The organism is Geothermobacter ehrlichii (genome assembly GCF_008124615.1).
Classification (GTDB): Bacteria; Desulfobacterota; Desulfuromonadia; order Desulfuromonadales; family Geothermobacteraceae; genus Geothermobacter; species Geothermobacter ehrlichii.
This window is the reverse complement of record NZ_VNIB01000006.1, coordinates 1-57,671: the sequence shown is the minus strand read 5'-3', so window position 1 is coordinate 57,671 and position 57,671 is coordinate 1. Positions and strand designations below refer to the sequence as shown.

The window sequence follows — 57,671 nt, the reverse complement described above, 5'->3', positions numbered from 1 at the left end:
GCGGGGTCAACCGGGTGATCCTGCTCGATGCCATCGGCGCTCCGCTGGAGCGGATGTTTCACATCGAGCAGAACTACGGCTGCCTGAACATCATCGACTACTGGGCGGACGGCAATGCGACGGTGCAGTTGCTGAACGGCTGAAAAGAACGGTCCCTGCGCGAGATAAGATTTTGATCTTATGTTCTCACCCCTGATCATCGCCGCCCCGTCGAGCGGCAGCGGCAAGACGACCGTCACCCTCGGGCTGTTGGCGGCGCTGAAAAAGCGGGGGGTTACGGTCGCGCCCTTCAAGGTCGGGCCGGACTACATCGATCCCGGCCATCATGCCGCCGCCTGCGGCCGGGTCAGCCGCAATCTCGACGGCTGGATGTGCGGCGAGGCGGCGGTGCGGGAAAGTTTCGCCCGCGGCTGCGCCGGTGCCGGGCTGGCGGTCGTCGAAGGGGTGATGGGTCTGTTCGACGGCGCCGCCGGAGATACGGATGCCGGTTCCACCGCCGAAATCGCCCGCTGGCTGGACGGCCGGATCCTGCTGCTGGTCGATGCCCGCTCCCAGGCGCGCAGCGCCGCCGCCCTGGTCAAGGGGTTCGTCGATTTCGATCCGCGACTGCGTTTCGCCGGGGTGGTCTTCAACCGGGTCGGCTCGAGCCGTCACCGCCAGCTGCTCGAACAGGCCCTGGCCTCGACGCCGGGACTGCCGCCGCTGCTCGGCTGCCTGCCACGCCATGAGGAGATACGGTTGCCGGAACGGCATCTCGGCCTGGTCATCGCCGGCGAGACCGGGCATGACTATGCTCCGCTGGCCGAGCTGGTGGAGAAACATCTCGATCTCGACCGGCTGCTGGCCGGGCTGTCGGGGAAGGCCGCCCCATACTTCCGTCCCCTTTCTTCGGAAAGGGGAGATGAGAAGAAGCGGGCACGGATTGCCGTGGCGAAAGACGCCGCCTTCTGCTTCTGCTATCCCGAGAACCTGGAGCTGCTGCAGGCGGCCGGGGCCGAACTGGTCTTCTTTTCGCCGCTGGCCGAGGCGTTGCCGGACGGGATCGACGGACTCTACCTGCCGGGCGGCTATCCGGAGCTGCATGCCGAGCGCCTGGCCGGCAACCGGTCACTGCTTGCGGCCCTGCGCCAGCGGGTCGAGGCCGGTCTGCCGGTCTACGCCGAGTGCGGCGGCCTGATGCTGCTCGCATCCGCCATCGACGGCCGGCCGATGGCGGGCGTACTGCCGGGCGTGGTGCGGATGCTGCCGAAGCGCCGGGCCCTCGGCTATCGCCAGGTGCGCTTTGTCGCCGACACGCCCCTCGGACCGGCCGGAACCCTGGCCCGCGGCCACGAGTTCCACTACTCCGAGCTGGAGCTGTCGGCACCGGTGGAACGGGCCTATCACCTCGGCCGCCAGAACGGCGAGCCGCTCGGCGCCGAGGGCTTTCGGGTGCACAACGTGCTGGCCAGCTACGTGCATCTGCATTTCGCCGGCAACCCGGCGCTGGCGGAGAATTTCGTGCGGTTTTGTGAAGAACGGAAAGCATCAGGCCGCCAAGACGCCAAAGACACCAAGAAGATTTTTTAACGCGGAGGCGCCGAGCGGGAGAGAACGCGGAGGAAAACAAAAGATAAACGAAACAAAGGTTTTTTCTCTCCGTCTCTGCCTCTTCGCAACTCAGCGTCATACAGGGTTTTGATCGTCTTCGTGTTCTTTGTGCCTTCGTGGTGGATTTTTCAAGGAGGAATCAACAGGTGCCAACCCAGATCGAATTCGCCCGTCAGGGCACGGTCACGCCGCAGATGGCGGCGGTGGCGAAGAATGAAGGTGTCAGTGAAGAGTTCGTCCGCCAGATGGTGGCCGAGGGGAAGGTCGTCATTCCCAACAACAGCAACCGCAAGCCGAAGGCGGTCGGCATCGGCAAGGGGCTGCGGACCAAGGTCAACGCCTCGATCGGCACCAGCTCGGACATCGTCGACTACGACGCCGAGGTGCGCAAGGCGCTGGCCGCCCAGGCGGCCGGCGCCGATACCCTGATGGAGCTTTCCGTCGGCGGCGATCTCGACCGGGTGCGGCGCGAGGTGATTGCCGCCGTCGACCTGCCGGTCGGCAACGTGCCGCTCTACCAGGCCTTTTGCGAGGCGGCGCGCAAATACGGCGATCCGAACAGGCTCGACGAGGAGCTGCTGTTCGAGCTGATCGAGAAGCAGTGCGCCGACGGCATCGCCTTCATGGCCATCCACTGCGGCATCAACCTCTACACCCTGGAGCGGCTGCGCAAGCAGGGCTACCGCTACGGCGGCCTGGTCAGCAAGGGCGGGGTGTCGATGGTCGCCTGGATGATGCATAACGGCCGGGAGAACCCGCTCTACGAAAAATTCGACCGGGTCTGTGAGATCCTCAAGAAATACGACGTGGTCCTCTCGCTGGGCAACGGCCTGCGCGCCGGGGCTATCCACGATTCGAACGACCGGGCGATGGTGCAGGAGCTGCTTATCAACTGCGAGCTGGCCGAAATCGGTCGCGAAATGGGCTGCCAGATGCTTGTCGAGGGTCCGGGGCATGTCCCCCTCGACGAGGTCGAGGCGAATATCCGGCTGCAGAAGCGGATGAGCGGCGAGGCCCCCTACTACATGCTCGGGCCGATCTCCACCGACGTCGCCCCCGGCTACGATCACATCACCGCCGCCATCGGCGCCGCCCAGTCGAGCCGGTTCGGCGCCGACCTGATCTGCTACATCACTCCGGCCGAACACCTGGCTCTGCCCAACGAGCAGGACGTGGTCGAAGGGGTCAAGGCGGCCCGCGTCGCCGCCTACATCGGCGACATGAACAAGTACCCGGAGAAGGGCCGCGAGCGCGACAAGCTGATGAGCAAGGCGCGCCGCGACCTGAACTGGGAGAAGCAGTTCGAGCTGGCGCTCTTTCCCGAAGATGCCCGCGCCATCCGCGCCAGCCGCACCCCGGAGGACGAGGCGACCTGCACCATGTGCGGCGAATTCTGCGCCTCGCGCGGCGCCGGTGAGCTGTTCAGGGGAGACTTGAAGGGGGACAAGGTTTAACTTGAAAGGGCCGGCATGAAAACCGCCATTCTGCTGATCGGGCATGGTTCGCGGCATCCGGAATCCGGCCAGACGGTGCAGCGCATCGCCGGACAGCTCGCGGCACGGACCGGGGGCGTGCCGGTCGAGGTCTGTTTTCTCGGCCTGCAGTCGCCCGGCGTTCAGGAGGGAATCGACGCCTGCGTCCGGGCCGGGGCGCAGCGGGTTCTGCTCTGCCCCTGTCTTCTTGCCGCCGGCCGTCATCTGCGCGACGATCTGCCGCAGGAGCTGGCCCGGGCCCGGCAGCGCCACCCCGGATTGGAGATGGTGCTGGCCGAACCGCTTGGCGACCATCCGCTGCTGGCCGAGGTGGTCGCGCAGCGCTTTCAGGCCGCCGCGGTCGCGGCCGGCTGGCAGGATGGGGTGGGGCGACCTGATGAGGCCGGGATCATCCGTGACCCGCTCGCCATCGAGCGGCAGAGCTTTGCCATGATCGACGCCGAGGTTGGTGAGCATCGCTTCGACGCGCATCAGTGGCCGATCGTCCGGCGCATCATTCACACCACGGCCGATTTCGATTTTGCCACCACCACCTGTTTCTCTCCCGGCGTGGTCGGCCGGGCGCTGGCCGCCCTGCGCGCCGGGGCATGTATCTACTGCGACACCAACATGGTGCTGGCCGGCGTCAACAAGAACCGCCTGGCGGCGCTGGGCGGCCGCATTGCCTGCCATGTCGCCGATCCGCAGGTCGCCGCCGCGGCCCGCGAGGCCGGAGTGACCCGTTCCATTGTCGCCCTGCGCCAGGGGGTTGCCGAAGGGGCGGAGATCTTTCTCATCGGCAATGCGCCGACGGCGCTGTTCGAGCTGCTCGCCCTGGCGGGGCGGGGCGAGGTCAGGCCGGCGCTGGTGGTCGGGGTGCCGGTCGGCTTTGTCGGCGCGGCGGAGTCGAAGGAAGCCCTCTACGCGTCGAACCTGCCCTACATCCTCTGCCGGGGGCGCAAGGGGGGATCGGCGATCGCCGCCGCCATCCTCAACCAGCTGCTGATTCTGGCGGCGGAGGGTTGAGCCGGATGGGCCGCTCCCTGCGCCACGGCTACACTACCGGCGCCTGCGCCGCCGCCGCGGCCCTGGGCGCGGCACGCTGGCTGGCCGGAGAGGAGCCCGGGCGGGTCGAGCTGCTGTTGCCGGGCGGCGAACGGGCCGGGTTTGCCCTGCACGGCTGCCGGCGCGGGGAAGATCAGGCCTGTTGTTTTGTGGTCAAGGATGCCGGTGATGACCCGGACATCACCCACGGGGTGGAGGTGCACGCCCGGCTGGAAAGAATCTCCCCCTCTTCCCGGCATGCCTGCCCCGAAGGCGAGGTCCGGATTGTCGGCGGGGAGGGGATCGGTACCGTGACCAAGCCGGGCCTGGCGGTGCCGGTCGGCGAGCCGGCCATCAATCCGGTGCCGCGGCGAATGATCGAGGCGGCGGTCCGTTCGGTCTTTTCCTCCGGCGACTTCCGGGTGACCATCTCCATTCCCGACGGCGAACAGCGGGCCCGCAAAACCCTCAACGCCCGCCTGGGCATCCTTGGCGGTCTGTCGATTCTCGGCACCACCGGCGTCGTCCGGCCGCTGTCCCACCAGGCCTGGACCGATACCATCGATGTCGCCATCGACGTCGCCCAGGCGGCCGGTTGCGACCGGATCGTTGCCAGCACCGGCCGTTCCAGCGAAACGGCGGCGCGTTCGGCCCTGGCCGAGTTGCCGGAAGAGGCCTTCGTGATGATGGGGGATTTCGTCGGCCACCTGGTGAGCGCCCTGCGTCGCAAGGGTGGGCGGCATCTGGTGCTGGCGGCGCAGTTCGCCAAGCTGCTCAAGATCGCCTGCGGCCACGAACAGACCCATGTGCGCAACGCCGATCTCGACCTGAAACGGCTCGCGGCCTGGGCCCGGCAGGTTGATGCCACGGGTGCGACGGCGGCGCAGGTAGCCGGGGCGAACACCGCCCGCGAGGTCTTTCTCGCACTCGGCGCCGCGCATCCGCTGGTGGCACTGGTGGCCGAACGGGCGAGGAAAGAGTTGCATAACCGGGCGCCGGGCGTAAAAATAGAAATTCTCCTGGTCGGCTACGATGGCGAGGTGGCGGGGAGATTCTGACAGATTTACGGAGAATACGGAGGACTTCAAAACCATTCAACGCCGGGGCGGCGAGGCGCTTGACAGGGTTGTCTACGTAATTCGCGGGCGGTTTTTCGAATTGATTCTTTCAACGAGGGCAGCATGAACAAAATCTATGTGGTGGGAGCGGGCGTTGCCGGGCAGGAAGGCTTCAGCCGGCGGGCCCTGGAGCTGATCGAGGGAGCCGATCTGCTGATCGGCGGCGAGCGGCAGCTGGCGCTCTTTCCCGATTTCGGCGGCGAGACCATGGTCATCGACAGCAATCTGCCCGCGGTGGTGGAGCGTCTGCGAAGCCGCCAGGGCCGTCCGGTGGTGCTGGCGTCCGGTGATCCGCTCTTTTTCGGCATCGGCCGCTATCTGCTGCGCAACCTGCCGGACGAGGAGTTCGAATTCGTTCCCAACGTCTCCTCGGTGCAGTACGCCTTTGCCAAGATCCGCCAGCCCTGGGATGACGCCGTATTCGTCTCCACCCATGGCCGCGACCTGAAGCTGGCGGTCGACCGTATCGTCGCCAACGACAAGGCGGCGGTGCTGACCGACGAGGTGAACACGCCGGCGGCCATCGCCCGCGAGCTGATCGAGCGCGGCCGTGAAGGTTATGCCGCCTGGCTGTGCGAAAACCTCGGCGGCGCTGACGAGCGGATCGTCGAAACCGACGTGCGCGGCCTGCTTGAGATCGACGCCGCGCCGCTTAATGTTCTCATCCTGGTCAAGCAGTTCGAGGGCGAGAGCAGGGACCGCGGCTCCTGGCTCGGCATTCCCGATGACGAGTTCGCCACGGTGAAGAAGCTGATTACCAAGGAAGAGGTGCGGGTGGTGACCCTGGCCAAGCTGCGCCTGCGTCACGACATGGTGCTGTGGGACATCGGCGCCGGTTCCGGTTCGATCAGCATCGAGGCCGATCACCTGCTGCCCAACGGCAAGATTTTCGCAGTCGAGCGCAATGCCGAATGCCGTGCCTTCATCAAGCAGAACCTGCAGGCCTTCAACACCCGCAACGTGCACCTGGTGGAGGGGGACGCTCCCGAATGCCTGGAGGATCTGCCCGATCCGGACCGGGTTTTCATCGGCGGCAGCGGCGGCCATCTCTGGGAGATCCTCGAGGTCGCCGACCGGCGGCTGCCGGCCGACGGGCGCATCGTGCTCAACGCCATCACCCTCGATACCCTGACCGCCGCCAACGAGTTTTTCGCCAATGCCGGCTACCGGGTCGAGGTGGTCACCATCAATGTCGCCCGTACCCGGCCGCTGACCGATTACAAGATGTTCGAGGCCTACAACCCGGTCTACATCATCTCCGCCGACAAGCAGTGACGGTCCCTTTCGGGCGATGAATGGCACCCGAGGAATGCGCCGCTTCTCGCCGTTGCCGGTCAGATATCGTGGTTTTGCGTCTTCCAGGTCGCCGGCAAAACGTCGAGGGCACCAGGAAAACCTGTTTAATGCAGAAACGCAGAGAGGGAGAGGCGCAGAAGGCCAAAACCCAGTTTTGGGTTTTGAGGGTTTTGTTTTCTCTTCATCTCGGCGCTAAACGATTTCGACCTTCTTGGTGACTTCGCGGTGAACTCTGAAAGACATTGTGCGATGCCCCAACGTCATCCCGTTCTCTTTGTCGGCGCCGGCCCCGGCGATCCGGAACTGATCACCGTCAAGGGGCTGAAGGCCCTGCAGCGGGCCGAGCTGGTGGTCTATGCCGGTTCCCTGGTCAATCCGGCCCTGCTCGGGGAGTGTCCCGCCGGCTGCGAGATTCATGACAGCGCGCCACTGAATCTGCGGCAGACCCATCGGTTGCTGGCCGACGGCGCCCGCGCCGGCAGGCGGGTAGTGCGCCTGCATACCGGCGATCCGGCCCTCTACGGGGCGATCCAGGAGCAGATGGACCTGCTCGACGCCGAGGGACTCGACTACGAAGTGATTCCGGGGGTGACAGCGGCTTTTGCGGCGGCAGCGGCCCTGAAGCAGGAACTGACCTTGCCGGAGGTCTCCCAGACCCTGGTCATGACCCGCGCCGAAGGGCGGACGCCGGTGCCGGCACCGGAAAGGTTGTCGCGCCTGGCTGCCAACGGCGGCACGATCTGTCTCTATCTCTCGGTCGGGATGGTGGAGAAAGTCGTCGCCGAACTGCTGGCCGGCGGCGTCTTCACCGGGCGGACCCCGGCTGCCGTTGTCTATCGCGCCAGCTGGCCGGACGAGAAAATCGTTACCGGCACCCTGTCCGATATCGCGGGCAAAATCGCGAAGGCCGGTATTCGCCGCCAGGCGCTGATCCTGGTCGGCGAAGCACTTGGGGCAAGGGGCCGTGGTTTGCAGGCACGATCGAAGCTGTACGATGCGGACTTTACGCACGGCTTCAGAAAATGATCCTCGCGCCCGTTCGCTGGCGCTCACTCGAGACGCGGAGACACAGAGCACGCCAACATGTTGTTCTGTAACTCTGCGGCTCTGCGCGAGATAAAAATGCAACTTGCCATCATCGCCATAACCCCCGGCGGTGCCGTCCTGGCCCGCCGGCTGGCCGCCGAGGCCGAGGGGGCCGAACTCTGGCTGCCGGAAAAGCTGCGCGGCGCAGTGCCGGCCCGCTATTTCAGCGGACGTCTCGGCGATCTTCTGGCCGAGCTGTTCGCTCGGGTCGACGGACTGGTCTGCATCATGGCTACCGGCATCGTGGTGCGGCTGCTGGCGCCGCATCTGCGGGACAAGGGGCGTGATCCGGCGGTGGTGGTGGTCGACGAAGCCGGGCAGTTCGCCGTCAGCCTACTCTCCGGGCATCTCGGCGGCGCCAACGAGCTGGCGGCCGAGGTGGCGGAGATTCTCGGCGGCCAGGCGGTGATCACCACTGCTACCGATGTCAACGGACTGCCGGCCTGGGACGAGGTCGCCCGCCGGCTGGACATGGCGGTGGAGCCGCTTGCCCGCGTCAAGCTGCTCAACGGACTGCTGCTGCGCGGCGGCCGCATCGCCCTGGTCGATCCGCAGGGAGCGGTCAGCGCCGCGTTTGCAGGTGTCCCCGGAGTGGAGACGGCCGAAAGTTTCGCCGCCGCTTTGGACTGCGGAGCCGAAGGGTTGGTTTTCGTCACGTCCCGCCACCTGCCGCAGCTTGAGCGGCAGCCGAACCTGTTGGCGCTGCGGCCGCGCTGTTACGCGGTCGGCGTCGGCTGCAACCGGGGAACGGAGGCCGACGAGATCGAGGCGGTGATTCGCTCCGAGATGGAAAAGGCCTATCTCGCCCCGGCGAGTATCTTTTGCCTGGCCAGTATCGACGCCAAGCGGGACGAAGGCGGCCTGCTTTCCGCCGCCGCCCGGTTCGGAGTGTCACTGACCTTTTTCAGCAAGGAGCAGCTGAATGCCGTCGAGGCGCCGAGCGAAACATCCGAACACGCCCTCAAGGCCGTTGGTGCCGGGGGGGTCTGCGAACCGGCGGCGATACTTGCCGCTGGCGGCGGCAGGTTGTTGGTGAAAAAGAAGAAAAGCGGCAATGTGACGGTGGCGGTGGCGGAGATTGCGCGATGAAGAAAGAATGAAGGGCATGTTCGCGCGGAGACGCAGAGCTGCAGAGAAAGCAACCTCAAAGAAGGCTGGGTTTGCAAGCCATGATGTCCTCTGGGTCTTCCGCGTCTTGAGTGAGCGCCAGCGAACGGGCGCGAGGCGGATTTCTACGGTTATTCAATGATGAAATGTCTGAAATGATGAGTGGTCAGCTCTACATCGTTGGTCTTGGTCCCGGTGACCCGGCGCATCTCACCCCGGCGGCGCGGGCTGCCATCGAACGGGCCGAGGTGGTGACCGGTTACAAAACCTACCTCGAGCTGATTCCGGAGCTCGTTGCCGGCAAACAGACCTTTTCCACCGGCATGCGCCAGGAGACGGAACGCTGCCGCGAGGCGCTGCGGCGCGCGGCGGACGGGGCGACGGTGGCCCTGGTCTGCTCGGGTGATGCCGGCATCTACGGCATGGCCGGCCTGGTGCTGGAACTGCAACAGGCCGAGGGGCCCGAAGATGTCGAGGTCGAAATCGTCCCCGGGGTGTCTGCCGTGCAGGGGGCGGCGGCAAGGCTGGGCGCTCCCCTGATGCACGATTTCGCCGTCATCTCCCTCTCCGATCTGCTGACCGACTGGCAGCTGATCCGGCGTCGGCTGGAGGCGGCCGCCGTGGCCGATTTCGTTGTCGCCCTCTACAATCCGAAGAGCAAGGGGCGGGTGGACCAGATTGAAGAAGCTCGCGACATCCTCCTTGCCCACCGCGATCCGTCCACTCCGGTCGGCATTGTCCGCAACGCCTGCCGCCGGGGGGAGATGGTGACGGTCAGTGATCTCGCGTCCTTTACCGCCGAGACCATCGACATGTCTTCGCTGGTCATCATCGGTAATTCTTCGACTTTTGTTGATGCCCGGGGGCGGTTGGTGACGCCGCGCGGCTATCGTCTCAGGCGGGGAGAGTCCCCCGCCGGCGGGAGGCCGGAGGCGCGAGGCGCGAGGCTAAATGATCCCATGCCCCTGGCCTCTGGCCCCGAGCCTGGCCGGACCCCGGCGATTTTCATCGCCGGGACCGGCTCCGATGTCGGCAAGAGCGTGATCGCCGCCGGGCTCTGCCGGCTGCTGGCGCGGCGGGGGCTGAGGGTGGCTCCCTTCAAGGCGCAGAACATGGCCAACAATGCCGCCGTCTGCGCCGACGGCGGCGAGATCGGCCGGGCGCAGGCCCTGCAGGCGGCGGCCTGCGGCATCGCGCCGAACGTCGACATGAATCCGGTGCTGCTCAAGCCGAATTCGGAAACCGGTTGCCAGGTGATCCTTCAGGGACGGCCGGTGGCCAACATGGGGGTGCACGAGTATCATGCCTTTCGCGACACGGCCTGGCAGGCAGTCTGCACCTCCTACGCCCGGCTTGCGACGGCGCACCAGGTGGTGGTGATGGAAGGCGCCGGCAGCATCGCCGAGATCAACCTGCGTCGCCAGGATATTGTCAACATGGTGGCGGCGCGCATGGCCGGCGCCAGGGTCATCCTGGTCGCCGACATCGAGCGTGGCGGGGTTTTCGCCAGTATCTTCGGCACCCTGTCCCTGCTGGAGGCGGCCGAGCGGGAGCTGGTTTGCGGGGTGATCATCAACCGCTTTCGCGGCGATGTCTCCCTGCTCGACTCCGGGATCGCCGAACTGGAGCGCCGCACCGGGGTGCCGGTGCTCGGTGTGCTCCCCTGGCTCGAGCTGCAGCTGCCGGACGAGGATTCCCTGTCACTCGACAACCGGCGGCAGCAAAACGACGGCCTGGTGCGCGTCGGGGTGGTCCGTCTGCCCCGCATCGCCAACAGCACCGATTTCGAGCCCTTCGAGCGGGAGCCGGAGGTGAGCCTGGTCTATCTGCGGCGGCCGGAGCAGGTGGCCGAGGTCGACCTGATCATCCTGCCCGGCACCAAGAGCACCCTGGCCGACCTGGAATGGCTGAAGCAGAGCGGCCTGGCGCGGGCCATTGTCGATTTTCACACCAAAGGCGGTCAGGTCATCGGCATCTGCGGCGGATTCCAGATGCTGGGCGGCGTCATCCGCGATCCGCAGGGCGTCGAGTCGGAACGGGCCGAAGGGGAGGGGCTGGGACTGCTCGACGTCGAAACCGAGTTGCGTTCCGGCAAGCAGACCCACCAGGCCGAGGGACATTTTCTGCCGGCGGCGGCCGCCGCCGGGTTTGTCGGCTTCGACCGGGTGGCGGGCTACGAGATTCACGCCGGGGTGTCGCGCTGCGGCATCACCTCGCGGCCGCTGATCCGTCTGACCCGGCGTTCGGGCGGGGAGGCGGCCGTCGATGACGGCGCCGTTTCCGCCGACGGCCGGGTCTGGGGCACCTACCTGCACGGCATTTTCGAGGATGAGAGGCTGCGCCACGCGGTGCTGACGCCGCTGTTTCTGCGCAAGGGGAGTCGTCCGGAGCCGGCCGGCGACGCCCGCAACCTGCAGGCCGAGCTGAACCGGCTGGCCGATCACCTGCAGACCCATCTCGATCTCGATCGCCTCTGGCGGGCGGTCGGACTCGACGGAGTGATGGCATGAACGGGCTGATTGCGGCCGCTTTTCTGCTCGATCTGCTGCTCGGCGATCCCTATGGCTGGCCGCACCCGGTGATCGGCATCGGCAAGTTCATCAAGCGGCTCGAGCTGGTTCTCGCATCCCTGCTCGACAACCGCCGGCTGGCCGGCGTGCTGCTGGCGGCGGCCACCCTGGCGGCGACCGGCCTGGTGACCTGGGCGATCATCTTCCTTGCCGCCCGCCTGCATCCGGTGGCCGGTCTGGCTGTGACTGTCTGGCTCGGCTACACCACCCTGGCCATGCGGTCGCTGCACGTGGAGAGCCGGCGGGTGGTGACGCTGCTTGAACAGGGCCGCATCGAAGAGGCGCGGCGGTCGCTGTCGCTGATTGTCGGCCGGGAGACCAGCCAGCTCGACGAGGAGCAGATATTGCGCGCCTGCATCGAAACCGTGGCCGAAAACACCTCCGACGGCATCGTCGGGCCGCTCTTCTACCTCTTTGTCGGCGGTCCGGTGCTGGCGATGATGTACAAGGCGGCCAGCACCCTCGATTCGATGGTCGGCTACACCGACGACCGTTACCGGGAGATGGGCTGGGCCTCGGCGCGACTGGACGATCTGCTCAACCTGATTCCGGCGCGACTGACCGGGCTGCTGATGGTGCTGGCTTCGGTGCCGCTGGGGCTCAATGTCTGGAACGCCCTGCGGGTGATGCTGCGCGACGCCCGCAAGCCAAGCAGTCCCAACGCCGGCTATCCGGAATCGGCCGCCGCCGGTGCCCTTGGTGTGCAGCTTGGCGGACCGGCCACCTATTTCGGCGAGCGGGTCGACAAGCCGACGCTGGGCGACGCCGACCGCCGCATCGACATCGGCTGTTACCGCCGCATGATCCGCCTGATGTATCTGACCTCGTTTTTCGCTCTGCTTTTGGGGCTGGTGATCACATGGCCGCTGTACTGAACCCGGTGCCCCACGGCGGGGATGTCTTCGCCGCGGCCCGCGAGCTGGGCGTGGAGCCTGCGGCCATTCTCGATTTTTCCGCCTCGATCAATCCCCTCGGGCCGCCGGAGGAGGCGATGCGTGCCGCCGCCGAGTCCCTGACCGCCTGCCGGCACTATCCCGAGCGCGACGGCGAGTCGTTGCGCCAGGCGCTGGCCGAACAACACCGGCTGCCGGTCGACTGTCTGCTGCCGGCGGCCGGATCGACGGAGCTGATCTACCTGCTGCCGCAGGTATTGCGACCGCGGCGGGCGCTGCTGCTGGCGCCGGCCTTCGGTGAATACGCCCGGGCCCTGCAGCTGGCCGGCTGCCGGGTCGAGGAGTTGATCTGGCAGCCCGGCAGCCCCTTCGATCTCGACCGGCTGCTGGCGGCGCTCGATGCCGAAACCGACCTGCTGCTGCTCGCCAACCCCGGCAACCCGAGCGGCGAAGCCTTGCCGCGGCAGCTTCTGCTCGCTCTGATCGATCGTCTGCCGCCGCGCATCTCCCTGGTGATCGACGAAGCATTCGCCGATTTCTGCCCCTCAATCTCCCTGCTCGATCAGGTTTCCCGCCGGTCGCGGCTGTGGGTACTGCGTTCGCTGACCAAGTTCTACGCCATCCCCGGTCTGCGGGCCGGCTTTGTTGCCGGGCCGGCTGCCGGCATCGAGCGGCTGCGGTGGCGCCTGCCGCCCTGGACTCTGTCCGTGCCGGCCGCGGCTGCCGCCCGCGCCTGTCTCGCCGCGGCCGACTATCGCCGAAGGACCCTGGACCAGCTGCCGGCCTGGCGGCGGCAGCTGTGTGACGGCCTGGAAAAGCTCGGCCTGTCGGTCATCCCCGGTGCCGCCAACTATCTGCTCGTTCGCCTGCCGGAAGATCTGCGACCGGCGGCGGATTTGGTCGCCGCCCTGCGCCGGCGGCGGATTCTGGTGCGCGACTGCGCGAGCTTTTCCGGACTCGACGACGGCTGGCTGCGCCTGGCGGTGCGGTGTCCGGAGGAGAACCGGACCCTGCTGGCGGCGCTGGCCGACCGGGTGGGAAAGGAGGTCCGATGAACGACGGACGTCTGCTGCTTCTGCTTGGGGCGCTGGGTGGCTTTCTCGGTGTTGTACTCGGCGCTTTCGGTGCCCACGGCCTGGAGGGCGCATTGTCGGAAAAGATGCTGGCCACCTGGAACAAGGCGGTTCACTACCAGCAGCTGCACGCCCTGGCGTTGCTGGCGACCGGCCTGCTGGCGCGACAGCAGTCGGCCGTCGGCGAGAAGGGCTGGCAGCGCGCCGGTTGTGCCTTTCTGCTCGGAATTCTGCTCTTTTCCGGAAGTCTCTACCTGCTGGTATTGACCGAGGCGCGCTGGCTGGGTATGGTGACGCCTTTCGGCGGTCTGGCGTTTCTGGCCGGCTGGGGGCTGCTTGCCTGGCAGTCCCTGCGTTGCTGACATTCCTTGGCTTTGTGAATCAACCATGCGTCTGGTCGATCATCTCAACTATCGTTTCCTGCGCGCCCTGGCGGCTTTCTTTTCCCTGCTGCCGCGCACCCTGGCCACGGCTTTCGGTTCGCTTCTGGGGCAGTTGGCGATGCTCGCCCTGCCGAAACGGGCGCGGCTCTGTCGCGCCAACCTGCGCCGGGCCGGTTTCGATGAGCGGCTCTGTCCGCGCGTCTTTCGTCATCTCGGCCGCATGGCCATTGCCCTGCTGCGTTCGTATCACACAGACATCGACCGGCTGGTGAGGCAGGTGGAGGTGCACGGCTTCGAGCACTACCGGCAGGCGCGGCGGCAGAGCGAGCGGGTGCTGCTGGTGACCGCCCACCTGGGCAACTGGGAGGTACTGCCGCCGGTGCATGTCCATCTTGCCGGCCGCGGCATGCGGATCGTGGTGCGGGCGGTCGAGCAGCCCGGCGTCAACCGTTTCGTCGAGGAGATTCGCAGCCGCAACGGAATCGGCATTGTCGACAAGAGCCGGGGGCTGCGGGCGATGATCAAGGTTCTGCGCGCCGGCGAGGATCTCGGGGTGCTGATCGACCAGAAGGTGCGCCCCGGTCTCGGCGTGTCCGTTCCCTTCTTCGGCGAGATGCTGCCGTCCGTGCCGGTGGCCTCGGTACTCGCCCGGGCGACCGGCGCCCTGATCCAGCCCGTGTTCACCGGCGTGCTGCCTGACGGACGCAGCCGCATCGACTACCTGCCCGCCTTTCCCCCCAGCGGTGACGACGCCGCCGACACCGCCCGTCTCAACAGTCTGCTCGAAGAGTACATCCGCCGTTATCCGGAACAGTGGTTCTGGGTGCACGACCGCTGGAAATACGCCGAGCCGATGGTCGATGTTCAGAGCAGGCCGGCGAGCCAGTAGAGCCCCATCCCCACCATCACCGTGCCGCCCAGGGAGCGGGTTTTGAGGGCGAACAGGAAGGTCGGCACGGCGACCCACAGCTGCGGTCGCAGCAGATCGATGTGGCCGCTCTGGCCGTCGAACAGCAGGGTCGGGGCCAGCAGGGCGGCGAGAATCGCCACCGGAATCAGCTCCAGCCAGTCGACCAGCCAGTCTGGCATCTGGCGTTGCGAAAGGAGCAGCAGGGGCAGCAGACGGGGCAGATAGGTCACCGCCCCCATGCCGAGCAGTATCAGCAGGTAGTGCTTGAAGCTCATCCTGTCGTCTCCCTCAGCCGCTTTTGACGGCGCAGCAGGTAGCCGCCGCTTGCGGCCAGCACCGCGGCGCCGACGATGTAGCTGTCGCCCGGAATCAGCAGTTTCCAGATCACGGCCAGCCCGGCCGCCAGAATTCCCGTAAAGATGTAGGCCCGCCCGTGCAACTGCAGCACCAGCAGGGCGATGAACATGCCCGGCAGGGCGAAGTCGATGCCGAAGGCGCCAGGCGGAATCAGGCTGCCGACCAGGCTGCCGAGGATGGTTGCCAGCACCCAGGTGGTATTGGCCGTTTGGTGCACCACCAGGGCCCGCCAGCGATCCCAGTTTCCGGCGCGAAAGCGGGTCATATTGACGGCGAAACTCTCGTCGGTGATGCCGTAAGCGAACAGGAGCAGAAATCTTCGGCCGATGCCGCGCAGGGGGACGGCCAGGGCGCTGCTCATCAGAAAATGCCGGAAGTTGACCACCAGGGTGGTGAGAATGATGGCGGTGGCCGAGGCCCCGCCATCAAGCATGGCGACGGCGATGAACTGGGCGCTGCCGGCGAATACCAGTACCGACATCAGCCCGATCCAGGCCGGGCCGAGCCCCGCCTGTTGGCCGAGCACGCCGAGGGCCATGCCGATGGGAAAGTAGCCCATGCAGATCGGCCAGGCGGCAGCCAGGCCGTCGCGGAGGATCTCTGTAGAGGTTTTTCGGTACATCCTACCCTGATCCCTTCTGTGTCTCTTTTCGGATTTTGCAGCATATCGCCTGTGAGCGGCGAAGGCAATGGGGAGGCCATGGGGCTTTTCCTTGCACAATTAGAGAAAGGGGCCCACATCCTCAGGGGTGTGTGCCCCTTTACCAACAACCCTCAATTCCTCCCTCCGCATTTCAATATCACCACCAGACTGAAACTCCCGCAGCATCCTGATCTGGAGAAAGAGCCCCTTACTCTGGGCGAACACCTGCGCCGGAAGCGGATTGAACTGGGGCTGAAGCAAAAAGACCTTGCCGCCAGACTGGGGGGTACGGCCTCGACCGTCTGGAGCTGGGAGCATGGCTGGAAGATTGGCAAACGATATTACCCAAAAGTCATTGATTTTCTCGGTTACAGGCCTGCTCCCGAGCCGGACGAGACACTACTGTCAAAGGCAACTGAAAACTGACCCACTTTTTGGCTCTTTGGAAATTGAAAATTGACCCACTCGCGGCTCAGTCGTTCACTGGAACCGCTGCGAGTTGTTGGCCAATAATTCCGGCTCGTCGCTTGTCCTTGAGACGATAACTGTCGCCTCGAATCTGGATCACGTGCGCATGGTGCAACAGCCGGTCAAGCATGGCGGAAGTCAATGCTGTGTTGCCGCCAAAGACCTTGTCCCATTCGCCAAAGCTCAGATTCGAGGTCAGAATCACGGAGCCCGTTTCATAGCGTTTGGCAATGACCTGAAAAAACAGGTTGGCCTGCGTGTCCGAGAAGGGCAAGTAGCCGATCTCGTCAATGATTAGCAGTCTGGGACCTAAGACGCTGCGTTTCAGGACATCCTTGTAGCGCCCCTGGCGCTGGGCCCATTGTCGCCGGGCCGGTCTCGTTGCATCGCTGAGCAACAGGCGCATCTGGCCGAACCTGACCAGCGCCTGCCGTCTCTGCGGCACTTCCAGGCGCACAGCCGTTCTCTAGGCCGGGTTGTGACAGAGGATGCACACATACCGCTTCATGCTGGAGTAGCTGAACCGGCAGCCCTGCTCCTGGAACAGTCGCAGATACTTGCGCAGGATTTGCCTGGATTTGCCTGGAAAAGCCAGGTGAACGGGCGATCTCGGATTGACTCTGGCCTTGTTGCCAGCGAAAGACGATCTCTTCAAATTCGATCATGGGGATTCTCCTTTTTCAGCAGAGGCAAAACGCAGGTTTATTTCTTGTGATTATTTTTTAGAAGTTAAAAAACGATAATAGTGGCGAAAATCTCCAACCGGTTGATATTACGAGAAATAATGTGTTTCATTAGATTTTTGCTGCAACGAAAAAATACTTGACAATAGTGTGACAGTGTTTTATTTTTTTGGAAAAATGCTTTCTGGCACTTCTCATGCGGGACCTTCTTGTTGACCAGCGAGAGTTCATCCTGTGTGGGTTCAGGCCAGCTTAAGCATATGCTGCGGTGGTCCCGACATTTAACCTGTAATTTGTTGGAGATCGCCGTATGCTTTCCCTCCGCAAATATTGTAGGCTTTCGAAACCTTTAACGAAGCCCACATTCTTCCAGCTGTTTTGTGCCTCAGGTTTCCTTCTCTTCGAGTTTCTCCGAACTTGTTTCGTCTTTCCAAGCAGAGAACCTCTATATCATTTTAGACCTCCGGGTGTTTTAGCCCAAAAATTACAGACAAAAAGCTTAAGCAACCCATTTAAATTAGATAACTCCCCGATTGGCGCTAATTTGTCAGCCCTGGTCGGCATTGGTCGGATTCGCCAGCTAAGCAATAAAATCCGCAATGAAGCTGCCGGGTTTGTTGGGGATTATTTGCCTCTCGCCTCGTCCCTTGAATATAGGGCAGTGAAGTGCTGCGAATCAGTATCGCAGCCACATGCAACGACCTAAAGGGCGCTGCTGAAGAAGCATAAGGTGTGTAGAAGACGCATTGATAGTGCTGTTGTGATGCTAAAAATTGGGGGAATAGCAAGTTTCCTGAGGTTTTCTTTCGCTATTTAATTGCCAACGATCGAAGGAGAAAAGAAATGAAGAAAAGTATGAAGTGGATTCTTTTTGGTTTTGCGCTGGTTGGTTTTTTGACCCTTGGAGTGGTTCCAGCTTGGAGTGCCCCAGGATTGCTGCAGTTAGCGTCGAGGGCTGGATTTTGGGCGAATGATTTTCCTGACACGGCGATGTTAATTCAGCATTTTTATCATTACAGTTCTGACGAGATTTGGGTTGGGGATGGCGAAAAACAGGAATCGCAGGATCTCACTATAGAAGCATCATTTACCCGACTCGTCCGCGCCTGGCATTTTGGTGAGGATAAGCAGTATCAGTATGTTTTGGAGGGTATTGTCCCTCTTTATAATCTGAGTGGAGAAGAAACTTCTAGAGATGCAGGAGATAATTTTTCACTTTCCGGGCTCGGACATCCCCTTATCTATACCTCGCTGGGATGGAATAACCCAACCAAAACAACACATATCCAATCTTTCCTGATTTGGCAGGTGCCTGTTGGGGACAGTGACATAATGAATGCCATCGGTGGTAACAATCATGCGCTGATGCCTGGACTTGGAGTCCAGGAAAGATTTGGCAACATCTGGTTGGATGGGAGTGTTGGCTACCTGTACAATTTTGAGGATTTGGACTCAGACGCAAAAGCAAGAGATGTCTTCGAAGTCAATTCGAGTGTGAGCTATCGTTTTTCGGCACCTTATCCATGGTGGATCTACATGCAGGGCGATTATACTCGTTATATGGAAGGGGATGACGAGAATGGCAATAATTTAGGGAATGATGGTCATAATTATGCGATTGCGCCTGGAATCGGGGCTTGTATTAGACCAAATATGACCCTGGATGTAAAATATACCATGGATGTAGACGGTGAGAATACGTCTAAAGGTAATGCCATTAACGTAAGATTTTTCTGGGCATTTTAGCAAGAATCACTGCTGTTTCGCAATTTTTAAATAAGCTGTAACTGTTGAATTTCTTGTGACTTTTTATTGTTCGGCGGTCGAAACAGGCTCATCAAATCGCACCGCTCGAAGTTTGGTCGTTCCCTTGGTCTTTTAGTACTGAGCCCAAGGGAACAGGGATAACGTCAAGTCGACCAGCGAGGCATCGAGCAGGTAAATCTTGCCATCGAGCCTGAAGGCCCGGTTACGAGGCGCCAGACACTGGCAACGGCCAAGCAGACGCTGAAACAACGCTTCGTAGAGCTCATGCGACTGTTTCTCATTGCAACGCGCCAGAGTCGCCCGACTGAAGGGCTTGATTCCGAGATGATAAAGCTTGTTCCGCTGAACGTTGAGATTATCGACGATGTCCCGCAGACTGCTGCGGTTGGCGAACTGAGCCGTCAGTATGGCGACAAACTATGCCCAACGTGAGAACGAGCGGAATCTCTGCCCCACGTGATGCTTGTTGGCAAGGGTCTGAAATTCATGTCTCGGAAAAATTCGTACACTTTGAGAAAGAACAGTGCTGCAATGTGCCACGGCTTGGAACTCCTTGTTTTCAATGTGCTTTTGGCGAAATTATTGTAACACAAGTGAGCTTCCAAGCCTTCTATTTTATTGATCAAACTGTGAGACAGCAGTGAGCAAGAATGTTTTTTGGCCTCAACAAAATATGAATTTGTATTTTTGAAAGGAGGTGGATTGTATGTCACAGCATATCTTGAATGTTGATCATAGCAAGTGTAACAAGTGCCAAACTTGTGTAAATGAGTGCCCGGTAGGCGCAATTGGAGAGTCGGGTGACAGAATTGTTTTGTCAAGGCCAGAAGATTGTATGGCTTGTGCGCTTTGTGAAACCATTTGTCCTCTAGGCTGTATTCAAATGGTGCCCGGTTCATGATGGTGGCTGCTTGATCCAACAACAAACCACAAAAAAGGAGAATATTTATGGGACAGACATCAAAAGGCAAATTTGCGGGAGAAATTAAGTACCCCAACCTCTTTTCTCCCATCAAGACAAAAGCAGGATTAAATCTCAAGAACCGAATCCTTCAGCCCCCAAATATTAAAGGACATGCCAATGCGGACGGTTCTGTAAATCAGAGGACTATCGACAATTACTACACTGAAGCCAAGGGTGGTGCGGCGGCCATCTGTGTTATGGCCTCCTATGTAAGGCTTGATGGGCGGGGGTTTATCGGTCAGCTTGCCATTGATCGCGATGAGGTCAAAAGTGGGTTGGCAGACTTGGCTTATGCCATTAAACAGGGTGGAGCTCTCGCCGGAATTCAGCTTTTCCATGCAGGCGCCATCGCCAATCCTCGGTACAATGGAGAAAATCAGCCGATTTCTGCTACATCCTTCCCGTGTTTTACCAATCCTGAGATTAAAACGCGTGAGCTTACGACTGCCGATATTGATGAGCTGATCGACGATTACGCCGCCGCTGCAGGTAGGGCAAAAGAAGCCGGTTTCGACTATGTCATGATTCACGCCAATCACGGCTCGCTTCCCCATCAGTTTTTGTCTCCGACATTTAATCAGCGCACTGATGAGTATGGAAAAGATAAGCTACTTTTCTCTGAACGCATATATAAAAGAGTCAGAGAAGTTGTAGGAGATGATTTTTCCATTTGGTGGCGAATGAGTGCCGAGGAGTTTGCTGGAACGGATGAAGAAGGGAACCAGACTGGTTACACATTCGACCTGTTTCTGGATGAATATGTGCCAAGGTACCTTGATTGGGGGATTGATGTCCTTGATGTATCTGCTGGGGCTATTATCAATCCAGAAGCTCTGTCATATACGATTCCTCCAATGTATATGCCTCGGGCCACAAACGTCAAGTATGCCGAGGCTGTAAGAAAACTCGCCGCGGAAAAAGGCGTGCTTGTTACTGGGGTCGCCAAGATCATGTATCCAGAAATTGCCGAAGTTGCAGTGCGTAAGGAGCAATGTGATCTTATTAATATTGCGAGGCCCATGTTTGCCGACCCTGAATACCCGAACAAGGCACGTGAGGGGCGCACGGACGAGATTCGGGGTTGTATTGCCTGCAACTGGTGCTGTACGACCCATCTTTTCAATCATCACTCAGCGATGTGTGCTGTGAACCCAGCTTTCGGGCGGGAGAGGGATTACGCCATCAAGGAAGCCCGTTATAAAAAACGTGTTTACATTGCCGGGGGCGGCGTTGCTGGAATGGAGGCGGCACGAGTGCTCACGCTTAGGGGCCACTCAGTAACATTGTTTGAAGCCAGTTCGCAGTTGGGCGGTATTCTCCATGTGGCTTCAGCTCACCCTAAACTCAATACGAGAGATCTGCGTAACGCGATTCGCTATCTTTCCACTCAGATGAGCAAATTGCAGGTGGATGTGCGTCTAAACACCCGGCTCGATGCCGAGGTTGTCGAGAAAGAGTCCCCGGATGTTGTCATTGTTGCGACGGGCGCTGTTCCAAATAGGCCGCAAATTCCCGGCATCGATAACAGTAACGTGATCTACCACGATGATTACTTGCGGGATCCTTCTGGAGTGACCCTTGGGCAGAATGTTGTGATTATTGGTGGCGGCGAAGGTGCTGAGCTCGCGGTGTCGATCAGGAGGGAAGGTAAAGACGTTACGATCCTTGAAGAAGGTGATGCCGTTGCCGTTGTCCCCTATATGCACGACCTGATGAGGGGTATGCTTTTGTCTCTCTATATGAAGCAAGAGGGGGTTAATTCAATCACAAAAGCCAAGGTCAATTGTATTACTCCCGACGGAGTGGAATACACAGATGGCGAAGGCGCTAAGCAGAAAATCAAAGCGGACACGATAATCATAGCAGCCGGACGGAGCGGGGACGATACGCTCTATAACGAACTGAAAGATAAGGTGGAGGAAGTTCATATCATTGGTGACGCCAAGGAGGCACGGTCCGTAGCCCAGGCTTTCGACGAGGCCGCGTATGTTGCACGTATCGTAGGCAGCGATGATGGTTCGTACTTTCCGACCGGTGGCTCGTCAACACTCTATGTTACTCATGCGAATTTGATTGGTGGTGAGCTTTTGACCAATAGAATGAAAAGGAATGGCAAGCTGTAAATATGCAGAAGTTTCCCGGCGGGGTCATTCCCCGTCGGGAAACACTGTATTGCATTGAAGTGATATGTCTTCTGTAAGTATATTTTTCAGAGTGGGTATGAGGAATTAAGATCATGATTAAAACCATTCTTGTTGGTGAATTGAATCACAGGGGCGAGTTGTCAGATCCAACAGTAGAAGTGGTGAATTTTATATCTGAATTATGTAAAGAGGATGAATTTCATGTGGACGCAATTTTTGTCAGCAAATGTAAAGAAATATTGGAAGATATAGAGCTCCCTGAATTTATAAACCGCACATATGCAATTCAAGATAACGATGACAGCAGAAAGAGTTTCAACCTTTGCGTTAATGCATTGAAAAATATTGCTGAAGAAAATAAAGCAACGTGGCTGTTTTTCCCACAATCAATTGATTTATCACAAATAGCCTTGAAATATAGTATTAAAAATGGTGCAAACATCCTTAACGGAATAGATGAGTGGGAGAAAGATAGCTCTGGCTCAGATTTTATATTTAAAAAAAGCATACTCAATAAACTTTTTTACAGTACACATAAAGTCAGCCCCAGAGACATATTGGTTGGAGTTATTGGAAAGAATATTTTCAAAGACCTCTTGATTAAGAAGAAAAAGAAATACCATTTGGAACATATTTCAAGCCATGCTGTAAACAAGGAATATATAGTTAAAGAGGTTATTTCTCCCCGTTACGACGAAATAGACATATCAGAGTCTGAGATTGTTGTCGGTGGGGGAAGAGGGCTGGAAAAGCAGGAATATTTCGATCAGATACTTGAGTTGGCACAAACTCTTGGTGCTGGTTATGGCGGTACCAGAGTCGCCGTTGATTATAAATGGATTGATCACGAGAGGCAAATAGGGCGAACTGGCAAAAAAATCAGTCCATTTTTGTATGTAGCAGTTGGGGTTTCAGGATCGACTCATCATACATTTGGAGTGAAGGCAAAATATATAGTGTCCATAAATAAAGATAAAAGTGCACCAATTTTTTCCATATCAGATATGAAGGTGTGCGCTGACGCTAAAAGATTTCTCCCAATTCTGACAAGCAAAATTCAAGAAGCCATAAAAAGTCAATGACATTAGGATGTGGAAAGTTATTCGATGAAAAATCTATATGATGTGATTATTGTCGGGGCTGGACCTGCTGGTCTGTCTTCCGCCATATGTTTGGCTGATCATGGGTTAAAGCCTTTGGTTCTTGAGCGTGGTTCTTATCCCGGATCGAAAAATATGTTTGGCGGCGTTATTTATGGAAGAATTCTGGAGAAACTAATTCCGAATTTTTGGGAGACTGCCCCAATTGAACGTTTTGTGAGTCGGCGGAGAATTACCTTTCTGTCAAACAACGGTGCCACAACTTTTGCGCACTATAACAGTGATTTTTTAATTCCACCGCACAATGGATTTACGGTTCTTCGACCTAAATTTGATAAGTGGTTGGCAGATATTGCCGAACAACGTGGAGCCGAAGTGGTGTGTGCTATAACGGTCTCGGACGTTGTGAAAAATGACGAGTGTATAAAACTTATATTGGATAATGGGCGTGAAGAAGTTTGCGCAAGAGTTGTTGTAGCTGCGGATGGTGTGAACTCTGTTGTCGGAAGAAAATGTGGTTTACGGAGTGATTTTGATAGCTTTAATGTCGCAGTTGGGGTGAAAGAGACGCTCTACCTCCCCAAAAAAGAGATTGAAAAGAGATTTAATCTTCAGGACAAAGAAGGCCACGCAAATGAGTTTGTTGGTCACTCATTAGATGGATTGGTTGGCGGTGGTTTTTTGTATACAAATGAAGACTCGATATCGATCGGGATTATAGCTCAAATCGCTTCACTTAAAGAAAAGGGTTTATCCCCTGGCCATGTTTTGGAGTCTTTCAAGGGGCACAGTTACATCGCCTCCTTTATTCGAGGTGCGCAGACATCAGAATACTCAGCACATCTAATCCCGGAGCTTGATTATGATTCTCTTCCAAGTTTGTATGGTGATCGGTTGTTGCTTACGGGTGATGCTGCAGGCTTTGTTCTCAACACTGGATATAACCTAGAGGGGGTTAATTACGCCATAGGTTCTGGAATTGCCGCTGCAAAGTCTGTAATTCATGCATTGGGCAAAGGGGATTTTTCTAAGAAAACACTGTCAGTCTATAAGAAACATTTGGGCGAACATAATATTTTGTCGGACTTGAAGTCGTTCAGATATGCTGGACATTTTATCAGTAACAAGAGGCTTCATAAAGACTACCCTGAATTGCTTAACAATGTCACAACTAGTCTGTTCGCAGTTACAGGTGATTCAAAGAAAAAAATAAAGCACCACATTCATGAAGAAATTAAGAAAATTGGATACGCAAATATAGTCAAAGATTTTATAAGTGCTATTAGAGGGGTTCTGTAATGAATATCGCAGAAGAAAAAATAGTATTTACAGCATTTAATCCAGATATAAAGGCACACATTGTTTTGAACGATGAGATTTGTATCAGCAAGTGCAAAGAAAGGTACTGCACCTTCGTGTGCCCTGCTAGTTGTTTTGTATATGAGGAAGAGAGTAGCAAGGTCGTATTTTCGTTCGAAGGTTGCTTGGAATGTGGCACTTGTAGAATATCGTGCGAAGAAGGTGCTCTTGACTGGAATCATCCGGAAGGCGGTTATGGTGTTGTTTTTAGGCTTGGTTAATTCAAGGTATTGGGATGGCGTCAGTTTATTTCATCCCAAGCATTTGTTCATTGCTCTATCGCCATTTAATATCTGCTTCGAGCGTAGTTAAAACTTAAATAAGTAAGCTTATATTTTTTACGTAGAATGAAAATTAGAGGTAGCCATATGTGCTTTAAAAACAAAAAGAGAATCGAAAACAAAATTGACAAAAGAGGTATGTTTCCGACAAAAACGGGTGGAGTTACTCTATGAAAGCCTTTGTTCTTGTCAGTGAAGTTATCGATATGTCGTTTAATCAAACCGTTGATGAACAGGCATGTTCCTTGTGGGGGAAATCGATACTTAAAGTTCCTAATTATGCTGATTTAGTCTCTCTTGAGATAATGGCTCAACTGAAGAAAGGGCCTGACGTGGTTGAGTCAGTTACGGTTGGACAAGAAAGTACCATCTTTTCGCTGAAGACATTCGTAGCACCTAAAGTAAACAAGGCAAATATCATCCTTGATAATGATATAAAAAAGCACAATAGCCACTATATTTCTGAAGTAGTCAGGTCTTATTTACATGATAAAAACGTCGAACTCATCCTGTGTGGAGGGGAAACATCTGATTTTGGCAGTGGTCTTACCGGCCCTTTGCTTGCCAGATGTTTGGGGATAGATTTCCTTGGAAGCATCGTCAATATTCTTAATATTGATGAAAATACAAAAACAATTTGTGTAAAACGTAAACTGGATTGGGGAAAACGCGAGGTCCTTATTGTTCCGTACCCAATTGTTCTAGGCGTGGTTCCCGGCGAAGTTTTACCTTCTATGTCGACTTTAGAACAAAAGCTGAGAGGTACTATTGAAACAATTGATGTCGGAAGTTTGACTCTGAACAATCCGGACAAAATAAAGCAGGGCGCAAGGGAAGTTTTCAAGGCCAACCCGAGAGGAGTGTTTACTCCAGACGATTCCTTATCTCCTGCTGAAAAAATCAAGGCACTAATGTCTGGTGGGGTTAGTAAAAAATCTCGCGGGGATGTTTTGGAAGGACGAGAAGAAGGTCTAGCTGAACAGATCGTGGAATACTTGAGAGAGATACAGATATTGTAGACCGTGCCGTTGTAGTGTCACGGTCCTTCGTAAACAGCTCACTTAGAAAAAGGAGGAAGCTATGGCTAATCTAGATCATTTGTTTAAACCGATTAATATTCAAGGCGTGGAAATTCGAAACCGTGTTCTCATTACGGCACATGTAGTTCAGTATGCGCAGCCAGATGGTACGCCTACCGAAAGGAATATAAACTATCTAGTTGAGCGAGCTAAAAATGGTGTTGGGCTTATTTGCACTGAGGCAACGTACATTTTAAAAGATCGTGGCCGTGATTTTTATAATCAGCTTGGCCTTTATGATGACAAACAGATTCCTATGTGGAAAAAGCTTGTTGATGCAGTCCACAAGGAAGGGGCAAAAATCGCTGTCCAGATTTTTCATCCTGGACGTCAGGGCGATACTGCAAATACTGGTGTAGCTTGTGAGGCTCCGTCAGCAATCCCTTGTCCGATTATGCAGGAACCCACTGAGGAAATGACCGTTGCGAGAATAAAAGATGTTGTTCAGGGGTTTGCCAAATGTGCTAAACGGGTCAAACTGGCTGGCGCTGATTTTGTTGAATTACACGGGGCGCATGGATACCTCATAGAGCAGTTTATGTCACCCTACAGCAATAAACGAACCGATGAATACGGTGGAAGTTTTGAAAACCGGATGCGGTTTGTGAAGGAAATCTATCTGGCTTGTAGAGAAGAGGTCGGAGAAGATTATCCTATTGGTATTCGCATTAGTGCTGATGAGTTCGCAGAAGGAGGGCTTGGCCTCACGGACACTCAGGAAATCGCCAAATTCCTTGAGGAGATGGGTTTTGCATACATAAGCGTGTCTGCCGGTACGTACTCTCTCACGGGCTTAACAATGATGCTTACGACCATGGAAGTTCCCTTCGCTCCCCTAGAATATCTTGCGGCCGGTATTAAAAAAGCGGTTAAGTATACGCCTGTCTTTACGGTTAACTCCATTGTTGACCCTGTCCTTGCCGACCAGATCCTTGAAAAAGGAAGTGCCGATATGGTGGGCATGACCCGTGCTCATCTGTGCGATCCTGAGATCCTCAAAAAGGCTAAGGAAGGTAATCTTGATGACATCAGAGCCTGTGTTAGATGTAATCATGGATGTATCGATCACCTATTTGTCGATATCCCCATTTCTTGTACACAGAATCCTCAGGCGGGGAGAGAGAAAGAACTCGCCATTATACCGGCACCCCAGAAAAAGAAGGTTGTCGTTGTCGGGGGTGGCCCCGGGGGAATGACGGCTGCACGGATTGCGAAGTTGAGGGGGCATGAGGTTGTAATTTTTGAGAAGGAGAAAGAGCTGGGTGGCTGGAATCGTTATGCACAAATGGTTCCAACCCGCGAAGAATTTGGTGGTGTCACCCGTTGGATGATCATGCAGATCGAAAAACTCGGCATTAAAGTCATGCTGGGACAAGAGGCCACGGTGGATGCCATCCTTCAGGAGAAACCAGATGCGGTTATTGTGGCCAGCGGTTCACGCCTGAATGTTCCGCCGATTCGCAATATCTACGATTCTGCTGGAAATCTCCAGAAGAATGTTGTGTTCGGTACGGACGTGCTTAAGGGGGATGTCGAGGTTGGGAATAAGGTCGTTATCATTGGGGCCAATGATATCGGGTTGGAGATCGGCGAGTTCCTTGGGGAGAAAGGAAAAAAAGTAACTGTCGTCGATTTTGAAAAAGCTCCCTCGCAGGAGATACTCGGGGGTGTAACATGGTTTAACTTCCTTGCAAGGATTGAGGAAGCCGGCGTAGAAATGGTTCTTGGCAAAGCCGTTACCGAAATTAAAGAAAACGGAGTAGTTATTGACCGTGTAGGTAAGGCGGCTCCCGGATTGAAAGAAGGAGCTGATGGTTCCGATCCCTCCTTCATTGAGGCGGATACAATTGTGATTGGTACCGGTCGGAAACCTAATGATAGTTTGTTCTACGACCTGCATGGGAAGGTTAAGGAACTCAGTATTATTGGTGATGCCCAAAAGCCTAAAATTACCATTAACGCAGTAAGAACAGGTTTTGAAGCGGCCCTGCATATTTAGCACGATAGCCCCCCCCCTCCTTGCTTTGTAGGGGTGGCTTAGCGGGATGTCAGAAGCTCTTCCCGATAATTCAGGTAAGGGCCGATCATACTTAATGTACAGGAGATAAAAATGGGAATCTTATCAAAAGAATTTGCAAAATTCATCAAGAATCTATCCATTGAGACGACACCGCCTGAGACGGTTTTGTTCGCAAAGCAGTTGGCGATGAAGACACTGGCGGGCATGGTTGCCGGTTCTGCAACGCCGAGTGCTCGCCCTGTTATTTCCTATGCAAAGAAGGTTGGTCATTGGAGTGAAGATGCCGGGGTTTATGGCTCTAAATTCAAATGTTTTATTGAGTACGCTATTCTAGCCAACGGTCATTTTGCTCATGCTGCAGAGCTGGAGGATGATTGTTTCCCTTCAGCGACAAGTGATGTGACAGTTGTCCCAGTAGTATTCCCCATGGCCGAGCATTTGAAAATTTCTGGCAAGGTTGTTGTTGAGTCTCTTCTTGCTGGGTTTGAGACAATGAATCGTCTGGGTAAGTTTCCGATTACTTACCGGGGAATCACAGAATTGCCTTTTTTCGGGATTTTGGGTGCTGCTGCTTCTGCAGCTAAAGTCCTGGATCTAACTGAGGAACAGATTCAAAATGCTCTCGGCATTTCTATCGCTAGGGCTGCAGGATATCTTGCTAATGTTGGCACTGACGCCCATTATTTTGAGTCCTCAATGGCCTGTCGGGACGGTTATTTTGCAGCCATTATGGCGAAAGAGGGGTTAACGGGAACCCATGATATCGAAGGCTGGCTAAAGCATCTACACGGCAAGGAACTCCCGTACGAGGAGCAACTTCAGGATCTTGGAGGGAGGAGCCGTTGGTTTACCCACGATTTCTGGATTAAAAAATATCCCAACTGCTTTCTTACCCATCGTCAGATTGATATTGTTAAGGCGTTGCAACAGAAACATAATATTGACCCAGAGAAAGTTGAAAAAGTAGAGGTTTATGTCGGTGATGTAGACTATCGCATGTGTAATAGGCCTGAACTCACCGATTATGAGTCTGCAAGGTTCAGCTTTCAGCACCTTCTTGCGTCCGTTTTGGTTGATGGTGATCTTGATTTTGAAAGTTTTACTGATGAAATGCGGGATCGGCCAATAGTTAGAAAACTTCGCAAGAAGGTCGATGTCATTCTCAGAAAAGAAGATCCATTGGGAGCATGGATGACAGGGATTGCTGATGTCCGTATCTTTATGTCCGATGGCACGGTTTACAAAGATACAATGGAGCAATCGGTTGGTGGCTCGAAGAGCCCGTTGACGACTGACCAATTTATTGACCTTTACAGGAAATATACCCGCAGATTTTTGAAAGAACCGGAAATCCGCAAGTCAGCGGATATGATAGTTGACCTTGAAAATCAGAAGGATATTTTGCCTCTTATGTCCATTTTAACATTTGGGAACTAAATTTATTAGTATCAAACTGGCCCCCTCTCTTAACCAGTGAGGGGGCCAAATGTAATATCTGAATCAGCTTATAAATTATGGATAAAAGAGAACTTCTTAACTCATTAGTAGATGATGGCTTTCTAGCTTATATGGGATTTAGGTTAGTGGAATGGGACATTGACTACGCGGTAATGGAATTTACTGTTGGACCACAACATCTGAACAGACACCAAATAATACATGGCGGAGTGCTAACTTCTATCATTGATTCAGTAGCTGGATTTGCAGGGTTATATGGGCCAGGTGGGCAACTTCGTAAAGGAGTTACACTCTCTGTGACCACGAGTTTTACAGGTAAGGCATCGTCGGGTACAATCAGAGCAGTTGGCCGAAAAAAAACAGCAGGGAAAACAACTTTCGTGTCAACTGTAGAAGTAATCGCTGAAGACGGAAAGAGAATAGCTCTTGGTCAAGCAACGTATCTTTATTTAAAAGACTGACTGTAGGGAACATCAATTTGATGTTTGTAGAAATTAAGCTCATAAAATTCACGGCAATCTCTCTGAACTTGTGGGGCAAATGTGTTATCCGATCTTAGAGCGGATGTCATCCGTAAATGTGTTAATTTCACAAGATGGACAATTGTTAATTCCAGCCGGATATATGCATATAACCGAAATTGATATTATCTACAACAATAAAATACTGATTACTTTAGGTAGTAGCAAGGTGACGGGCTTACATGGTGAAGGTGCTGGATTTCTGATTAAAGGAACTGCGGCTTTTATCACATCTGGGCCAGATTATGATTTTCTGAAATCTGAATTCAGTTGGCTCCCTGCCACATTGGCGGTCACGATAGATTCTGCGACTCAAACTTAGTAAAAACGGACTCTTAAGATAGATCCGAGGGTGGTAGTTGGAGCCTTTTTTTATAACAAGCTTTACAAGAAAGCATCATCCGGGCCAATTAGGACTGTAGCCCGAAAAAACAGCAGGTAAAATAACTTGCCTATATAATTTAAGAAATTGATTAGTTTGAAGGATAGGCAAATGGGACCGCTTAAGGGGATCAAAGTCATAGAATTCGCGGGGATTGGTCCAGGGCCCTTCTGTGCGATGATGCTGGCTGACATGGGTGCAGAGGTCATCCGTATTGACCGGAAGGGTGAAAAACGGTTTGGCCGGTTGGATATAACTTCCCGCGGGAGGCGATCCATAGCCTTAGACCTTAAGAACCAAGAAGGAGTCAAGACCGCCTTGCGGTTGATAGAGAAGGCCGATGCTCTGCTTGAAGGATTTCGCCCCAGCGTTATGGAGCGTCTTGGTCTTGGCCCTGAGCAGTGTTTTCAGGTTAATCCGAGACTTGTCTATGGACGTATGACTGGCTGGGGGCAAAACGGTCCCCTGTCCCACGCGGCGGGACATGACATAAATTATATAGCACTAACTAGTGCTCTTTATTCCATAGGCCGACCGGACAGTCCTCCGGTCCCTCCTTTGAATTTAGTGGGTGATTTTGGCGGCGGGGCGATGATGCTCGCCTTCGGTCTTGTGTGTGGTGTTTTGGAGGCTAAAACCTCAGGCCAAGGTCAGGTCGTAGATGCGGCTATGACTGATGGTGCTTCAGCTCTTATGACTTATATGTACGGATTTAAGGCCGCAGGAAAATGGAATAATTCACGAGGTACAAATAGACTTGATGGTGGCGCTCATTTTTATGACTCTTATGAATGTTCCGATGGCAAATACATAAGTATCGCTGCCTATGAGACGCAGTTTTATGCTTTGTTCCTTAAAACCTGCGGGATTGATGATCCTGCTTTTCATGCGCAATTGGACGTTGAAAAGTGGCCTGAGTTGAAACAGAAGCTGACACAAATGTTTAAAACCAAAACTCGAGAAGAGTGGTGTGCTCTTATGGAGGGAACAGACATTTGCTTTGCCCCAGTTTTGGATATGGACGAAGCACCAGAGCATCCACATAACAAGGTAAGAAAGACGTTCATTGAGATTGATGGGGTTGTACAACCCGCGCCGGCACCGAAATTTAGTCGAACGCATCCAGAGATCCAAGGGTGTCCGCCTTTCCCGGGAGAGCACAACGAGGAGGTTCTTTCCGAATGGGGATTTTCAGAGGCTGAAATAGAGAATCTCCACGAAGGTGGGGCAATATAGTGTTTCTTCTTTTGCTTTAGAATTGTACTTGGTGAGCGAATGTGAAATTAAACCGCAGTTTTTTATTTATGCCGGCGAACAATGAACGGTTCATTTATAAGTGCCTTTATTCAGAAGCTGATGCCATTATTATAGATCTCGAAGACGCAGTTGCGATATCGGATAAAGGAAATGCTCGCAGAGCCTTTGCCTCTGCAATTAACGTTGAGCATGATAAATCCTGTTATGTCAGGATTAATAGTGCTGGAACATTATGGTGGGAAAAAGACCTTGAAGCTGCAATAGATGCTAAAGTTGATGGGATCATGTTGCCGAAGGCCGATGACGTCAAGATTGTCAAGACCATAGCAGAGCGCCTGACGTCCTATTATGATCTGATCCCCCTTATTGAAACGGCCAAAGGGGTTTTAAACGCATACGAAATAGCGGACTCCAGCAATAAAATTTCCAGGCTGCTTTTGGTGCTCTCGATTACGCCCTGGATATAGGGGACAATTATTCAAAGACTTCGGAATGGCTGTTATATGCTAGAACACACTTAGTAATAGCATCTCGAGCTGCTGGTATTTATCCACCAGTTGATACTGTTTATCCTGATCTTAACGACCATAGAGGGCTAAGTGATGAGTTAGAACATACTAAACAGCTTGGTATGTTTGGTGAATTATCAATTCATCCAAAGTAGTGTCCAGTAATACATGAAAGTTATACTCCAACAGAAAAGGAAATTGTGGAGGCCCTATGTATAATTGATAAGTTTGAAGCTGCAGAAAAACTAGGACTTGTCGCTGTTCAAGTTGATGGTAAATTTATTGATTATCCGGTCTACTCTCGTGCCAAAACAATTGTGCAGTTAATAAACCGTTTGTGCGGTGACGGCGAGTAAACAATTCCGCCCAGAGGACGGGGAGGTACTTCGCACTAAAGTTTATCGAGTTTATTGCTCAAAACACTGAAGAAAAAAACATGAGGAGATGGGATATGACTTCAAAAGATCTTGAAGCAAGAGTCACTGCATTGGAGGAAATTGAGAAGATTAAAAAGTTGAGATACACATATTGTTATTTGTGTGATGAGTACCGTATGGATGATGTTGTGAACCTGTTTGCTCGCGGTGCGAAGGCGGACTTCCATGAGTTTGGACAGTACGATGGAAATGCTGAAATCGCAAGGTTCTATAAAGAGATTATTCCTGAGGCAATGACTTTCTTTGTTCACATGGTCAGTAATCCAATTATTGATATCATCGATAGTGATCATGCTGAAGGGAAATGGTATGCAGATGTGCCTGCAACATTGTCTGGAGAGGCGAGATGGATGTGCGGCCGCTATGAGGAAAAATATATTAAAGAAGATGGGGTGTGGAAGTTCAGCGAAATGAAATTCTTCTGGCTGTACGAGACACCTTTTGACAAGGGGTGGGTTAAAGAAAGAATGAAACTATAAATATTTGACCTTTAATTTCTTCAGTGTTTTGAGCAATATGTTTGATTGATAAGGCAGAGATGAGAACAAATAATATTAATTATAAATTTTCTGTTAATAGAATTTTTTATGAAGCGGACTTTATTTCACTTCTTGGCATAAAGCTAGAAGATGTTGATGTGGGAAGATGTGATACTTCCCTGGAGATTGCCAATATACACAGGCAGCATTTGGGAAGAGTGCATGGTGGAGTACTTGTGACATTATCTGGACATGCAGCTACAGGGGCAGCTACTTCACTTATCCGAGATACTCAGGATGTAGTTTCAGTAGAATTTAAGATTAATATTCTTCGTTCCACTGAAAGCGGATATTTGTTTTGCCGCGGAAGAGTGATTAAGCCTGGTGGCACATTGATTATTTGTGAGGCGGAAGTTTTTGCTGGTACAGATATAACGGGAAAACTTGTCGCAAAATCCACTTTCACCTTTATGGTCATTGATAAAATAGGCGAATTCAATTTGCAAGTGCACCAGAGATCGCTTTCATGAACACTTCATGGAGCGTCCGGTAGCCAAGGCACTTTCTCGGACTGTGGTTGAGCCGATAAACGGCTATGTGAATCTGCTCCTCGGTGGACTTGCGAAAGTTGCATCCCTTGGAGAAGTACTGCCGCAGTAAACCGTTGGCGTTCACGTTGGCGCCCCGCTGCCAGGCGGCATAGGGGTCGGCAAAATACACATGGAAGCCAGTGGCTTCCTCCAGTTCCTTGAATCGGGCCATCTCCTTACCATTGTCTACGGTTAGTGTACGGCGCAATGGCCTGGGAACGCCGGCCATGATGGTTTCCATGGCCGTATTGAACGCCTTGGCCGATTTGTCAGCCACCCGTATGGCCAACACAGGTAGCGGCTTTTGCGTTCCAGGTAGGTGACCAGAGCACCCTTGCCGGGCTTGCCAAGCATCAGATCGGCTTCCCAGTCACCAACACGAAGCCGTTGCGCGACAATTTCAGGCCGTTCGGCAATGCTGACGCGGCCGGCAAAGAACCGCCGGCCTTGACCGAAACGTTTCTGGCGGCGACGTCGGCGATGTCGCCGACGCAAGTGGCGATAAACCTTGCCGCCTTGCTGGGCATCGAGATAGACCCAGCGATAGATGGTTTCCGGACTGCATCGCATGCGCTTATCATCTGGAAAATCCAGGCGAAGTCGTCCTGCAATCTGCTCCGGAGACCAGTCAAGCTTCAGCTTTTCGGCAACATAGTCGACCAGAGGCTTATGCAGTTGCCTGCGATAGTGTCTGGCCTGAGCCCTGCGCCGGTCGGCTGAACGCTGGGCTGTCAGACTGCAGTAAATGCCGTTCGTGCCGGTATTACGCCGGATCTCCCGGCTGATGGTTGTATGGTGCCGGCCGAGAATTCTGGCGATTTTTCGGAGACTCAGGCCCGCCAGGAGCAAGAGTTCAAGCGAAAATCGTTCTTCTGAGGTAAGATGCGTGTAGGACATGGTGGGCTCCTTTCGGTGTGTCGTTCTCGCCTTTCAACACTACCGAAAACCCCATCATGTCCTGTTTTGCAAACTCACCTCGATGTGGTGCACTTGGAACTAGAATCTACCGTCAATAAAGAGATCGGTAAAAGCTTGGAGGAAACAAATATTTGGAGGAGTTGGATGGGAAATAATACGAAAAATTACGAGACGATCATGGTTAGTGGATATGCACCAGCACCACGTGGAACGGCCTTTCAAGGTTTATATGGTTTTTTGGGCGTCATTATGATAGTTGATGTGAATTCTGATATTATTGTGGATGTTGAGTTTACATTTGTGACTGATGTGGCTAATTCATTTTTTAGCCAATTATTACAGGGAGTTGATCTGAAGACCGATATTGATGAATTAAGCGAAGTTATTAGGTCTAAATGTTGGGCGCCATCAACTGAAGCGCTTATCGCTTGCGTGAAAATTGCCAGAAGGCGTTATTTTGATACCAAGAAAAAATATGTTGCTGAGGATTGAACCTGCTGAATTCATGAGTTCGTCGCCGACAGAGGTGGTTCCCAAAAATCGGACAGTGCATTAAGCCGTACCAGGATGGGGGTCTTGGTCACGCTGACATCAGCTACATTCCGATGCGACGCGGCTTTCTGGTGGCGATCATGGGTAGTGGCCAGCCGCAAGGTTCTGTCCTGGCGGTTGTCCAACACCATGGATGCTGATTTTTGCGTTGCCGCCTTGGAAGAGGTCCTGCAACGCTACGGGCATCCCGAGATCTTCAATACGGGTCAGGTTTGCCAGTTCCCCAGCCATGAGTTCACCTCAACGCATCAAGGATGCCGGCATCAAGATCTCCATGGATGGCAAAGGGCGCTGGAAGGGCAATGTGATGATCGAGAGGCTCTGGCGGTCCCTCAAGTAAGAATGCATCTATTTGCAAGTATTCGAAACTGGGAGCGGGGCCCGGCAAGGAATCAGGCGGTGGATTGATCGCTACAACACTCGGCGGCCTCATTTCAGCCTGGACGATAAAATACCAGATGAGGCATATTGGCAAAAATCCCGGGCCGGCTACGCCGGCTCGACTATCCAGTTGGCGGCATAAACCAAGAATGCTGTCCACCTTATTTCTGCCGCCAACCTGTCCGAACAACCGGGACCACCTCTGAGGCGAAATAAATTTTGCTTGACAAACAAATCTAATGGTGCGAAAATGTAAACATTAGATATTCTCCGAAGGGTTTCATCCAGAAGACCATCTGGAACTGATCCCTAGGAGTTCATTCTAAACGAATTAAAATAAACATCGGCGGTCCCGAAATTTATTTGCGAATAGGGGTTGTCGGTGTTTTTTTTGTACGAAACGAACGAGCTTCCCACCTTTTCGGCCAATTTCGCTTATTTCGGTTTTGTAAGCGTCTGCGTCTGCCCTTGCTGCAGTCCCCTTTCTCCGTCTACAATTTCAACAACATGCTTCAGTTGGTTTGGAGCAATTAATCGCAGTGTGTTCTTGATGATTGAATGCACTGTTTGCCCATGCGTGCTTTCATATGCAATTTAAATTATTGAAAATGTTTGATTTGTTGACCGACGACATTGTCGTTTAGCAATAACAAAAGGAAGGTTGAACACATGAAAAGCAATGAGCCTACCTGGATGGATGATGAACTGAGAATTCTTCGAGATTCAGTGCGACAGTTTTATTTGGAAGAATTTGTGCCCCACTATGAACGTTGGTGCGAACAAGGTGTAGTAGATAGAGAAGCTTGGATCAAAGCTGGTGAGATGGGGATTCTGTTGCCTAGTATTCCAGAAGAATATGGTGGTGCCGGAGGTACGTTTGCTCATGACGTGGTGATCCAGGAAGAGTTGTACCGGCTTGGTATCACTGGTTTTAATGTCAATGTTCATGGTTGTATTCTGGCTCATTATATTCTTTCGTATGGAACAGACGAACAGAAAAATAAATGGTTACCGAAAATGGCTACCGGGGAGATGATTGGTGCCATTGCCATGACGGAGCCTGGCGCCGGATCCGATCTCGGAAATATAACGACGAGTGCACGTCGTGAAGGGGACCATTATATCATCAATGGTTCAAAAACCTTCATTACAAACGGGGTCACTGCGGATCTTGTTTGTGTTGTGGTTAAAACCGCTCCAGAGCTGAAACATAAGGGGATCTCCCTCGTTATGGTTGAAACTGATGGATTGGAAGGTTTTACACGTGGAAAACCATTGAAAAAAATAGGTCAAAAAGCATCGGATACAACGGAGCTGTTTTTTGACAACGTTCGAGTCCCGGTATCCAATTTGCTCGGAACCGAAGAAGGTAAAGGTTTTGCTCAACTCATGGGTCAATTGCCTCGTGAGCGCATGTATATAGCACTGCGGGCCATTGCCTTTATAGAGAGGGCAATCGACCTCACAGTGCAATATGTCAAAGACCGTAAGGCCTTTGGAAAACCTCTCATTGAATTCCAAAATACTCGTTTCAAGTTGGCAGAATGTAAAACAGAAGCAAAGATTGCTCGAGTATTTTTCGATCACTGTGTAGAAGAGGTGCTCGCCGGGAATCTTGATTCTACCACGGCCGCAATGGCTAAGTGGTGGTTTACCCAGAAGCAATGTGAAATCGTGGATGAGTGTTTCCAGTTTTTTGGTGGCTACGGTTATATGTTGGAATATCCAATTGCGCATTTGTATGCAGATTCTCGAGTTCAAAAGATTTATGGCGGGGCTAATGAAATCATGAAGGAGCTGATTGCTCGGTCTCTGTAGTAAAAATGAGAATTAACAATAATGCATTAAAAATTAGAGAGTCGGCTAGGTTGAAAGGAGCCTGAATATGGTGTCTGGTCACGTTGAAAAAATAGGGATTACTGCGTATGGAGGGTATTTGCCCCGGTTGCGCTTGCAGAGAAAATCAATAGCAGATGCAAACGCTTGGTTTGATGCTAGCCTGAATGGATTGGCCAAGGGCGAAAAAGCAATGTGTAACTGGGATGAGGATGCGATCACGATGGCGGTCGAGGCCTGTGCCGATTGCATGGGTGAGGATAACAATGACAATCTGATCTCACTAGTGATGGCCTCAACTAGTATGCCTTTTCTTGACCGTCAGAACTCTGTGGTCGTAGCTGAAGCTTTGAATTTGAAAATAGAAAATCTCCGCACTATGGATGTCACATCGTCACAACGTGCGGCCACTTCAGCGCTCTTGTCTGCATTAGATGTTGCTGCTATGGCCAAAGGCGAGGTCATGCTTGTTGCTTCTGAGCATCGTCGCGCTCTTTCTGCTTCTCGCGAAGAAATGCTCTACGGTGATGGTGCTGCAGCTCTTAAAGTAGGGACACACCATATATTGGCAGAACTTGTTGCTACGCACAGCCAAGCGGTTGATTTTATCGATCACTATCGAAATGAGGTGAGTGAGTTTGATTATGTGTGGGAAGAACGATGGATCAGAGACGAAGGTTACATGAAGATTATTCCAGGTGCTGTTGATGCAATATTGAAAAAAACGGAGATAAGTCCTGCCGATATTAATCATTTCATTGTGCCAAATGATCAGGCGGGTAAAGTGGCCAAACTTATCGGCGTTGAGAATTGCGCAGTTGTGGAAACTATGTCACATTCAGTGGGTATTTCTGGAGCTGCGCATCCAATATTGATGTTTGCAAAATGCTTAGAAAATGCAAAGCCTGGGGAATTGATAATGGTGGTTGGTTTTGGTCAAGGATGTGATGTGCTTTTATTTAGGGCCACCGACCTCATCCAGACCAAGCGTCCCAAATGTGGGGTCTCGGGCTTTCTTAATTTAGGCTCACCAGAGGTAAATTATAATAAATATATATCGTTTAATGGTTTATTGAAAAAGGATTATGGGAAGCGTAGCGAAATAGACAAGCAGGCATATCTTCCTGCGTTGTACCGTAACAGGAACTTGGTTAACGAATTTAAGGGGGGTAGATGTAAGGTTTGTAACACTATCCAAATACCTAAACGCAGGTACTGTATCAATCCCGACTGTGACGCTTTAGACTCTCAGGAGAATTACCCTTTGAGCGGAGTAACAGGTCGTGTTGTATCTTGGACAGCTGACAGACTAACCTTTGACTACAGTCCACCAGCTTATTTTGGAATGGTAGAATTTGAGCCTGGCGGACGAATGATGATGGATTTCACCGATGTCAATCCTGACGAGTTCGATACAGGAATAAATGTATCATTATGCTATCGCATAAAACAAATCGATGATCAGCGCGGTTTTAGAAAATATTTCTGGAAGGCTCGTCCAAATTTAAAGTAAAAATGGAAAGTCGGAGGTGTTATAATGGCCAGCGGAATTAAAGATAAAGTTGTAATCCTTGGTGCCGGTTGCAGTAAATTTGGAGAACGATGGGATTGTAATGCTGAAGACTTGATGATTGAGGCTTTTGATGAATGTCTTCAGGACGCAGGAATTGAAAAAAAACAAATTGATGCTGCATGGCAGGGAACCGGAATCGATGCATTTAACGTGGGACCAGGATCTTTGTCTACAAGTCTTGCTTTGCATTTGCCATATATTCCCATCACGAAGGTTGAAAATTTTTGTGCAAGCGCTACTGAGGCGTTTCGTGGTGCTGTATATGCTGTAGCGTCAGGTGCTTGTGACATTGCCTTGGCTCTTGGCGTTGAGAAATTAAAAGATATCGGATACGGCGGGCTCCCCCAGAGAACGCGTGGAGTTTTCAATGACATGTATTACCCGAACATTTCGGCTCCAGGATTGTTTGGGCAGTTAGCGACGGCATATTCGGCAGTTCACGGGATTGACATGCGTGATCTGAAACGTGCGATGGCGCATGTATCAGTTAAAAGTCATGCAAATGCAACGAAAAACCCTAAAGCACATATACAAAAGGCCATTACTGAAGAACAAGTGTTGAATGCACCCATGATTGCGGACCCGATAGGCTTATACGACTGCTGTGGTGTGAGTGACGGTGCCGCCTGTGCAATAGTCACAACCCCTGAGATCGCTCGCAGTTTAGGAAAGAAGGACTTGGTCGGTGTCAAAGCACTGCAGCTATCCACGTCCAATGGTGAGGAAGCTGGATACAATAACTGGGACGGTTCTTTTCTTAAACCTACGCGTGTTGCTGCCGCTAAAGCCTACGAGGAAGCTGGCATCAAAGACCCTCGTAATGAACTTAGTATGACCGAGGTTCACGACTGTTTTTCTATCACTGAACTTGTAACTATGGAAGACTTGTTTTTGTCAGAAAGCGGGTGTGCTGCAAAAGATGTCCTAGATGGTGTCTATGACTCAGAAGGCAAGATTCCTTGCCAGATAGATGGCGGTTTGAAGTGTTTTGGCCATCCTATTGGTGCATCAGGGTTGCGTATGCTTTATGAGATGTATTTGCAACTTTTAGGGCGGGCCGGCAAGAGGCAATTAAAAGATCCCAAGCTCGGATTGGTTCACAACCTTGGCGGTTATCCGCATATGAATGTAGCGAGTGTTGCAATTATTGGGCATTTTGGCGTGTGAAGCAATAATGATAATTAATGCTCGCAGGAATGGATTTTAACATTAATTGAATCTTGTTTAAATGCCATATATCTATATGTTTCATCTTTAAGGCCATTCACATGGTTGAAATTTATCTATGATGGCGTTTGAGGAGCATAAACCGCAAAAACTAACAGCAGAATATAGTAAAGCGTAACATTAGTGTTCAGTTTTTTAGATAAGTAGAAGAAACGTTAAAAATCTGTTCAAGTATGTAACATGTAGGCGAATGTAAACAACTAAACTAGAAAGGATAGACAATATGAAAAAACATATGGAAGGTAAATCTGTTGTTGTAACTGGTGCTGGGCGTAGTATAGGTCGCGCTATTGCTCTCGAAATTGCAAAAATGGGCGGTAGTGTTGTTGTTAATGATATCAATAAAGAGAACGCGGAATCGGTAGTAACTGAACTAAAAGAACTTGGTGTTGGAGCCGTAGTCAATACGGACAGTATTTCAAGTTGGGATGGTGCTAATAATATGATTAAGCAGGCAGTCGATGCTTTTGGACGTATCGATGCCGTAGTGAACAATGCCGGTATTCTTCGTGATGTGATTTTCCATAAAATGACAAAAGATGACTTCGATGAAGTAGTTGATGTTCATTTGAGGGGATATTTTTATGTTAGCCGTGCCGCTGCTACATACTTTCGTAATCAAAGCAGTGGCGCATATGTTCATATGACTTCGACATCAGGTTTAATAGGTAATTTCGGACAAGCCAATTATTCAGCAGCAAAGCTTGGTATCGCAGGGCTGTCTAAATCAATAGCTCTCGATATGAAACGCTACAATGTTCGTTCAAATTGCATAGCTCCCTTTGCATGGAGCCCTTTGGTTGCCACTATTCCGACAGAGTCCCCCGATCAAGCGTTGCGTGTTGAAAGAATGAAACGCATGACACCAGATAAGGTTGGAGTTGTCGCGGCAGCTCTTTGTTGTGATAAGGCAGCACATATCACTGGCCAAATCTTTGCGGTTCGAATGAATGAAATATTCTTGATGGGACAGTCTCGACCGGTACGCTCAGTCCATAATGGAGAGGGATGGACGGTTGATAGTATTTTTGAAACGGCAATGCCGGCACTTGAAAAAAATATGTACCAACTGGATCGTTCGCAAGATATTTTTAGTTGGGATCCTATTTAATATAAGAAACCGAAGTTAGTAAGTGCTCTCTAGTGTATTCAGAATGTTGCCATTAGATGTGCTGTATGTTGTGGAGGTCAATGTTCAGACTGACGTACATCTGATAGTGGATGTATATTTGTCCGCACTAGTGTCCGGAATAGTTTGTGAATAAATAAATTCAACTTGTTATGTGTTTTGTCAAGTTCGGTTTCGTAGCTCGAATTTGCAAGTAGTTGATTTAACGGGTTATCACGAACGAGGAGGCTCTCAGAACCTGTAGAATTGTGTAGAGACTGGCCCCGATCTTGAGCCGCTTTTTCATGATGGCGACCAGCAGGTACACGATCACTGCGATCCAGATTTGGGTCTTCACGGCGTTCTCGCTGGTACCATAGAACGCTTTATCCGCAGGTTCTGCTTGATCCATTTGAAGGGCAGTTCGATCTGTCAGCGGCTGCGGTAGAGTTGGGCAACTGTTGCTGTCGGCAGCGTAAAGTTGTTGGTCAGCAAAACAATGGCCTTGCCGCTCTCTGAGTCGCGCACCTTTACGCGTCGCAGCTTTTCCAGGGAATACCGCGCCGAGTAGTGGCCGGTCAGTTTGATCGTCTGGTCGTAGATCAACACCAGCATCCCGGTTCACAGGGCCAGAGTAGAGCCGCCGACAGGCCAGATTGCTCTTGGCCCGAATGATGAAGAAGGTGCAAGCCTTGGTCAGACGGTACAGACGGAAGAAGTCGAGATAGCCGCGAGCCATTACATAGATGACGCCCGCTTCCGGCAACAGATCGATGGTCGTCGCATCCAGAGCATAAACGGTCTGGTGGAGTTCGACGCCGAAGTCCTCGTCCAGGTGGATTTTGCCTGCTAACGGTTCCGGTATGAGCATGCCATCCGAGAGTATATATGGCGGCAGAAGACAGGGGTTTGGTGGCGGGATCAGTTCAAGTTGGTGGAGCCGCTGCTTTTAGGTGACCGTTGTGTTTAACGACAGCTTTGAGCGGTTCACAAAATCAATCCCCAGGATTTACCTGGGCTACATGACTCATGACAATTGCAATGTGTTAGTTTAATCAGGAAATATAAAAGATGTTAAGATCTTTTGTTCTTAAAATGTATCAGAAGAGTCACCATTTCTTAGAAGAAAATTAACAATAAAAATAATAAAAAATTTATATATTATCAATAACATGGAATGTATTGGAGCAATTTTAGCATTCAGTAGTATCGTGGGAGCCTTATAATGTCAGAATTTACAAGTAGGATTAAGAACAAGAGTCTCTTATCAAAGGTTATGCGGGCAGAAGATACATTGCAGTTCTTTAAAAATGGTATGAACATAGGGTTTTCTGGTTTTGCTGGAAATGAACCTAAGGTTATACCTAGATTTTTGGCCGATTATGTTGAAGAGAACAATCTTCAGGGAAAACTTCGTTTCGGGGTTTTCACTGGAGCTTCCCATGGCGGAAACATGGATAATGTTTTTGCGTCATTGGATATGGTGACGGTTCGTTATCCGTATCAATCAGGTGCAAGTGTTCGCAAATCAATAAATCGCGGCAGAATCCGTATGATAGATAAGCACTTATCTCATTATGCGCAAGATCTTACTTACCATAGCGCCCCTCCTGAAAGAGGTGGCAAGGTTGATATTGCCATTGTTGAGGTTGTAGGCATTAACGAGGATGGCAGTCTTGTTCTTGGTGGTGCCGTTGGGGTGACCCCGGAGCTAGTACGTTTTGTAGATAAAATTATAATTGAAGTAAATACTGTTATGCCTTGCCACGAAGGTATGCATGATATAATTACTCCTCAAAAGCTTCCAAATAGACAGCCTCTACTTATTACAAATCCCGGAGATCGAATTGGTGTAACATATGTCGAATGCGATACTGAAAAGATTGTTGCTGTTGTCGAATCACAAATTCCAGAGCCTGGAAGGAATGTAGATTTAGAAGTAATAGACGACATACCAGAGATTATTTCTGAATACATACTTGATTTTTTTTATTATGAAGTAAAGAATGGACGATTGCCTAAAAATCTTTTACCAATTCAATCAGGTACGGGTAAAATAGGGAATTGTGTTGTCAGGGAGCTTGGTAAGGGACCGTTTAAAAATTTGAGCATGTGGACAGAAGTTATACAAGACAGCGCTCTTGACTTAATTGATTCCGGAAAATTGGATGTTGTATCCGGGGCTGGTTTTGGACTTTCCGCTGATGCTCGAAAACGCTTTTATGAAAATCTGTCACTATATGCGACTAAATCTGTTCTTAGGCCTGCTCAGATAAGTAATAATCCCGAATTGATTCGTCGTCTTGGAGTTATTGCAATGAATACTCCGGTTGAATGCGACATTTACGGTCACGTTAACTCAAGTCTTGTTCTAGGGTCGCGTATGCTAAATGGAATTGGAGGGTCTGGCGATTTTACTAGGAATTCACATCTTTCTATCATGCATGTACCATCGGTTAGACCATCTAAAGCCGATAAAATAGGAATTAGTAGTATTGTGCCGAAAGTTTCTCATGTTGACCATACTGAACATGATGTTGATGTTATTGTAACTGAGTACGGATTAGCTGACCTGCGTGGGCTTTGTCCGAATGATCGAGCCAAAATTATCATAGATAAATGTGCTCATCCTGATTACAAACCTATTTTGCGAGATTATTATGATCGAGCCACCAAGGAGTGTATCAATAATGAGTCTGCTCACGAACCACACATTCTTCGTGAATGTTATAAAATGTATTTGAATCTTGTGGAAAATGGAAGCATGAGAAAAGGTTGTTAAAATTGAATAGTTGATGTGGCTAATTGGTTGTTTTGTTTAAAAGGAGAAATAATATGCGAAATGAAAAAATTATTAATTTCGATAAGCTAATGAATTGGCCTATCCCTGAAGTAAGGCAAAAATATACTAAGAGAGATACCATGCTCTACGCATTAGGAGTTGGCTTTGGTATCGATCCTACTGACGAACACCAATTACGGTTTGTATATGAAAAAGAGCTTCTGACACTACCGACATATCCTGTTGTATTAGGATATCCTGGTTTATGGCTAAAGGATCCCGGCACTGGCGTCGATTGGCTACGCATCCTTCATGGTGAGCAGGGCTTGCGCATTCATAAACTTCCTCCTCCTGAAGGTGAAGTCATCGGTAAGTCTCGGGTTACAGGTATTGTTGACAAGGGGGCAGGGAAAGGGGCTCTGCTTTATACGGAGCAAGAAATTTATGATGCAAGCAATGGTGAATTGCTGTGTACGCTCACCAAAACGACCTTCTGCAGAGCAAATGGAGGTTTTGGTGGGCCGTCAGGTCCTGTACGGCCTGTGCACACTTTGCCTGATCGCGAACCTGACTTGGTCCAAGATCTCAATACGTTGCCATGTTCAGCCCTGATTTATCGACTGAGCGGAGATTATCATGCTCTTCATGTTGATCCATCAGTTGCACGTGCTGCTGGATTTGAGAAGCCAATTTTGCATGGACTTTGCACATTTGGCGTAGCTGGACATGCAATACTTAAATCTGTATGCGATTACGATCCAACTCGGCTCGTTTCTCTTGACGTACGGTTTTCCGCACCGGTTTACCCAGGAGAAACGATCCGTACTGAAATGTGGCTGGATGGAAATATTGTTTCCTTCCGGGCACGGACAAGTGAGCGAGATGTTGTGGTTCTTAACAACGGACGCGCCGAAATACGTGCGTAATCATATTACTAACGAAACAAACCTCTCTGGATCTGACGTGAAAATCTTAAATTAATGGAGTCTTTCAATGGGGCCGCTTAGAGGGATAAAAGTTATCGAGTTTGCAGGAATTGGCCCTGGGCCGTTTTGTGCGATGATGCTGGCCGATATGGGGGCAGAAGTTATACGCATAGACCGGAAAGGGGAGAAAAGATTTGGGAGGCTGGATTTAACTTCCCGTGGGCGTCGTTCAGTAGCTTTAAATCTTAAGCACCCTGAGGGCGTTAGAGCTGCTTTGAAGTTGATCGAGAAGGCTGACGCATTAATCGAAGGCTTTCGCCCTGGTGTCATGGAGCGATTGGGACTTGGCCCTGACCAATGTTTAGAATGTAATCCGAAACTGGTCTATGGGCGTATGACTGGCTGGGGTCAATATGGTCCTTTATCTCATGCGGCCGGTCATGACATAAATTATATAGCATTAACTGGAGCTCTTTATTCCATTGGTCGTCCAGATAGTCCGCCGGTTCCACCCTTGAACCTGGTGGGTGATTTTGGCGGTGGGGCCATGATGCTCGCCTTTGGTCTTGTATGCGGGCTTCTGGAAGCCAAGGCTTCTGGCGAGGGGCAGGTGGTTGATGCTGCCATGACGGATGGAGTTTCAACCCTTATGGCAATGATATATGCGTATAAGGCTAAAGGAATTTGGAGCAATCAGAGGGGAGCCAACCGTTTTGATGGGGGGGCTCACTTTTATGATTGCTACGAATGTGCCGATGGAAGATATGTGAGCATAGCTGCTCTCGAGCCGCAGTTTTATGATTTGTTCCTTAAGACCTGTGGGATTGACGATCCTGCCTTCCAGGCACAACTGGATGTTGAGATGTGGCCTGAGTTGAAGCAGAAACTGACGCAACTGTTTAAAACCAAAACGCGAGAAGAGTGGTGCTCTCTCATGGAGGGAACAGATATTTGTTTTGCCCCGGTTCTGGATATGGATGAAGCACCAGCACATCCACATAATAAGGCACGTAATACGTTTATCGAGATTGATGGGGTTGTTCAGCCTGCGCCAGCACCGCGATTCAGTCGAACGCATCCAGAAATCCAAGGGCCTCCGCCTTTGCCGGGTGAGCACAACGAGGAGGTTCTCTCCGAATGGGGATTTTCAAGGGCCGAGATCGACAACCTGCAGGATATTGGTGTGATGTAGGGTTCTAGATAAGGGAAGAGTCATTATGCCTGCAAGGGTAGATTTTACAGATTACATGGGGCTTCAGGGATCCGGTAAGGGAGACTGCCCGCGCTTTTGTGAATGAAGATGTCCTCCCGAATGTCCTCCCGATAATTGACGAACATGCCCAGAATGAGACCTTTCCGGTTCAATGTTGCATACGGCTTGCTGATGTATGAACTGGAGCGAGGCGATTCAGGGCTACGCAGCTTTGCCTCAGTTATGGGTTCATTGGTTATGTACCCGATCTACGCTTATGGGAGTGATGCACAGAAAGATTACTGGTTGCCCAAACTGACCCGCGGTAATGTAGTTGGGTGTTTTGGTCTGACAGAGCTTGACCTTTGGGTTGAATCCTTCAGGTATGCGTACCCATTCGGTCCGTGAAGCTGGGGAAAATGGCGGATCAATGGTTCGAAGATGGGGATCACCAACGGCAGTATTGCTGACGTGGCGGTGGTATGGGCCAAGACCGACGAAGGTATTCGTGGCTTCCTGGTAGAAAAGGGTACTACCGGGTTTTCTGCACCCCAGAAGTATGGAAAGTGGAGTTTACGTGCATCGGTAACGTCAGAATTAGTTTTTGACAATGTTATTGTTGATGGGGAGAAAAGTCTGTTGCCGAATGCCAAAGGCATTAAAGGACCACTTGGCTGTCTGACACAAGCCCGCTACGGCATCGCCTGGGGAGTCCTCGGTGCTGCTGATGATTGTTATCAGACCGCTCTTGAATATTCCCTAAGCCGATCCAGTTTGATCGACTAATCGCATCATTTCAGCTGCAACAAAAGAAACTGGCAGAGATGGTAACAGAGATAACGAAAGGGCAACTGTTAGCTCTGCGCCTTGGCTGTTTGAAAGATAAGGAAACTTATACACCTGCTCAGGACTCCATGGCGAAGATGAACAACGTCAATATAGCCGTACAAGTTGCTCGCACTGCCCGCACCATTTTATGGGCCAATGGCATCATGGGTGAGTATCCAATTATGAGACATATGGCCAACCTCGAGGCTGTTTACACGTACGAGGGAACCCACGATGTGCATACATTAATCATAGGTCAGAACGTTACCGGGATTCAGGCTTTTCGTTGCCAGTAATAAAGAAAGATGCTTTTTAACTTTTTACATTTTGAAGGGTAGAGGAAATCAGTGGAATCTACACGTGAAATATACTGGAACATAGGGGATGGAGCCGTTGTTCCCATGTACATCATCAGTATATTCGCATTCATACTCTGTGCGTGGGGATTCTGGAAGCGTATTGATGTTTATCGGCAGGGGAAACCCATTAACCGCCTGAATGATCTTCCCCGCCGCATTAAAATACTTCTCAAAACAGCGCTAGGCCAGAGTCGTGTTGTTAGTGTTCTTCCTGCTGGCATCTTCCACGCCTTCTTCTTCTTGGCGTTCGGAGTGCTTTTTATAGGCACCTTGTTAGTAATGCTACAGGCGGACTTAACCCAGCCACTTCTAGGGGTTGTATTTTTGAAAGGCTTTTTTTATAAGATCTTCTCCATTGTCCTGGATCTAGCTTGGCTAATAGCCATTATCATGTTGTTTTTTCTCATGATTAGACGGTTCGTCCTAAAACCTGAAGGGCTTGAAACCACACGTGACGACTATATAATTCATTCCCTTCTCATGCTCATACTATTCAGTGGATTCATCATCGAAGGGTTACGTATTGCCGCAACCGAACTTGATAACAATCGTCTTCTTGCTCACTATTCGCCGGTTGGCTTGTTATTTGCTGAAATTTTTGCATCACAACAAAAGGAAACCCTTGAAATTCTCCATAAGATTTTCTGGTGGGGCCACTTCTTTCTTGCAGCTGGCTTCATCGCCGCCATCCCACACACAAAACTGAGGCACATATTTACCACAAGCGCCAATAACTTTTTCACCGACCTTAGACCTAAAGGAATCATAGGATCTATCGATCTTGAAGACGAAAATATAGAGCAGTATGAAGTTGCAAAGATCACTGACTTGACCTGGAAAGATATCTTCGATACAGACCTTGCACTCAGTGCAAGCGCTGTCAGGATCGCTGTCCGGCCCATAATACCGACAAACCGCTATCACCGATGCAGTTGGTCAACCAGCTTGGCGAGGTAGCGTTTGGCAACCCCGAGGCCGGTTTGGTCGAGACCTGCAGCAAAGAGGCCATCTGGTCCTGTACAACCTGCCGCGCTTGTCAGGAAATCTGTCCGGCCAATATCGAGCATGTTGGCAAAATCGTCGAGATGCGCCGCAACCTGGTGTTGATGGAAGGTGAGTTTCCCGGCGAAGAGGTGATGACCGCCATGGAACAGACTGAAGTCAACGGCAACCCGCTGGGGATTGGCTATGCCAACCGCGGTGACTGGGCTGAAGACCTGGGCATCAAAACGTTGGCCGAAGGGTCCGAGGTCGACATCCTCTACTTCGTGGGCTGCTATGCCTCCTTCGACAAACGCAACATCAAGATCGCCACGGCTTTCATCAAGCTCTGCCAAGCCGCTGGGGTCAAGGTCGGCATCCTCGGCAAAGAGGAGAAGTGCTGCGGTGAGCCGATGCGCAAAATGGGCAACGAGTACCTTTACCAAACACTGGCGGCAGAGAATATTGAACTGTTCAAGAGCTATGGGGTCAAAGAGATCGTCACCACTTGTCCTCACTGTTTCAATACCCTGAACAAGGATTACCGTGATCTCAATTTCGATATTCCGGTGGTGAACTACACCGTTTACCTCGAAGGTCTGTTAAAAACAGGGCAACTCAAGCTCAAGACCAGAGATATCTGCTGCACTTATCATGACTCCTGCTACCTAGGTCGTCACAATGACATATATGAAGCCCCTCGAAAGCTGATTCAGGCCGCCGGCGGGAGGATTGTCGAGATGGAAAAGAGTTTTGCCGAGTCCTTCTGCTGCAGTGCCGGCGGCGGGCGAATCATGGCCGAAGAAAAACTCGGCAGCCGTATCAATATCAAGCGGGTCAATATGGCTGCTCAGGTTGGCCCTTCAATCCTGGTTTCCAACTGTCCCTTCTGTTTGACCATGTTTGAAGACGGGGTTAAAGGATCTGATCTGGAAGGGCAGCTAATACCTAAGGACATCGCCGAGATTTTGGTCGAGCGGTTGTAAAAAATAGTTTTTTTGCCACGGAGGCGTTTCTCCTATAAAAACGCTTTAATCTCTCTCAAATCCTCAGCGCCTCTGTGGAATTTTTAACTCAACTCCTAAACATGCGGAGGTTAAAGATGCAGATTCTTGTATGTATCAAACAGGTTCCGGATATGGAATCGAAGTTCAAGGTAAACGCCGATGGCACCTGGTACGAAGGGACCGATCTGGCCTGGCGGATGAACGAATATGACGAGTATGCCGTTGAACAGGCAGTACAACTCAAGGAGCAAGTTGGGGCTGCGGATGTGACGGTTCTCAGCATCGGGCCTGAGCGGGTCAAAGAAGCGCTCAAGAAGGCATTGGCCATGGGTGCGGATCGGGCCGTCCAACTGATTGACGATTTCGCCTACCAGAAGGACCCCTTTCAGATTGCCAGTGTCATTGCCGCCTTTGCTAGAGAAAAAAAATTTGATCTGATCTTCACCGGCATGCAGTCACAGGATCGTGGTTCGGGTCAGGTTGGAGTGTTGATTGCTGAAATGCTAAGCATTCCAAGCATTACAACGATTGTTGATTTTTCTTTCAGCGAAGGTCAAATTGTGGCCAAGCGTGAACTGGAAGGAGGCATCAAGTCGATTGTGAAAACGAAAGTCCCGGCGCTAGTCACCTGCCAACTTGGGCTCAATACACCGCGCTATCCGACCTTGCCGAACATCATGAAAGCGAAGCGGAAGGAACTGCTGTCGATTTCGATTTCTGAATTGCTCAAGGTAGAAGGCAAGCAGGAGACTGCAAAGATGTACTTCCCAGAGAAGAAGGGTGGCGGACTGGTTCTTGAGGGTGATGTTGGTGACCTGGCTGATCAGCTGATCAAGATCCTCGATGAGAAAATCGGCGTATTGGCCCGATAAGGAGAGAACGATGAAAGCATTACTGGTTGCTGAATATAGAGATGGAAAACTTTTAAATTCCACTTACGAACTGGTCGCTTTTGCCGAGCAGCTCGGCGCCGACTCCGTCATGTTCCTGGTCGGCAGTGAGAACATGCTGCCGCAATACGACGGAACCCTGTATTTGGCTGATAGCAGCAAGTACAGCGAATTCAATCCGGTGGTGCACAAGCAGATGTTGCTCGATGTCATCACCAAGGAACAGCCGGACATGGTGGTGTTTTCCCATAGTTCGTATGGTTGGGACCTGGCCCCGCGGATATCCCTGGCGCTGAATGCAGCCCATGTTTCAGAAGTGGTCGACATCATTAATGGTGTACCGGTGGTCCCGGTCTGCAATGGCAAGTTGAGACGTGAAGTCAAGGTGAAAACAACTCAGATGGTCGTCACTCTCCAAAGTGGAGTTTTCAGTTTGGATGTCGAACCGAGCGGCAGCCCGACCGTTGTGCCAATCGACACAGAGGTTGCGGTGCAGCTGGTGTTCTGTGGTTATGAGGAAGCCGAAACCGGTGGTGTCGATCTGTCCAAGGCAGAGGTGATCGTCAGTGCCGGTCGTGGTATAGGCAAGCCTGAAAATATTGAGATGATTGCGCAACTGGCCAAAGCTCTCGGTGGGGAGTTCGGGGCCAGTCGCCCGGTGGTCGATGCCGAATGGGCGGAGCACAACCGCCAAGTCGGTACTACCGGGCAGACCGTGTCGCCGAAGCTGTATGTGGCCTGCGGCATCTCCGGTGCCATCCAGCATCTGGCCGGCATGAAAAAGTCGGAATTTGTAGTTGCCATTAATACCGACAAGGATGCGCCGATCGGTGAAATAGCCGATGTATTTGTGATAGCTGACCTCAAGCAGTTTGTTCCTGTTCTGACTGAGAAGCTTGTAAACATTTCATAAGATAACCCACTACTGTGAGGTAGGCTGGAAAAAGTGGACACCAACCTGATAGCCTTTGAGGCTCAAGGAGGTGTCCAGTGGAACGAATCCCGAGGCAGTTTTACACACAAGAATTCAAGGAGGAGGCCGTCAGCCTGGTAGAGAATGGTGGGCTGACTGTGGCTGAGGTCAGTCGGCGGCTGAGCGTGTCGCAACAGACGCTTCGCAACTGGATCAAGAAATATCGCCAGGAAGGACAGGTATCTTCCGGCCGACCTGTGACCGAACTGGAGGCCGAGGTTTCGCGGCTGCGCAAAGAACTGGCCGAGGCTCGGCTTGAGAAGGAAATCCTAAAAAAGGCTATGGCGTACCTTGCAAAGGCGCCGCGGGGAGGTACGCGATGATCGATGCGCTACGGCGCGACCAAGGGTTTTCAGTTCCCCTTATGTGTCGCGTCCTGGAGGTATCGAAAAGCGGCTACTACGCCTGGAAGAATCGCAAGCCCTCGGCTCGCAAGCTGGAGGAGGAGCGGATCAAGGTTGCCATCAAGGCGGCCCATGATCGCGGGCGCGGCACTTACGGTCCGGAAAAGATCCGGGAAGAACTGCGCGAAGTCGAACAGATGGAGGTCGGTCTGAGCCGGATCAAACGCCTGCGCCGCCAGATGAACATTCGCTGCAAGCAGGTGAAGAAATACAAGGTAACGACCGACTCGAACCACACGCTGCCCGTGGCCCCGAATCTACTGAATCAGGAGTTTGATGTTTCAGGGCCGAACAAGGCATGGGTGGCTGACATCACCTACATTCCGACAGACGAAGGCTGGCTTTATCTGGCCGGGATCAAAGACTGAGGTCGGTCGTCAATAGCGGACACCAAACCTTCACGCAGTTTTTGCTCTTTGAAATATTTCTGCTCGCATTCTGCCGGTGAGAAATACCCCAGTCGCTTCTGGCGCCGCTGCCGGTTGTAGAAGAGTTCGATGTACTCTGCAATCTCCTGTACAGCCTCCTTGCGGGTGACGTAGCGGCGATGGTGTATCAACTCGTTTTTCAACACCCCCCAGAAACTTTCAATGGGAGCGTTGTCGTAACAGTTTCCTCTGCGGCTCATTGAAGCCCGCATGCCGGATTGTTCCAGCAAATCCCGGTATTCACGAGAACAATACTGGCTCCCACGATCCGAATGATGGATCAGCCCGGCTGTCGGGCGTTTAGCCGAAACAGCTCGGAAAAGAGACTGGGTAACCAGGTTTTTCGTCATTCTCTTGCCCATCGCGTAGCCTACGATCTCTCCAGTGTAGAGATCTTTATGGCCGGCAAGATAAAGCCAGCCCTCGGCGGTGGGAATGTATGTGATGTCTGTTACCCAGACCTGATTCGGGGCTTCGGCTGCAAAATCCTGCTTCAGCAGGTTGGCGGCAACCGGCAGATTGTGGTTGGAGTTCGTTGTCGTTTTGAACCTCTTCACCTGTTTACACCGGATGCCATGTTCCCTGCGGATACGTTTAATTCGATGCACTCCGATCTGGATGCCGTGCTCGGCAAGATCTCTTTGCAGGCGCTCTGGACCGTAGGTACCACGGGTTCTTTCATGAGCCGCTTTGATTTCGATCACAAGTCGGAGTTCCTCCTTCTGGCGGGGTGAGTCCGGACGCTTCAGCCAGGAGTAGTAACCACTTGGCGAAACGTCCAGAACACGGCAGAGTTGTGGGACACCGTACTCGGATCGAAGTTTTGTGATCATCGCGTACTTGGCAGCGACTCCTTGGCAAAGTACGCGGCGGCTTTTTTTAAGATGTCGCGCTCCTGCTTGACTTGGGCAAGTTCACGCTTGACCCGGGCGAGTTCCTGCTCGACTTCGGTCAAAGGGGGCTGTTGGCCTCCAATATTGCCAAGCTTTCCAGCCTTGAAGGCTCTCACCCAGTTTTCCAAGGTGGATTTTGGCAAACAAAGCTGCCGGGAAGCCTCGTAGGCGGACAGGCCGCCCTCAACAACCAATTTGACGGCTTTCTGACAAAACTCTTTCGTGTATCGGCTTTTCGTTTTCGTCGTCACGGTGCACCTCCATCTGGGTTCATAACCTTAGTAGTTAAGGCCTGAATACTGGCTTTGGAACGGTTGACTAAAAAAATTACAATTCGAAGAAGGAGAAGATACATGTTCCGTGCAAAGGTAGAAGACGTAATTGAGGATGTGCGCCGAGGAAAGATGGTGATTCTTGTCGATGACGAAGACAGGGAAAATGAAGGCGACCTATGTATGGCTGCGGAAATGGTAACGCCGGAGGCGGTTAATTTTATGGCAAAATTTGGACGTGGACTGATTTGCCTGACGCTGACGGCAGAACAGTGCGACCACCTTCAGCTCCCTCTAATGGTCAATGACAACACCTCGGTTTTCGGTACTGCGTTCACCGTATCCATTGAAGCACGTACAGGAGTCACCACGGGCATATCGGCTGCTGACCGCGCTCACACCATACTAACTGCCATTGCTGAAGAGAGCGGCCCTTATGACATCTCCAGACCCGGCCACGTGTTTCCTCTGCGGGCTCGTGAGGGCGGGGTCCTCGTTCGCACCGGTCAGACGGAAGGTTCCGTGGATCTGGCCCGGCTGGCCGGGCTGAAGCCAGCTGGAGTTATCTGTGAGATCATGAATGATGACGGCACGATGTCTCGCAGGCCGCAGTTGGAGAAGTTTGCTATCGAGCATGGCCTGAAAATATGTACGATTGCCGATCTTGTTGCTTACCGCCTAAAACACGAATCCCTGGTCCGCAGGGCTGCTGATGTATCTCTGCCTACTAGATACGGTGATTTCCGCGCCATCGCTTTTGAAAACGATGTCGATGGGAAGGATCATATGGCCCTTATCAAGGGAGAGATTTCTGGAGAAGAGCCGGTACTCGTAAGAGTCCATTCCGAGTGTCTTACCGGCGACGTGTTCGGCAGCTGCCGCTGCGATTGCGGAGTGCAGCTAATCTCTGCAATGGAGATGATCTCCGCCGAGGGTAGGGGGGTCGTCCTCTACATGCGTCAGGAGGGACGTGGCATTGGTCTGATAAATAAGCTGAAGGCGTACTCACTGCAGGATCAGGGGAAGGACACTGTTGAGGCGAACCTTGCACTTGGCTTCCAGGCCGATATGCGTGATTACGGAATTGGTGCGCAGATACTGGCCGATCTCGGTGTGAAGAAAATAAAACTTTTGACGAATAACCCCAAAAAATTGATCGGGCTTCAGGGGTATGGCATCGACGTTGTTGATCGTGTCCCTATCGAAGTGAGGTCTTTAGAACAAAATATTCGATATCTGCGTACAAAGCGGGACAAACTGGGGCACATGCTGATGCTAGCAGGCCGTTGAAAAACTAATCGGGAGTCGACCTTTTTCTCCCGAGAGACATTTTTTTGATCTTTGCCAATCTGTGTTTCGTTGGTTCCGGGTGATTTAAACCCGTTTCAGAACCGCATTATTGCACCAACAAGGTCGATATTGCCCCTTTTCCGCTATGGAGCTATGTGCGCCTGGGCAAAAAGACCATGATCATGAACGGCCGCTACAGTCATGCTCGCCAGATGAGGTGGGCCAAACGCGAACAGAAGAAACTGCGGAACTACCTGGGTCGGGTGTATCGTGATATTCGCCGGCGTTGTCCGCAACCCGATGAACAACTGGCAGAGCTGCTGCGCCGCGGCGAGCGGATTCTGACCCAACAGCGCGCGATAAAAACAAGCTGTACAGCATGCAGACCCCTGCAGTCGAATGCATCGCCAAGGGCAAGGCGCACAAGAAATATGAGTTTGGTTGCAAGGTCTCGGTGGTAACGACATGCAAAGATAACTGGATTGTCGGAGTCGAAGCCCTGCACAACAGCCCTTTTGATGGCCATACCCTCAAGGGGGCTCTGCAGCAGGCAGCGCGTCTGGTCGGCTGGATCCCGAAGAACGCCTATTGTGGCCGAGGCGACAAGGGCAACCCGAAGCATCTGAGTGAGACAGCCGTTCACTTGGCCAACCGGCGCAAGAGCAGTATGACGCGGAGTGAATGGTGCTGGTTCAAACGGCGAAGCGCCATTGAGCCAGTCATCGGCCACATAAAACAGGACAAGCGCATGGGTCGCAATTACCTCAAAGGGATCGATGGCGACAAAATGAACGCCATCCTGGCCGGGTGCGGCTTAACCTGCGAAAGCTCCTGCGGGTATTCTTTTGGCTTCTTTTTAAAGAGCTATGTTGGCTCAGATTATCTGAGTTGCCGGCCAGATTGGACACCATGGCCCCTGTGTGGCAACAATTTGATGAGCCGACAGTTGGCCTGGGTGGTAGATTTTAAAAATCCTGAGGCCAAAAATCGAATTTTTCAGGGACGACTATTTTGATGCCCGTCGAAAAAATCTGATCCGGTCACCACGGAAAAGGATAAACACAATGGTCAGAGATGAAGAAACCTTGAACGTAATGCTCGAAACAGTATCGCGATTTGTTAAAGAACAGTTGATTCCTATTGAAGAGGATGTTTCTAGAACTGACGCGATTCCTGATGAAATTGTTGATCAAATGCGTGAGCTAGGGCTATTTGGGCTTTCAATTCCCGAAGATTATGGGGGGCTGGGGCTGACCCTTGAGGAAGAGGTGAACGTGATTTTTGAGCTGTGCCATGCCTCTCCAGTATTTCGATCCATGATCGGAACCAATGTCGGGATTGGCTCCTTAGGGATAGTCATTGCAGGAACAGAAGAGCAAAAGCAGAAATATCTGCCAAAGCTGGCAAGTGGGGAGATTATAGCATCGTTTGCCCTGACCGAGCCGGACGCCGGCTCGGATGCCGCCTCACTCCGAACGACCGCACGTCGTGATGGCAACAGTTACGTTATCAATGGGGTCAAGAGGTTCATTACAAACGCTCCCGAGGCTGGACTATTTACCGTATTTGCCAGGACTAACGCAGAAGAGAAAGGAGCGCGCGGTGTTAGTGCCCTTTTAGTGGAAAGAGATACACCGGGGGTCTCCCTTGGCAAAAATGAAAAGAAAATGGGCCAGCAGGGTGGGCATGTCTGTGATGTGATTTTTGACGATTGTCGAGTACCGGCTTCCTGCTTGCTCGGAAAAGAAGGAACGGGTTTCAAGACCGCTATGAAGATACTTGACAAATCTAGGACGCATATTGCTTCGGTCTGCGTTGGTGCTGCGGAGCGGATTATTGAAGAATCGGTGCGTTATGCGGCAGAGCGAAAGCAGTTTGGAAAAGTAATTGGTGAATTCCAGCTGATACAGGCCATGCTTGCGGATAGCAAGGCCGAGGCATATGCGGCCCGTTGCATGGTTCTGGATGCGGCAAGAAAGTACGATGAGGGGAAGAAAATTACCACGGAATCTTCCTGTTGCAAGCTTTTCGCTTCTGAAATGGTTTGTAGGGTTGCAGACCGGGGTGTTCAGATACATGGCGGGTACGGATATACCCACGAATATGCTGTGGAGCGGTTTTATCGTGATATGCGTCTGTTCAGGGTTTTTGAAGGGACCAGTCAGATCCAGCAACTGATTATTGCCCGTAACATGCTCAAGGAATTGTGAGGATACAGAGAAACAATCCTTTACTAAATTAGTCGCGTGCTTTTAACCAAATTAAATTAAAGGAGGCCACATGGATATCGATGCCATCGTCAAAGGCCGCCGAAGCATCCGCAAATACCAACCGCAGGAAGTCTCCCGGCAGATACTGGAGGACATCCTTGCAACTGCTCTGTGGGCACCATCAGGTAGCAATCGGCAGGACTGGGAAGTGATTGCGGTTAGGGGTGAAAAGCGGGATCAGCTCGTGGCTATCGTGGAAGGAGCTAAACACCATATCCAACCTAACCTAGAAAAGCTTTTCCCAGAGAAAATCATTCAACTCTCCATGCAGTTTTTTAAAGATCTCGGTGGTGCCCCAGCGGTCCTGCTTGTTTACATTCCGTGCAAGGAGTCTCAGTGTGAAACGGCCCAAGATAAGCGTGGGCGGTTTCGCCCAGATGTCCAGCACTTTGATCGTCTCCTCTCGGCCGCAGCACTTATCCAGAACCTGCTTCTCACCGCCCACGCTCATGGGTTGGGAACTTGTTGGATGGTTGGTCCCAAGTACGTTGAGGAGAAGATCAACGACCTCTTCGGGATGACGGATAAGGAGTTGGTATCCATCATCCCCATTGGCTACCCTGACCAGACGCCCCCGGCTCCACCCCGGAAAGAGGGTGTCATCCGCTGGGAAGGCTTTTGAGGAATATTTTGTTTGCCATCGGTAGATTGTAGATCTGAAGTTTAGAGTTTCAGACGATCTTTGAAAAACAGCGGGAGTCGATATCGAGAGGGATCTTCCCCAGCGGCGTATCGGTCAGTAACATCAGATTCAAACGAAGCGATGCGCTGGCCTGTTTCAAGCCGGCAAGATCCGAATCTTTGTACGATGCCAGATGCCCAGGAAGCCGCCGCTCCGAAGGCAGTTTGGCATGATCGAAAATGTGCTTGACCAACTTCCGGTCCGCCCGCAAATCCTCAACGTCGTTCTGGTCGGCCCGTCCTAAAGCGAGGTTGCAGACCAAAGGGAGCAGGAACTGGTCTTCGGAAAAGCCGCTCTAGATCTTTTTGACCTTGATATGCTGACGGATGACCGAGCGCAGCTTGGTCTGGTCGGCCACCTCCATGAGCTGTCGCAGGCCGGCAACTGAGGTCATTGCCGTAGGGGCCGCCTCAAAGCGAGCGCCACGGAGCTGATAATCTTCGGAAACACGTTTCACCTCAGAGATCGGAATCCTGTCAATCAGATGGCGCTTGAGAAGGGCAACCTTCTCCCGAGCCGTATAGTTCGCCGCTTTTTCGCATGGTGAATTTCTCCGTTCTCGCAGTCTAACTCAAACGGCGGGGTTCTCCAATTCACGATGACCCTAAACAGGTTAACCCGCGTCTGACCTTCCCCCGGTTTAGTGGACACCGGATTAGGCTGCAAGTTTAAAATAGGCCGCTTCGTATTCAGCCGGGCTTTTGTAGCCCAGCGTTGAGTGTAGACGGCGCCAGTTATAGAACCTCTCGATGTACTCAAAAATACTCTGGCGAGCGTGGAAGCGGGTCGGATATCTCTGGTGAAATACCAGTTCCTGCTTCAGGCTGCCAAAGAAACTTTCAATTGGGGCGTTGTCCCA

The 57,671-nt window shown here is 52.1% G+C and carries 49 protein-coding genes and 8 pseudogenes (1 of these 57 running past the window's edge); 48 read left to right on the top strand and 9 right to left on the bottom strand.

The window, feature by feature from the left end:
* The 13 genes from cobC to EDC39_RS07810 form a co-directional block, all read left to right on the top strand.
* Positions 1 to 143 carry the 3' portion of an alpha-ribazole phosphatase gene (cobC, locus tag EDC39_RS07870; protein WP_187426707.1) on the top strand. The gene continues 460 nt to the left of window position 1, outside the view, so 143 of the gene's 603 nt are visible here — the last part of the coding sequence; its start codon lies beyond the left edge, outside the window; the stop codon is at positions 141 to 143.
* Between the two features lie 37 nt (positions 144 to 180).
* Positions 181 to 1,569: a cobyrinate a,c-diamide synthase gene (locus EDC39_RS07865; protein ID WP_148895832.1), complete on the top strand. Its 1,389-nt coding sequence runs from the start codon at positions 181 to 183 to the stop codon at positions 1,567 to 1,569.
* A gap of 167 nt (positions 1,570 to 1,736) precedes the next feature.
* Positions 1,737 to 3,044 (top strand): phosphomethylpyrimidine synthase ThiC, encoded by a 1,308-nt coding sequence (gene thiC, locus EDC39_RS07860; RefSeq protein ID WP_148895831.1) that lies wholly within the window; start codon positions 1,737 to 1,739, stop codon positions 3,042 to 3,044.
* Between the two features lie 15 nt (positions 3,045 to 3,059).
* Positions 3,060 to 4,088, top strand: a complete 1,029-nt coding sequence (locus EDC39_RS15740; RefSeq protein WP_281289742.1) for a precorrin-8X methylmutase — start codon at positions 3,060 to 3,062, stop codon at positions 4,086 to 4,088.
* A 5-nt stretch (positions 4,089 to 4,093) separates the two neighbouring features.
* A complete protein-coding gene (gene cbiD, locus EDC39_RS07850; protein WP_148895830.1) occupies positions 4,094 to 5,164 on the top strand; it encodes a cobalt-precorrin-5B (C(1))-methyltransferase CbiD in 1,071 nt (356 codons plus the stop codon).
* A 123-nt stretch (positions 5,165 to 5,287) separates the two neighbouring features.
* Positions 5,288 to 6,499 carry a precorrin-6y C5,15-methyltransferase (decarboxylating) subunit CbiE gene (cbiE, locus tag EDC39_RS07845; protein WP_148895829.1) on the top strand — a complete coding sequence of 404 codons (1,212 nt, stop codon included), beginning with the start codon at positions 5,288 to 5,290 and terminating at the stop codon, positions 6,497 to 6,499.
* Between the two features lie 270 nt (positions 6,500 to 6,769).
* Positions 6,770 to 7,546 carry a precorrin-4 C(11)-methyltransferase gene (gene cobM / locus EDC39_RS07840; protein ID WP_148895828.1) on the top strand — a complete coding sequence of 259 codons (777 nt, stop codon included), beginning with the start codon at positions 6,770 to 6,772 and terminating at the stop codon, positions 7,544 to 7,546.
* Between the two features lie 96 nt (positions 7,547 to 7,642).
* Positions 7,643 to 8,695: a cobalt-precorrin 5A hydrolase gene (locus tag EDC39_RS07835; RefSeq protein ID WP_148895827.1), complete on the top strand. Its 1,053-nt coding sequence runs from the start codon at positions 7,643 to 7,645 to the stop codon at positions 8,693 to 8,695.
* Positions 8,696 to 8,859: 164 nt separating this feature from the next.
* The gene (locus EDC39_RS07830; protein WP_246140209.1) at positions 8,860 to 11,223 is read left to right on the top strand and encodes a cobyric acid synthase; all 2,364 of its coding nucleotides are present in this window, start codon (positions 8,860 to 8,862) and stop codon (positions 11,221 to 11,223) included.
* Complete coding sequence (gene cbiB / locus EDC39_RS07825; protein ID WP_148895826.1) at positions 11,220 to 12,158, top strand: adenosylcobinamide-phosphate synthase CbiB; 939 nt, start codon at positions 11,220 to 11,222, stop codon at positions 12,156 to 12,158. The genes EDC39_RS07830 and cbiB overlap by 4 nt, the downstream gene beginning before the upstream one ends.
* A complete protein-coding gene (gene cobD, locus EDC39_RS07820; protein ID WP_148895825.1) occupies positions 12,143 to 13,231 on the top strand; it encodes a threonine-phosphate decarboxylase CobD in 1,089 nt (362 codons plus the stop codon). The genes cbiB and cobD overlap by 16 nt, the downstream gene beginning before the upstream one ends.
* Entirely contained in the window at positions 13,228 to 13,611 is a 384-nt protein-coding gene (locus tag EDC39_RS07815) for a DUF423 domain-containing protein (protein ID WP_148895824.1), read from the top strand. Before cobD ends, EDC39_RS07815 begins: the two co-directional genes overlap by 4 nt.
* Positions 13,612 to 13,636: 25 nt before the next feature.
* Positions 13,637 to 14,521 (top strand): lysophospholipid acyltransferase family protein, encoded by an 885-nt coding sequence (locus EDC39_RS07810; RefSeq protein WP_148895823.1) that lies wholly within the window; start codon positions 13,637 to 13,639, stop codon positions 14,519 to 14,521.
* On the opposite strand, the gene EDC39_RS07805 is transcribed toward EDC39_RS07810, so the two are convergent.
* Entirely contained in the window at positions 14,497 to 14,817 is a 321-nt protein-coding gene (locus EDC39_RS07805; protein WP_148895822.1) for an AzlD domain-containing protein, read from the bottom strand. The two genes, EDC39_RS07810 and EDC39_RS07805, sit on opposite strands and share 25 nt — an antisense overlap.
* Entirely contained in the window at positions 14,814 to 15,521 is a 708-nt protein-coding gene (locus tag EDC39_RS07800) for an AzlC family ABC transporter permease (RefSeq protein WP_148895821.1), read from the bottom strand. Before EDC39_RS07800 ends, EDC39_RS07805 begins: the two co-directional genes overlap by 4 nt.
* A 51-nt stretch (positions 15,522 to 15,572) precedes the next feature.
* Between EDC39_RS07800 and EDC39_RS07795 the strand changes: the two genes are divergently transcribed.
* Positions 15,573 to 15,968: a helix-turn-helix domain-containing protein gene (locus EDC39_RS07795; protein WP_148895820.1), complete on the top strand. Its 396-nt coding sequence runs from the start codon at positions 15,573 to 15,575 to the stop codon at positions 15,966 to 15,968.
* Positions 15,969 to 16,014: 46 nt separating this feature from the next.
* Here EDC39_RS07795 and EDC39_RS07790 read toward each other — a convergent pair.
* Positions 16,015 to 16,368: pseudogene (locus EDC39_RS07790) on the bottom strand (ATP-binding protein); the annotation flags it as partial.
* A 1,168-nt stretch (positions 16,369 to 17,536) separates the two neighbouring features.
* Between EDC39_RS07790 and EDC39_RS07785 the strand changes: the two are divergent.
* Positions 17,537 to 18,439 (top strand): transporter, encoded by a 903-nt coding sequence (locus EDC39_RS07785; RefSeq protein WP_148895819.1) that lies wholly within the window; start codon positions 17,537 to 17,539, stop codon positions 18,437 to 18,439.
* Positions 18,440 to 18,574: 135 nt separating this feature from the next.
* Here EDC39_RS07785 and EDC39_RS07780 read toward each other — a convergent pair.
* Positions 18,575 to 19,000 (bottom strand): annotated as a pseudogene (locus tag EDC39_RS07780) (DUF4372 domain-containing protein); the annotation flags it as partial.
* Positions 19,001 to 19,166: 166 nt separating this feature from the next.
* On the opposite strand from EDC39_RS07780, the gene EDC39_RS15940 reads away from it, so the two are divergent.
* The 14 genes and pseudogenes from EDC39_RS15940 to EDC39_RS07705 all read left to right on the top strand — a co-directional run bounded on the left by EDC39_RS15940 (position 19,167) and on the right by EDC39_RS07705 (position 32,980).
* The gene (locus EDC39_RS15940; RefSeq protein ID WP_148895818.1) at positions 19,167 to 19,361 is read left to right on the top strand and encodes a 4Fe-4S binding protein; all 195 of its coding nucleotides are present in this window, start codon (positions 19,167 to 19,169) and stop codon (positions 19,359 to 19,361) included.
* A 47-nt stretch (positions 19,362 to 19,408) separates the two neighbouring features.
* A complete protein-coding gene (locus EDC39_RS07770) occupies positions 19,409 to 21,547 on the top strand; it encodes an NAD(P)/FAD-dependent oxidoreductase (RefSeq protein WP_148895817.1) in 2,139 nt (712 codons plus the stop codon).
* A gap of 113 nt (positions 21,548 to 21,660) precedes the next feature.
* Positions 21,661 to 22,650: an electron transfer flavoprotein subunit alpha/FixB family protein gene (locus EDC39_RS07765; protein ID WP_148895816.1), complete on the top strand. Its 990-nt coding sequence runs from the start codon at positions 21,661 to 21,663 to the stop codon at positions 22,648 to 22,650.
* Between the two features lie 24 nt (positions 22,651 to 22,674).
* Positions 22,675 to 23,967, top strand: coding sequence for an FAD-dependent oxidoreductase (locus EDC39_RS07760; protein ID WP_148895815.1), 1,293 nt, complete (start codon positions 22,675 to 22,677; stop codon positions 23,965 to 23,967).
* Positions 23,967 to 24,248, top strand: a complete 282-nt coding sequence (locus EDC39_RS15830) for a 4Fe-4S dicluster domain-containing protein (RefSeq protein WP_148895814.1) — start codon at positions 23,967 to 23,969, stop codon at positions 24,246 to 24,248. The genes EDC39_RS07760 and EDC39_RS15830 overlap by 1 nt, the downstream gene beginning before the upstream one ends.
* Positions 24,249 to 24,478: 230 nt before the next feature.
* On the top strand, positions 24,479 to 25,327 hold the full coding sequence (locus EDC39_RS07750; protein WP_148895813.1) for a hypothetical protein: 849 nt from the start codon (positions 24,479 to 24,481) through the stop codon (positions 25,325 to 25,327).
* Positions 25,328 to 25,388: 61 nt separating this feature from the next.
* The gene (locus tag EDC39_RS07745; protein ID WP_148895812.1) at positions 25,389 to 27,386 is read left to right on the top strand and encodes an oxidoreductase; all 1,998 of its coding nucleotides are present in this window, start codon (positions 25,389 to 25,391) and stop codon (positions 27,384 to 27,386) included.
* Between the two features lie 111 nt (positions 27,387 to 27,497).
* Positions 27,498 to 28,844, top strand: coding sequence for an MmgE/PrpD family protein (locus EDC39_RS07740; RefSeq protein ID WP_148895811.1), 1,347 nt, complete (start codon positions 27,498 to 27,500; stop codon positions 28,842 to 28,844).
* Between the two features lie 77 nt (positions 28,845 to 28,921).
* Positions 28,922 to 29,326 carry a PaaI family thioesterase gene (locus EDC39_RS07735; protein WP_148895810.1) on the top strand — a complete coding sequence of 135 codons (405 nt, stop codon included), beginning with the start codon at positions 28,922 to 28,924 and terminating at the stop codon, positions 29,324 to 29,326.
* A gap of 79 nt (positions 29,327 to 29,405) precedes the next feature.
* Complete coding sequence (locus tag EDC39_RS07730) at positions 29,406 to 29,708, top strand: FMN-binding protein (protein ID WP_246140208.1); 303 nt, start codon at positions 29,406 to 29,408, stop codon at positions 29,706 to 29,708.
* A gap of 171 nt (positions 29,709 to 29,879) precedes the next feature.
* A complete protein-coding gene (locus EDC39_RS07725; RefSeq protein WP_148895809.1) occupies positions 29,880 to 31,004 on the top strand; it encodes a CaiB/BaiF CoA transferase family protein in 1,125 nt (374 codons plus the stop codon).
* 68 nt (positions 31,005 to 31,072) lie between these two features.
* Positions 31,073 to 31,689 (top strand): annotated as a pseudogene (locus EDC39_RS07720) (HpcH/HpaI aldolase/citrate lyase family protein).
* Between the two features lie 296 nt (positions 31,690 to 31,985).
* A complete protein-coding gene (locus EDC39_RS07710) occupies positions 31,986 to 32,450 on the top strand; it encodes a nuclear transport factor 2 family protein (RefSeq protein ID WP_187426706.1) in 465 nt (154 codons plus the stop codon).
* 41 nt (positions 32,451 to 32,491) lie between these two features.
* Positions 32,492 to 32,980: a PaaI family thioesterase gene (locus EDC39_RS07705; RefSeq protein ID WP_148895806.1), complete on the top strand. Its 489-nt coding sequence runs from the start codon at positions 32,492 to 32,494 to the stop codon at positions 32,978 to 32,980.
* Here EDC39_RS07705 and EDC39_RS07700 read toward each other — a convergent pair.
* Positions 32,946 to 33,937: pseudogene (locus EDC39_RS07700) on the bottom strand (IS30 family transposase). The gene EDC39_RS07705 and the pseudogene EDC39_RS07700 sit on opposite strands and share 35 nt — an antisense overlap.
* On the opposite strand from EDC39_RS07700, the gene EDC39_RS07695 reads away from it, so the two are divergent.
* The 6 genes and pseudogenes from EDC39_RS07695 (at position 33,923) to EDC39_RS07670 (ending at position 40,638) form a co-directional block, all read left to right on the top strand.
* Entirely contained in the window at positions 33,923 to 34,450 is a 528-nt protein-coding gene (locus EDC39_RS07695) for a DUF3870 domain-containing protein (RefSeq protein WP_148895805.1), read from the top strand. The pseudogene EDC39_RS07700 and the gene EDC39_RS07695 sit on opposite strands and share 15 nt — an antisense overlap.
* Positions 34,451 to 34,542: 92 nt before the next feature.
* A pseudogene (locus EDC39_RS15570) lies at positions 34,543 to 35,033 on the top strand (transposase); the annotation flags it as partial.
* Positions 35,034 to 35,560: 527 nt separating this feature from the next.
* Complete coding sequence (locus tag EDC39_RS07685; RefSeq protein WP_148895804.1) at positions 35,561 to 36,709, top strand: acyl-CoA dehydrogenase family protein; 1,149 nt, start codon at positions 35,561 to 35,563, stop codon at positions 36,707 to 36,709.
* A gap of 67 nt (positions 36,710 to 36,776) precedes the next feature.
* Entirely contained in the window at positions 36,777 to 38,240 is a 1,464-nt protein-coding gene (locus tag EDC39_RS07680) for an OB-fold domain-containing protein (RefSeq protein ID WP_148895803.1), read from the top strand.
* Positions 38,241 to 38,264: 24 nt separating this feature from the next.
* A complete protein-coding gene (locus EDC39_RS07675; RefSeq protein WP_148895802.1) occupies positions 38,265 to 39,467 on the top strand; it encodes an acetyl-CoA acetyltransferase in 1,203 nt (400 codons plus the stop codon).
* Between the two features lie 283 nt (positions 39,468 to 39,750).
* Positions 39,751 to 40,638 (top strand): SDR family NAD(P)-dependent oxidoreductase, encoded by an 888-nt coding sequence (locus tag EDC39_RS07670; RefSeq protein ID WP_148895801.1) that lies wholly within the window; start codon positions 39,751 to 39,753, stop codon positions 40,636 to 40,638.
* Positions 40,639 to 40,858: 220 nt separating this feature from the next.
* On the opposite strand, the gene EDC39_RS07665 is transcribed toward EDC39_RS07670, so the two are convergent.
* Positions 40,859 to 41,506, bottom strand: coding sequence for a hypothetical protein (locus EDC39_RS07665; protein WP_148895800.1), 648 nt, complete (start codon positions 41,504 to 41,506; stop codon positions 40,859 to 40,861).
* 354 nt (positions 41,507 to 41,860) lie between these two features.
* Here EDC39_RS07665 and EDC39_RS07660 point away from each other — a divergent pair, with 354 nt between their 5' ends.
* The 9 genes and pseudogenes from EDC39_RS07660 (at position 41,861) to EDC39_RS07620 (ending at position 51,345) form a co-directional block, all read left to right on the top strand.
* Positions 41,861 to 43,417 (top strand): acetyl-CoA hydrolase/transferase C-terminal domain-containing protein, encoded by a 1,557-nt coding sequence (locus EDC39_RS07660; RefSeq protein ID WP_148895799.1) that lies wholly within the window; start codon positions 41,861 to 41,863, stop codon positions 43,415 to 43,417.
* Between the two features lie 53 nt (positions 43,418 to 43,470).
* Positions 43,471 to 44,343 carry a MaoC/PaaZ C-terminal domain-containing protein gene (locus EDC39_RS07655; protein ID WP_148895798.1) on the top strand — a complete coding sequence of 291 codons (873 nt, stop codon included), beginning with the start codon at positions 43,471 to 43,473 and terminating at the stop codon, positions 44,341 to 44,343.
* A 67-nt stretch (positions 44,344 to 44,410) separates the two neighbouring features.
* Entirely contained in the window at positions 44,411 to 45,535 is a 1,125-nt protein-coding gene (locus tag EDC39_RS07650) for a CaiB/BaiF CoA transferase family protein (protein WP_148895797.1), read from the top strand.
* 41 nt (positions 45,536 to 45,576) lie between these two features.
* Positions 45,577 to 46,659, top strand: a pseudogene (locus EDC39_RS15825) (acyl-CoA dehydrogenase family protein).
* 51 nt (positions 46,660 to 46,710) lie between these two features.
* Positions 46,711 to 48,689: pseudogene (locus tag EDC39_RS15820) on the top strand (heterodisulfide reductase-related iron-sulfur binding cluster).
* A gap of 116 nt (positions 48,690 to 48,805) precedes the next feature.
* Positions 48,806 to 49,582, top strand: a complete 777-nt coding sequence (locus EDC39_RS07635) for an electron transfer flavoprotein subunit beta/FixA family protein (RefSeq protein ID WP_148895796.1) — start codon at positions 48,806 to 48,808, stop codon at positions 49,580 to 49,582.
* 10 nt (positions 49,583 to 49,592) lie between these two features.
* Positions 49,593 to 50,513 (top strand): electron transfer flavoprotein subunit alpha/FixB family protein, encoded by a 921-nt coding sequence (locus tag EDC39_RS07630; RefSeq protein ID WP_148895795.1) that lies wholly within the window; start codon positions 49,593 to 49,595, stop codon positions 50,511 to 50,513.
* A 77-nt stretch (positions 50,514 to 50,590) separates the two neighbouring features.
* Positions 50,591 to 50,896: a transposase gene (locus EDC39_RS07625; protein WP_148895794.1), complete on the top strand. Its 306-nt coding sequence runs from the start codon at positions 50,591 to 50,593 to the stop codon at positions 50,894 to 50,896.
* Positions 50,893 to 51,345 (top strand): IS3 family transposase, encoded by a 453-nt coding sequence (locus EDC39_RS07620; protein WP_148895793.1) that lies wholly within the window; start codon positions 50,893 to 50,895, stop codon positions 51,343 to 51,345. Before EDC39_RS07625 ends, EDC39_RS07620 begins: the two co-directional genes overlap by 4 nt.
* On the opposite strand, the gene EDC39_RS07615 is transcribed toward EDC39_RS07620, so the two are convergent.
* A protein-coding gene (locus EDC39_RS07615; RefSeq protein ID WP_148895792.1) for an IS3 family transposase occupies positions 51,321 to 52,549 on the bottom strand; the annotation gives its coding sequence in 2 pieces (ribosomal slippage) (positions 51,321 to 52,279 and positions 52,279 to 52,549; 1,230 coding nt in all). The two genes, EDC39_RS07620 and EDC39_RS07615, sit on opposite strands and share 25 nt — an antisense overlap.
* Positions 52,550 to 52,651: 102 nt before the next feature.
* On the opposite strand from EDC39_RS07615, the gene EDC39_RS07610 reads away from it, so the two are divergent.
* The 4 genes and pseudogenes from EDC39_RS07610 (at position 52,652) to EDC39_RS07595 (ending at position 56,752) form a co-directional block, all read left to right on the top strand.
* The gene (locus EDC39_RS07610) at positions 52,652 to 53,860 is read left to right on the top strand and encodes a bifunctional 3,4-dihydroxy-2-butanone-4-phosphate synthase/GTP cyclohydrolase II (protein ID WP_148895791.1); all 1,209 of its coding nucleotides are present in this window, start codon (positions 52,652 to 52,654) and stop codon (positions 53,858 to 53,860) included.
* Between the two features lie 149 nt (positions 53,861 to 54,009).
* Positions 54,010 to 54,829 (top strand): annotated as a pseudogene (locus EDC39_RS07605) (IS5/IS1182 family transposase); the annotation flags it as partial.
* 95 nt (positions 54,830 to 54,924) lie between these two features.
* Complete coding sequence (locus tag EDC39_RS07600) at positions 54,925 to 56,070, top strand: acyl-CoA dehydrogenase family protein (protein ID WP_148895789.1); 1,146 nt, start codon at positions 54,925 to 54,927, stop codon at positions 56,068 to 56,070.
* Between the two features lie 70 nt (positions 56,071 to 56,140).
* On the top strand, positions 56,141 to 56,752 hold the full coding sequence (locus EDC39_RS07595) for a nitroreductase family protein (protein ID WP_148895788.1): 612 nt from the start codon (positions 56,141 to 56,143) through the stop codon (positions 56,750 to 56,752).
* 49 nt (positions 56,753 to 56,801) lie between these two features.
* Here the strand turns inward: EDC39_RS07595 and EDC39_RS07590 are convergent, their stop codons facing one another.
* Complete coding sequence (locus EDC39_RS07590; protein WP_187426703.1) at positions 56,802 to 57,005, bottom strand: hypothetical protein; 204 nt, start codon at positions 57,003 to 57,005, stop codon at positions 56,802 to 56,804.
* Between the two features lie 462 nt (positions 57,006 to 57,467).
* The coding region (locus EDC39_RS07585) for an IS3 family transposase (protein WP_148895786.1) at positions 57,468 to 57,671 on the bottom strand (204 nt) is incomplete at its 5' end.

Excerpts from the sequence above, each read along its gene's own strand:
- EDC39_RS07865 (WP_148895832.1), top strand. The coding sequence starts at position 181 with ATGTTCTCACCCCTGATCATCGCCGCCCCGTCGAGCGGCAGCGGCAAG.
- EDC39_RS15740 (WP_281289742.1), top strand. The coding sequence starts at position 3,060 with ATGAAAACCGCCATTCTGCTGATCGGGCATGGTTCGCGGCATCCGGAA.
- cbiD (WP_148895830.1), top strand. The coding sequence starts at position 4,094 with ATGGGCCGCTCCCTGCGCCACGGCTACACTACCGGCGCCTGCGCCGCC.
- cbiE (WP_148895829.1), top strand. The coding sequence starts at position 5,288 with ATGAACAAAATCTATGTGGTGGGAGCGGGCGTTGCCGGGCAGGAAGGC.
- cobM (WP_148895828.1), top strand. The coding sequence starts at position 6,770 with ATGCCCCAACGTCATCCCGTTCTCTTTGTCGGCGCCGGCCCCGGCGAT.
- EDC39_RS07835 (WP_148895827.1), top strand. The coding sequence starts at position 7,643 with ATGCAACTTGCCATCATCGCCATAACCCCCGGCGGTGCCGTCCTGGCC.
- EDC39_RS07830 (WP_246140209.1), top strand. The coding sequence starts at position 8,860 with ATGTCTGAAATGATGAGTGGTCAGCTCTACATCGTTGGTCTTGGTCCC.
- cbiB (WP_148895826.1), top strand. The coding sequence starts at position 11,220 with ATGAACGGGCTGATTGCGGCCGCTTTTCTGCTCGATCTGCTGCTCGGC.
- cobD (WP_148895825.1), top strand. The coding sequence starts at position 12,143 with ATGGCCGCTGTACTGAACCCGGTGCCCCACGGCGGGGATGTCTTCGCC.
- EDC39_RS07815 (WP_148895824.1), top strand. The coding sequence starts at position 13,228 with ATGAACGACGGACGTCTGCTGCTTCTGCTTGGGGCGCTGGGTGGCTTT.
- EDC39_RS07810 (WP_148895823.1), top strand. The coding sequence starts at position 13,637 with ATGCGTCTGGTCGATCATCTCAACTATCGTTTCCTGCGCGCCCTGGCG.
- EDC39_RS07805 (WP_148895822.1), bottom strand. The coding sequence starts at position 14,817 with ATGAGCTTCAAGCACTACCTGCTGATACTGCTCGGCATGGGGGCGGTG.
- EDC39_RS07800 (WP_148895821.1), bottom strand. The coding sequence starts at position 15,521 with ATGTACCGAAAAACCTCTACAGAGATCCTCCGCGACGGCCTGGCTGCC.
- EDC39_RS07785 (WP_148895819.1), top strand. The coding sequence starts at position 17,537 with ATGAAGAAAAGTATGAAGTGGATTCTTTTTGGTTTTGCGCTGGTTGGT.
- EDC39_RS15940 (WP_148895818.1), top strand. The coding sequence starts at position 19,167 with ATGTCACAGCATATCTTGAATGTTGATCATAGCAAGTGTAACAAGTGC.
- EDC39_RS07770 (WP_148895817.1), top strand. The coding sequence starts at position 19,409 with ATGGGACAGACATCAAAAGGCAAATTTGCGGGAGAAATTAAGTACCCC.
- EDC39_RS07765 (WP_148895816.1), top strand. The coding sequence starts at position 21,661 with ATGATTAAAACCATTCTTGTTGGTGAATTGAATCACAGGGGCGAGTTG.
- EDC39_RS07760 (WP_148895815.1), top strand. The coding sequence starts at position 22,675 with ATGAAAAATCTATATGATGTGATTATTGTCGGGGCTGGACCTGCTGGT.
- EDC39_RS15830 (WP_148895814.1), top strand. The coding sequence starts at position 23,967 with ATGAATATCGCAGAAGAAAAAATAGTATTTACAGCATTTAATCCAGAT.
- EDC39_RS07750 (WP_148895813.1), top strand. The coding sequence starts at position 24,479 with ATGAAAGCCTTTGTTCTTGTCAGTGAAGTTATCGATATGTCGTTTAAT.
- EDC39_RS07745 (WP_148895812.1), top strand. The coding sequence starts at position 25,389 with ATGGCTAATCTAGATCATTTGTTTAAACCGATTAATATTCAAGGCGTG.
- EDC39_RS07740 (WP_148895811.1), top strand. The coding sequence starts at position 27,498 with ATGGGAATCTTATCAAAAGAATTTGCAAAATTCATCAAGAATCTATCC.
- EDC39_RS07735 (WP_148895810.1), top strand. The coding sequence starts at position 28,922 with ATGGATAAAAGAGAACTTCTTAACTCATTAGTAGATGATGGCTTTCTA.
- EDC39_RS07730 (WP_246140208.1), top strand. The coding sequence starts at position 29,406 with ATGTGTTATCCGATCTTAGAGCGGATGTCATCCGTAAATGTGTTAATT.
- EDC39_RS07725 (WP_148895809.1), top strand. The coding sequence starts at position 29,880 with ATGGGACCGCTTAAGGGGATCAAAGTCATAGAATTCGCGGGGATTGGT.
- EDC39_RS07710 (WP_187426706.1), top strand. The coding sequence starts at position 31,986 with ATGACTTCAAAAGATCTTGAAGCAAGAGTCACTGCATTGGAGGAAATT.
- EDC39_RS07695 (WP_148895805.1), top strand. The coding sequence starts at position 33,923 with ATGCGTGTAGGACATGGTGGGCTCCTTTCGGTGTGTCGTTCTCGCCTT.
- EDC39_RS07685 (WP_148895804.1), top strand. The coding sequence starts at position 35,561 with ATGAAAAGCAATGAGCCTACCTGGATGGATGATGAACTGAGAATTCTT.
- EDC39_RS07680 (WP_148895803.1), top strand. The coding sequence starts at position 36,777 with ATGGTGTCTGGTCACGTTGAAAAAATAGGGATTACTGCGTATGGAGGG.
- EDC39_RS07675 (WP_148895802.1), top strand. The coding sequence starts at position 38,265 with ATGGCCAGCGGAATTAAAGATAAAGTTGTAATCCTTGGTGCCGGTTGC.
- EDC39_RS07670 (WP_148895801.1), top strand. The coding sequence starts at position 39,751 with ATGAAAAAACATATGGAAGGTAAATCTGTTGTTGTAACTGGTGCTGGG.
- EDC39_RS07665 (WP_148895800.1), bottom strand. The coding sequence starts at position 41,506 with ATGCTCATACCGGAACCGTTAGCAGGCAAAATCCACCTGGACGAGGAC.
- EDC39_RS07660 (WP_148895799.1), top strand. The coding sequence starts at position 41,861 with ATGTCAGAATTTACAAGTAGGATTAAGAACAAGAGTCTCTTATCAAAG.
- EDC39_RS07655 (WP_148895798.1), top strand. The coding sequence starts at position 43,471 with ATGCGAAATGAAAAAATTATTAATTTCGATAAGCTAATGAATTGGCCT.
- EDC39_RS07650 (WP_148895797.1), top strand. The coding sequence starts at position 44,411 with ATGGGGCCGCTTAGAGGGATAAAAGTTATCGAGTTTGCAGGAATTGGC.
- EDC39_RS07635 (WP_148895796.1), top strand. The coding sequence starts at position 48,806 with ATGCAGATTCTTGTATGTATCAAACAGGTTCCGGATATGGAATCGAAG.
- EDC39_RS07630 (WP_148895795.1), top strand. The coding sequence starts at position 49,593 with ATGAAAGCATTACTGGTTGCTGAATATAGAGATGGAAAACTTTTAAAT.
- EDC39_RS07620 (WP_148895793.1), top strand. The coding sequence starts at position 50,893 with ATGATCGATGCGCTACGGCGCGACCAAGGGTTTTCAGTTCCCCTTATG.
- EDC39_RS07610 (WP_148895791.1), top strand. The coding sequence starts at position 52,652 with ATGTTCCGTGCAAAGGTAGAAGACGTAATTGAGGATGTGCGCCGAGGA.
- EDC39_RS07600 (WP_148895789.1), top strand. The coding sequence starts at position 54,925 with ATGGTCAGAGATGAAGAAACCTTGAACGTAATGCTCGAAACAGTATCG.
- EDC39_RS07595 (WP_148895788.1), top strand. The coding sequence starts at position 56,141 with ATGGATATCGATGCCATCGTCAAAGGCCGCCGAAGCATCCGCAAATAC.